53 protein-coding genes, 4 tRNA genes and 1 pseudogene (2 of these 58 running past the window's edge) are annotated in these 55,558 nt (G+C 71.4%); 21 read left to right on the plus strand and 37 right to left on the minus strand.

What is annotated here, in order from left to right; all coding sequences use genetic code 11:
- The 8 genes from rpoB to ACFW22_RS07815 all read right to left on the minus strand — a co-directional run.
- Positions 1 to 2,984 carry the 5' portion of a DNA-directed RNA polymerase subunit beta gene (rpoB, locus tag ACFW22_RS07780; protein ID WP_386400365.1) on the minus strand. The gene continues 499 nt to the left of window position 1, outside the view, so the window shows 2,984 of its 3,483 coding nt (coding positions 1-2,984); the start codon lies at positions 2,982 to 2,984; its stop codon lies beyond the left edge, outside the window.
- 548 nt (positions 2,985 to 3,532) lie between these two features.
- Positions 3,533 to 3,916: a 50S ribosomal protein L7/L12 gene (rplL, locus tag ACFW22_RS07785; RefSeq protein WP_266968276.1), complete on the minus strand. Its 384-nt coding sequence runs from the start codon at positions 3,914 to 3,916 to the stop codon at positions 3,533 to 3,535.
- Positions 3,917 to 4,027: 111 nt separating this feature from the next.
- Complete coding sequence (rplJ, locus tag ACFW22_RS07790; protein ID WP_384884515.1) at positions 4,028 to 4,558, minus strand: 50S ribosomal protein L10; 531 nt, start codon at positions 4,556 to 4,558, stop codon at positions 4,028 to 4,030.
- 668 nt (positions 4,559 to 5,226) lie between these two features.
- Positions 5,227 to 5,955 (minus strand): 50S ribosomal protein L1, encoded by a 729-nt coding sequence (gene rplA, locus ACFW22_RS07795; RefSeq protein ID WP_386400368.1) that lies wholly within the window; start codon positions 5,953 to 5,955, stop codon positions 5,227 to 5,229.
- A 77-nt stretch (positions 5,956 to 6,032) separates the two neighbouring features.
- A complete protein-coding gene (gene rplK, locus ACFW22_RS07800; RefSeq protein ID WP_030687894.1) occupies positions 6,033 to 6,467 on the minus strand; it encodes a 50S ribosomal protein L11 in 435 nt (144 codons plus the stop codon).
- 183 nt (positions 6,468 to 6,650) lie between these two features.
- Positions 6,651 to 7,469 carry a transcription termination/antitermination protein NusG gene (nusG, locus tag ACFW22_RS07805; protein ID WP_386400370.1) on the minus strand — a complete coding sequence of 273 codons (819 nt, stop codon included), beginning with the start codon at positions 7,467 to 7,469 and terminating at the stop codon, positions 6,651 to 6,653.
- A gap of 43 nt (positions 7,470 to 7,512) precedes the next feature.
- Complete coding sequence (secE, locus tag ACFW22_RS07810) at positions 7,513 to 7,800, minus strand: preprotein translocase subunit SecE (RefSeq protein WP_384884524.1); 288 nt, start codon at positions 7,798 to 7,800, stop codon at positions 7,513 to 7,515.
- A gap of 103 nt (positions 7,801 to 7,903) precedes the next feature.
- A tRNA-Trp gene (locus tag ACFW22_RS07815) sits at positions 7,904 to 7,976 on the minus strand.
- A gap of 205 nt (positions 7,977 to 8,181) precedes the next feature.
- Between ACFW22_RS07815 and ACFW22_RS07820 the strand changes: the two genes are divergently transcribed.
- Together ACFW22_RS07820 and ACFW22_RS07825 are read left to right on the plus strand one after the other, a co-directional pair.
- Entirely contained in the window at positions 8,182 to 9,408 is a 1,227-nt protein-coding gene (locus ACFW22_RS07820; protein ID WP_386400373.1) for a pyridoxal phosphate-dependent aminotransferase, read from the plus strand.
- A 118-nt stretch (positions 9,409 to 9,526) separates the two neighbouring features.
- Positions 9,527 to 10,591, plus strand: a complete 1,065-nt coding sequence (locus ACFW22_RS07825) for an adenosine deaminase (RefSeq protein WP_386400375.1) — start codon at positions 9,527 to 9,529, stop codon at positions 10,589 to 10,591.
- A gap of 49 nt (positions 10,592 to 10,640) precedes the next feature.
- Here ACFW22_RS07825 and ACFW22_RS07830 read toward each other — a convergent pair.
- The 6 genes and pseudogenes from ACFW22_RS07830 to ACFW22_RS07855 form a co-directional block, all read right to left on the minus strand.
- A pseudogene (locus ACFW22_RS07830) lies at positions 10,641 to 11,714 on the minus strand (UDP-N-acetylmuramate dehydrogenase); the annotation flags it as partial.
- Positions 11,715 to 11,754: 40 nt separating this feature from the next.
- Entirely contained in the window at positions 11,755 to 12,183 is a 429-nt protein-coding gene (locus tag ACFW22_RS07835) for a MaoC family dehydratase (RefSeq protein ID WP_386400377.1), read from the minus strand.
- A 2-nt stretch (positions 12,184 to 12,185) separates the two neighbouring features.
- A complete protein-coding gene (locus ACFW22_RS07840) occupies positions 12,186 to 12,638 on the minus strand; it encodes a MaoC family dehydratase N-terminal domain-containing protein (protein WP_386400379.1) in 453 nt (150 codons plus the stop codon).
- 112 nt (positions 12,639 to 12,750) lie between these two features.
- Positions 12,751 to 12,915 carry a 50S ribosomal protein L33 gene (gene rpmG, locus ACFW22_RS07845; protein ID WP_003956487.1) on the minus strand — a complete coding sequence of 55 codons (165 nt, stop codon included), beginning with the start codon at positions 12,913 to 12,915 and terminating at the stop codon, positions 12,751 to 12,753.
- An 88-nt stretch (positions 12,916 to 13,003) separates the two neighbouring features.
- Positions 13,004 to 13,076, minus strand: a tRNA-Met gene (locus ACFW22_RS07850).
- Between the two features lie 44 nt (positions 13,077 to 13,120).
- Positions 13,121 to 13,193, minus strand: a tRNA-Thr gene (locus tag ACFW22_RS07855).
- A gap of 206 nt (positions 13,194 to 13,399) precedes the next feature.
- Between ACFW22_RS07855 and ACFW22_RS07860 the strand changes: the two genes are divergently transcribed.
- Both ACFW22_RS07860 and ACFW22_RS07865 read left to right on the plus strand, forming a co-directional pair.
- Positions 13,400 to 14,680 carry an amidohydrolase family protein gene (locus ACFW22_RS07860; protein WP_386400381.1) on the plus strand — a complete coding sequence of 427 codons (1,281 nt, stop codon included), beginning with the start codon at positions 13,400 to 13,402 and terminating at the stop codon, positions 14,678 to 14,680.
- Between the two features lie 2 nt (positions 14,681 to 14,682).
- Complete coding sequence (locus ACFW22_RS07865) at positions 14,683 to 15,339, plus strand: SDR family oxidoreductase (RefSeq protein ID WP_386400383.1); 657 nt, start codon at positions 14,683 to 14,685, stop codon at positions 15,337 to 15,339.
- 174 nt (positions 15,340 to 15,513) lie between these two features.
- Here ACFW22_RS07865 and ACFW22_RS07870 read toward each other — a convergent pair.
- Positions 15,514 to 15,595: transfer RNA gene (locus ACFW22_RS07870), tRNA-Tyr, on the minus strand.
- Between the two features lie 173 nt (positions 15,596 to 15,768).
- On the opposite strand from ACFW22_RS07870, the gene ACFW22_RS07875 reads away from it, so the two are divergent.
- From ACFW22_RS07875 to ACFW22_RS07890, 4 genes are all read left to right on the plus strand, one after another.
- Positions 15,769 to 16,257 carry a YajQ family cyclic di-GMP-binding protein gene (locus tag ACFW22_RS07875; protein ID WP_147980723.1) on the plus strand — a complete coding sequence of 163 codons (489 nt, stop codon included), beginning with the start codon at positions 15,769 to 15,771 and terminating at the stop codon, positions 16,255 to 16,257.
- A 94-nt stretch (positions 16,258 to 16,351) separates the two neighbouring features.
- Positions 16,352 to 16,849 carry a methylated-DNA--[protein]-cysteine S-methyltransferase gene (locus tag ACFW22_RS07880; RefSeq protein ID WP_386400385.1) on the plus strand — a complete coding sequence of 166 codons (498 nt, stop codon included), beginning with the start codon at positions 16,352 to 16,354 and terminating at the stop codon, positions 16,847 to 16,849.
- The gene (locus ACFW22_RS07885) at positions 16,846 to 17,487 is read left to right on the plus strand and encodes an alpha-ketoglutarate-dependent dioxygenase AlkB family protein (protein ID WP_386400387.1); all 642 of its coding nucleotides are present in this window, start codon (positions 16,846 to 16,848) and stop codon (positions 17,485 to 17,487) included. Before ACFW22_RS07880 ends, ACFW22_RS07885 begins: the two co-directional genes overlap by 4 nt.
- A gap of 10 nt (positions 17,488 to 17,497) precedes the next feature.
- Complete coding sequence (locus ACFW22_RS07890; protein ID WP_386400389.1) at positions 17,498 to 18,736, plus strand: APC family permease; 1,239 nt, start codon at positions 17,498 to 17,500, stop codon at positions 18,734 to 18,736.
- A 108-nt stretch (positions 18,737 to 18,844) separates the two neighbouring features.
- Here ACFW22_RS07890 and ACFW22_RS07895 read toward each other — a convergent pair whose 3' ends face one another.
- The 13 genes from ACFW22_RS07895 to ACFW22_RS07955 all read right to left on the minus strand — a co-directional run bounded on the left by ACFW22_RS07895 (position 18,845) and on the right by ACFW22_RS07955 (position 30,455).
- The gene (locus ACFW22_RS07895; protein WP_386400391.1) at positions 18,845 to 19,246 is read right to left on the minus strand and encodes a YccF domain-containing protein; all 402 of its coding nucleotides are present in this window, start codon (positions 19,244 to 19,246) and stop codon (positions 18,845 to 18,847) included.
- The gene (htpX, locus tag ACFW22_RS07900) at positions 19,243 to 20,106 is read right to left on the minus strand and encodes a zinc metalloprotease HtpX (RefSeq protein WP_386400393.1); all 864 of its coding nucleotides are present in this window, start codon (positions 20,104 to 20,106) and stop codon (positions 19,243 to 19,245) included. The genes ACFW22_RS07895 and htpX overlap by 4 nt, the downstream gene beginning before the upstream one ends.
- A 160-nt stretch (positions 20,107 to 20,266) precedes the next feature.
- Positions 20,267 to 20,722: a large conductance mechanosensitive channel protein MscL gene (gene mscL, locus ACFW22_RS07905; protein ID WP_386400396.1), complete on the minus strand. Its 456-nt coding sequence runs from the start codon at positions 20,720 to 20,722 to the stop codon at positions 20,267 to 20,269.
- A gap of 42 nt (positions 20,723 to 20,764) precedes the next feature.
- On the minus strand, positions 20,765 to 22,276 hold the full coding sequence (locus ACFW22_RS07910) for an NADH-quinone oxidoreductase subunit N (protein WP_386400398.1): 1,512 nt from the start codon (positions 22,274 to 22,276) through the stop codon (positions 20,765 to 20,767).
- Entirely contained in the window at positions 22,273 to 23,826 is a 1,554-nt protein-coding gene (locus ACFW22_RS07915) for a NuoM family protein (RefSeq protein WP_386400561.1), read from the minus strand. Before ACFW22_RS07915 ends, ACFW22_RS07910 begins: the two co-directional genes overlap by 4 nt.
- 27 nt (positions 23,827 to 23,853) lie before the next feature.
- Positions 23,854 to 25,854 (minus strand): NADH-quinone oxidoreductase subunit L, encoded by a 2,001-nt coding sequence (locus tag ACFW22_RS07920; RefSeq protein ID WP_386400400.1) that lies wholly within the window; start codon positions 25,852 to 25,854, stop codon positions 23,854 to 23,856.
- Positions 25,851 to 26,192: an NADH-quinone oxidoreductase subunit NuoK gene (gene nuoK, locus ACFW22_RS07925; RefSeq protein WP_386400402.1), complete on the minus strand. Its 342-nt coding sequence runs from the start codon at positions 26,190 to 26,192 to the stop codon at positions 25,851 to 25,853. Before nuoK ends, ACFW22_RS07920 begins: the two co-directional genes overlap by 4 nt.
- Entirely contained in the window at positions 26,192 to 26,743 is a 552-nt protein-coding gene (locus tag ACFW22_RS07930) for an NADH-quinone oxidoreductase subunit J (protein ID WP_386400404.1), read from the minus strand. Before ACFW22_RS07930 ends, nuoK begins: the two co-directional genes overlap by 1 nt.
- Positions 26,740 to 27,315, minus strand: a complete 576-nt coding sequence (locus ACFW22_RS07935; RefSeq protein WP_386400406.1) for a NuoI/complex I 23 kDa subunit family protein — start codon at positions 27,313 to 27,315, stop codon at positions 26,740 to 26,742. The genes ACFW22_RS07930 and ACFW22_RS07935 overlap by 4 nt, the downstream gene beginning before the upstream one ends.
- 2 nt (positions 27,316 to 27,317) lie before the next feature.
- The gene (locus ACFW22_RS07940) at positions 27,318 to 28,286 is read right to left on the minus strand and encodes an NADH-quinone oxidoreductase subunit H (protein WP_386400408.1); all 969 of its coding nucleotides are present in this window, start codon (positions 28,284 to 28,286) and stop codon (positions 27,318 to 27,320) included.
- Complete coding sequence (locus ACFW22_RS07945) at positions 28,283 to 29,476, minus strand: NADH-quinone oxidoreductase subunit C (RefSeq protein WP_386400410.1); 1,194 nt, start codon at positions 29,474 to 29,476, stop codon at positions 28,283 to 28,285. The genes ACFW22_RS07940 and ACFW22_RS07945 overlap by 4 nt, the downstream gene beginning before the upstream one ends.
- Complete coding sequence (locus ACFW22_RS07950; protein ID WP_386400412.1) at positions 29,473 to 30,036, minus strand: NADH-quinone oxidoreductase subunit B; 564 nt, start codon at positions 30,034 to 30,036, stop codon at positions 29,473 to 29,475. The genes ACFW22_RS07945 and ACFW22_RS07950 overlap by 4 nt, the downstream gene beginning before the upstream one ends.
- Positions 30,027 to 30,455, minus strand: coding sequence for an NADH-quinone oxidoreductase subunit A (locus tag ACFW22_RS07955; protein WP_386400414.1), 429 nt, complete (start codon positions 30,453 to 30,455; stop codon positions 30,027 to 30,029). The genes ACFW22_RS07950 and ACFW22_RS07955 overlap by 10 nt, the downstream gene beginning before the upstream one ends.
- A gap of 158 nt (positions 30,456 to 30,613) precedes the next feature.
- On the opposite strand from ACFW22_RS07955, the gene ACFW22_RS07960 reads away from it, so the two are divergent.
- The 6 genes from ACFW22_RS07960 (at position 30,614) to ACFW22_RS07985 (ending at position 38,241) form a co-directional block, all read left to right on the plus strand.
- The gene (locus ACFW22_RS07960) at positions 30,614 to 31,813 is read left to right on the plus strand and encodes a sensor histidine kinase (RefSeq protein WP_386400416.1); all 1,200 of its coding nucleotides are present in this window, start codon (positions 30,614 to 30,616) and stop codon (positions 31,811 to 31,813) included.
- Positions 31,814 to 31,976: 163 nt separating this feature from the next.
- A complete protein-coding gene (locus ACFW22_RS07965) occupies positions 31,977 to 32,507 on the plus strand; it encodes a hypothetical protein (RefSeq protein WP_386400418.1) in 531 nt (176 codons plus the stop codon).
- Positions 32,508 to 32,759: 252 nt separating this feature from the next.
- Positions 32,760 to 34,052, plus strand: a complete 1,293-nt coding sequence (locus ACFW22_RS07970) for a sensor histidine kinase (RefSeq protein ID WP_386400420.1) — start codon at positions 32,760 to 32,762, stop codon at positions 34,050 to 34,052.
- 156 nt (positions 34,053 to 34,208) lie between these two features.
- Positions 34,209 to 34,892, plus strand: a complete 684-nt coding sequence (locus ACFW22_RS07975) for a LuxR C-terminal-related transcriptional regulator (RefSeq protein ID WP_384873432.1) — start codon at positions 34,209 to 34,211, stop codon at positions 34,890 to 34,892.
- Between the two features lie 357 nt (positions 34,893 to 35,249).
- Positions 35,250 to 37,187, plus strand: coding sequence for a 2-oxoacid:acceptor oxidoreductase subunit alpha (locus tag ACFW22_RS07980; RefSeq protein ID WP_386400422.1), 1,938 nt, complete (start codon positions 35,250 to 35,252; stop codon positions 37,185 to 37,187).
- Positions 37,180 to 38,241, plus strand: a complete 1,062-nt coding sequence (locus ACFW22_RS07985) for a 2-oxoacid:ferredoxin oxidoreductase subunit beta (RefSeq protein ID WP_386400424.1) — start codon at positions 37,180 to 37,182, stop codon at positions 38,239 to 38,241. Before ACFW22_RS07980 ends, ACFW22_RS07985 begins: the two co-directional genes overlap by 8 nt.
- A gap of 76 nt (positions 38,242 to 38,317) precedes the next feature.
- Here the strand turns inward: ACFW22_RS07985 and ACFW22_RS07990 are convergent, their stop codons facing one another.
- The gene (locus ACFW22_RS07990; protein ID WP_386400426.1) at positions 38,318 to 38,725 is read right to left on the minus strand and encodes a winged helix-turn-helix transcriptional regulator; all 408 of its coding nucleotides are present in this window, start codon (positions 38,723 to 38,725) and stop codon (positions 38,318 to 38,320) included.
- 96 nt (positions 38,726 to 38,821) lie between these two features.
- Between ACFW22_RS07990 and ACFW22_RS07995 the strand changes: the two genes are divergently transcribed.
- Both ACFW22_RS07995 and rarD read left to right on the plus strand, forming a co-directional pair.
- Entirely contained in the window at positions 38,822 to 39,688 is an 867-nt protein-coding gene (locus tag ACFW22_RS07995) for an SDR family oxidoreductase (protein ID WP_386400428.1), read from the plus strand.
- Positions 39,689 to 39,781: 93 nt separating this feature from the next.
- Positions 39,782 to 40,792: an EamA family transporter RarD gene (rarD, locus tag ACFW22_RS08000; RefSeq protein ID WP_386400430.1), complete on the plus strand. Its 1,011-nt coding sequence runs from the start codon at positions 39,782 to 39,784 to the stop codon at positions 40,790 to 40,792.
- Positions 40,793 to 40,873: 81 nt separating this feature from the next.
- Here the strand turns inward: rarD and ACFW22_RS08005 are convergent, their stop codons facing one another.
- Positions 40,874 to 41,191, minus strand: a complete 318-nt coding sequence (locus ACFW22_RS08005; RefSeq protein ID WP_386400432.1) for a DUF6401 family natural product biosynthesis protein — start codon at positions 41,189 to 41,191, stop codon at positions 40,874 to 40,876.
- Positions 41,192 to 41,269: 78 nt separating this feature from the next.
- On the opposite strand from ACFW22_RS08005, the gene ACFW22_RS08010 reads away from it, so the two are divergent.
- A complete protein-coding gene (locus tag ACFW22_RS08010; protein WP_386400434.1) occupies positions 41,270 to 41,683 on the plus strand; it encodes a hypothetical protein in 414 nt (137 codons plus the stop codon).
- Between the two features lie 166 nt (positions 41,684 to 41,849).
- Here the strand turns inward: ACFW22_RS08010 and ACFW22_RS08015 are convergent, their stop codons facing one another.
- Positions 41,850 to 42,497 (minus strand): NADPH-dependent F420 reductase, encoded by a 648-nt coding sequence (locus tag ACFW22_RS08015; protein ID WP_386400436.1) that lies wholly within the window; start codon positions 42,495 to 42,497, stop codon positions 41,850 to 41,852.
- Positions 42,498 to 42,647: 150 nt separating this feature from the next.
- Between ACFW22_RS08015 and ACFW22_RS08020 the strand changes: the two genes are divergently transcribed.
- Positions 42,648 to 43,022 (plus strand): hypothetical protein, encoded by a 375-nt coding sequence (locus ACFW22_RS08020; protein WP_386400438.1) that lies wholly within the window; start codon positions 42,648 to 42,650, stop codon positions 43,020 to 43,022.
- A 188-nt stretch (positions 43,023 to 43,210) separates the two neighbouring features.
- Positions 43,211 to 44,518, plus strand: coding sequence for a M28 family metallopeptidase (locus ACFW22_RS08025; RefSeq protein ID WP_386400440.1), 1,308 nt, complete (start codon positions 43,211 to 43,213; stop codon positions 44,516 to 44,518).
- Between the two features lie 65 nt (positions 44,519 to 44,583).
- Here the strand turns inward: ACFW22_RS08025 and ACFW22_RS08030 are convergent, their stop codons facing one another.
- Entirely contained in the window at positions 44,584 to 45,753 is a 1,170-nt protein-coding gene (locus ACFW22_RS08030; protein ID WP_386400442.1) for an outer membrane lipoprotein carrier protein LolA, read from the minus strand.
- A 133-nt stretch (positions 45,754 to 45,886) separates the two neighbouring features.
- On the minus strand, positions 45,887 to 46,897 hold the full coding sequence (locus ACFW22_RS08035) for a polyprenyl synthetase family protein (protein ID WP_384873328.1): 1,011 nt from the start codon (positions 46,895 to 46,897) through the stop codon (positions 45,887 to 45,889).
- Between the two features lie 310 nt (positions 46,898 to 47,207).
- Here ACFW22_RS08035 and ACFW22_RS08040 point away from each other — a divergent pair, with 310 nt between their 5' ends.
- On the plus strand, positions 47,208 to 49,208 hold the full coding sequence (locus tag ACFW22_RS08040; RefSeq protein ID WP_386400445.1) for a CocE/NonD family hydrolase: 2,001 nt from the start codon (positions 47,208 to 47,210) through the stop codon (positions 49,206 to 49,208).
- Positions 49,209 to 49,236: 28 nt separating this feature from the next.
- Here ACFW22_RS08040 and ACFW22_RS08045 read toward each other — a convergent pair whose 3' ends face one another.
- Positions 49,237 to 50,556, minus strand: coding sequence for a peptidase (locus tag ACFW22_RS08045; RefSeq protein ID WP_386400447.1), 1,320 nt, complete (start codon positions 50,554 to 50,556; stop codon positions 49,237 to 49,239).
- 291 nt (positions 50,557 to 50,847) lie between these two features.
- On the opposite strand from ACFW22_RS08045, the gene fahA reads away from it, so the two are divergent.
- Entirely contained in the window at positions 50,848 to 52,077 is a 1,230-nt protein-coding gene (gene fahA, locus ACFW22_RS08050) for a fumarylacetoacetase (RefSeq protein ID WP_386400449.1), read from the plus strand.
- Positions 52,078 to 52,079: 2 nt separating this feature from the next.
- On the opposite strand, the gene ACFW22_RS08055 is transcribed toward fahA, so the two are convergent.
- From ACFW22_RS08055 to nuoN, 3 genes are all read right to left on the minus strand, one after another.
- Positions 52,080 to 52,913: a carbohydrate-binding protein gene (locus ACFW22_RS08055; RefSeq protein WP_386400451.1), complete on the minus strand. Its 834-nt coding sequence runs from the start codon at positions 52,911 to 52,913 to the stop codon at positions 52,080 to 52,082.
- Between the two features lie 40 nt (positions 52,914 to 52,953).
- Positions 52,954 to 53,877, minus strand: coding sequence for an AraC family transcriptional regulator (locus tag ACFW22_RS08060; protein ID WP_386400453.1), 924 nt, complete (start codon positions 53,875 to 53,877; stop codon positions 52,954 to 52,956).
- Positions 53,878 to 54,003: 126 nt separating this feature from the next.
- Positions 54,004 to 55,558 carry the 3' portion of an NADH-quinone oxidoreductase subunit NuoN gene (gene nuoN / locus ACFW22_RS08065; RefSeq protein ID WP_386400454.1) on the minus strand. 107 nt of this gene lie beyond the right edge of the window, so the window shows 1,555 of its 1,662 coding nt (coding positions 108-1,662); the start codon falls outside the window, past its right edge — the gene reads right to left on this strand; it ends in the stop codon at positions 54,004 to 54,006.

A 55,558-nucleotide genomic window follows, 5' to 3' on the forward strand; every position in this document is an offset into this window, starting at 1 on the left:
AACAGCCTCGCCTTACCGGTCGGGAGCACCATGCGCTCGCCGTCGCGGTTCGGGATGGTGTGCTGGAGCAGGCCCGCCAGCTCGTCCTCGCGCGCGCCGTCGAAGACCGGGGTGGCGACGTTGGTGCCGGGGGCGACCTGGTCGGCGCCGATCGCCTGGAGGCGCTGCGCCCACTCGTCCGCGAGGCCGGAGACGTCCCAGCCGCGGCTGGCGAGCCAGCCGAGGTGGATCTCCAGGACCTGTCCCGGGTTCATTCGGGACGGGACGCCCAGCGGGTTGAGGATGATGTCGACCGGGGTGCCGTCCTCCAGGAACGGCATGTCCTCGATCGGGAGGATCTTCGAGATGACGCCCTTGTTGCCGTGACGGCCGGCGAGCTTGTCACCGTCGGTGATCTTGCGCTTCTGGGCGACGTAGACGCGGACCAGCTGGTTCACGCCCGGGGGAAGCTCGTCGCCCTCCTCGCGGTCGAAGACGCGGACGCCGATGATCTTGCCGATCTCGCCGTGCGGCACCTTGAGCGAGGTGTCACGGACCTCACGGGCCTTCTCGCCGAAGATCGCGCGGAGCAGGCGCTCCTCCGGGGTCAGCTCGGTCTCGCCCTTCGGGGTGACCTTGCCGACCAGGATGTCGCCGGCGACGACCTCGGCACCGATGCGGATGATGCCGCGCTCGTCGAGGTCGGCGAGGACCTCCTCGGAGACGTTCGGGATGTCCCGGGTGATCTCCTCGGGGCCGAGCTTGGTGTCACGGGCGTCGACCTCGTGCTCCTCGATGTGGATCGAGGAGAGGACGTCGTCCTGCACGAGGCGCTGCGACAGGATGATCGCGTCCTCGTAGTTGTGGCCCTCCCACGGCATGAACGCGACGAGCAGGTTCTTGCCGAGCGCCATCTCGCCGTCTTCGGTGGCGGGACCGTCGGCGAGGACCTGGCCCTCGATGACGCGGTCGCCCTCGTCCACGACGACCTTCTGGTTCACAGAGGTGCCCTGGTTGGAGCGGGAGAACTTGTGCAGGCGGTACGTGATGTACGTGCCGTCGTCGTTGGCGACCGTGATGTAGTCGGCCGACAGCTCCTGGACGACACCGTCCTTCTCGGCCTTGAGCACGTCGCCGGCGTCGGTGGCGCAGCGGTACTCCATGCCGGTGCCGACGAGCGGGGCCTCCGACTTGATGAGCGGAACGGCCTGGCGCATCATGTTCGCGCCCATGAGGGCGCGGTTGGCGTCGTCGTGCTCGAGGAACGGGATCATGGCGGTCGCGACCGACACCATCTGGCGCGGCGAGACGTCCATGTAGTCCACGTCCGACGGCTCGACGTAGTCGACCTCGCCGCCGCGCTTGCGGACCAGGACGCGGTTCTCGGAGAAGCGGAGCTCGTCGTCGAGCGCGGCGTTGGCCTGCGCGATGACGAAGCGGTCCTCCTCGTCGGCGGTGACGTAGTCGACCTCGTCGGTGACCTGGCCGTCGACGACCTTGCGGTACGGCGTCTCGATGAAGCCGAACGCGTTGACGCGGCCGTACGAGGCGAGCGAACCGATCAGACCGATGTTCGGGCCTTCGGGGGTCTCGATCGGGCACATGCGTCCGTAGTGGGACGGGTGCACGTCTCGGACCTCGAAGCCGGCCCGCTCACGGGACAGACCACCGGGACCCAGCGCCGAGAGACGACGCTTGTGCGTCAGACCCGACAGCGGGTTGTTCTGGTCCATGAACTGGGACAGCTGGCTGGTGCCGAAGAACTCCTTGATGGAGGCGACGACCGGCCGGATGTTGATCAGGGTCTGCGGCGTGATCGCCTCGACGTCCTGGGTGGTCATCCGCTCGCGGACGACGCGCTCCATGCGGGCCAGACCCGTGCGGACCTGGTTCTGGATGAGCTCGCCGACGTTGCGCAGACGACGGTTGCCGAAGTGGTCGATGTCGTCGGTCTCGACGACGATCTCGTTGCCGTTCTCGCCGAGCGTCTCGGTCTCGCCCGCGTGGAGCTTCACGAGGTACTTGATCGTGGCGATGATGTCGTCGGTGGTGAGGACACCGGCGTCCAGCGGCTCGTCGGCGCCGAGCTTCTTGTTCACCTTGTAGCGGCCGACCTTCGCGAGGTCGTAGCGCTTCGGGTTGAAGTAGAGGTTCTCGAGCAGCGTCTGAGCGGCCTCGCGGGTCGGCGGCTCGCCCGGACGGAGCTTGCGGTAGATGTCGAGCAGCGCGTCGTCCTGGCCCTGGGTGTGGTCCTTCTCCAGGGTGGCACGCATGGACTCGTACTCGCCGAACTCCTGCAGGATCTGCTCGGTGGTCCAGCCGAGGGCCTTCAGGAGGACGGTGACCGACTGCTTGCGCTTGCGGTCGATGCGGACGCCGACGAGGTCGCGCTTGTCGATCTCCATCTCCAGCCAGGCACCCCGGGACGGGATGATCTTGGCGGAGAAGATGTCCTTGTCGGAGGTCTTGTCGATCGACGAGTCGAAGTAGACGCCCGGCGAACGGACCAGCTGCGACACCACGACGCGCTCGGTGCCGTTGATGACGAAGGTGCCCTTGTTGGTCATGAGCGGGAAGTCGCCCATGAAGACCGTCTGGGACTTGATCTCGCCGGTCTCGTTGTTGGTGAACTCGGCGGTGACGAAGAGCGGGGCGCCGTACGTGAAGTCACGGTCCTTGCACTCGTCGATCGAGTTCTTCGGCGGCTCGAAGCGGTGGTCGCGGAAGGTCAGCGACATCGACCCGGAGAAGTCCTCGATCGGGGAGATCTCCTCGAAGATCTCCTCCAGACCGGACTTCGTGGGGACGTCCTGTCCCGACTCAAGGGCAGCCTCGACGCGAGCCTTCCAGGCGGCGTTGCCGAGCAGCCAGTCAAAGCTCTCGGTCTGCAGCGCGAGGAGGTTCGGAACCTCGAGGGGCTCCTTGATCTTTGCAAAGGAGATGCGCAGCGGGGCGGTGCTTGCGCCGTTGTTCGTATTGGTCGAGGCGTTGCGCGAGGCGGCCAAGAGGGGGTCCTTCCGAGGGCTCGGACTCACTACGCGCGTACCGGTCCCCAGCAAGGCTTCATGGCAGACTTTTCCTGAACCGGCTAAAAGGCCAGGTCAGAAGGGGTCGACGTACGAAGCTGATGCGAAGGTATGCCCCTGGTGACGGGCAGGGGGCAGCTAACAGGCAGCGCAAAGGGTCAGTGTAGCCACTTGGCTCACTGATGTCCAGGGCGAGTTCTTCGCGACCCTCGTTGCTCTCAACTCCGCGGTACCCCGCGCCGTACGGCGCACCTCGATACTGCCCGTTCGGTCGTCGATCCATGCCTCGGAAAACGGATCGATGTGACGACGCGTCCTGAGAATTGCGCGCTGCGTGCGGTTCGTCAAGGGCCCCGACCCGCGGGGCGCACGGCGAAGATCACCATACTCCGCCTCCGGAGGCCCCCGGGACGCCCGCCACGCCCCTTCCGGAGAACGCCGAGAGGCGACCACCCAGATGGATGATCGCCTCTCGGGGCCTCCGTGTTACACGGGGGCGTGAGTCAGCTCAGCGACTCGAAACGGTCTTACTTGACCGTGACGCTGGCGCCGGCGGCCTTGAGGGACTCGGCAGCCTTCTCGGCGGCCTCCTTCGCGACCTTCTCGAGGACCGGCTTCGGGGTGCCGTCGACGAGGTCCTTGGCCTCCTTGAGGCCCAGGGAGGTGAGCTCGCGCACGACCTTGATGACCTGGATCTTCTTGTCGCCGGCACCCTCGAGGATGACGTCGAACTCGTCCTGCTCCTCGACGGCCTCGGCACCGGCGGCCGGGGCACCCGGGCCGGCAACGGCGACGGCCGCGGCGGCGGTGACGTCGAACTTCTCCTCGAAGGCCTTCACGAACTCAGAGAGCTCGATGAGGGTCATCTCCTCGAACTGGGCGAGGAGGTCGTCCTGAGAGAGCTTCGCCATGATGGGCGATCCTTCCACTAATTCGGCAGGTGCCGGATGTATGTAGAGGCGGGCGTAACGGCCCGCTGCGACCCGCGCGCGAGAGCGGCGCGGATCAATGCGCGAGCCGAATTACTCGGCACCGCCCTGCTCGGCGAGCTTGACGCGAAGCGCTTCCGCGGTGCGGACGAACTTCGACGGCAGCGCCTGGAAGAGCGAGGCAGCCTGGGACTGCTTGCCCTTGAACGCGCCGGCCAGCTTGCTGAGCAGAACCTCGCGGGACTCGAGGTCCGCAAGCTTCTTGATCTCGTCGGCGGTCAGCGCCTTACCGTCAAGGACACCGCCCTTGATGACGAGATTCGGGTTCTCCTTGGCGAAGTCACGAAGACCCTTCGCCGACTCCACCGGGTCACCGGTGATGAAGGCAGCGCCCGTCGGACCGGTGAACTGGTCGTCGAGCGAGGTGATCCCGGCCTCGTTGGCCGCAATCTTGGTCAGCGTGTTCTTCACCACGGCGTACTGGGCGTTCTCACCGAGCGAACGACGCAGCGTCTTGAGCTGCGCCACGGTGAGACCCCGGTACTCGGTCAGCACGACGGCGTTCGAGCTCTGGAACTTGTCCTTGAGCTCGGCTACCGCGGCAGCCTTGTCGGGCCTTGCCATGAGCGTCGGCCTCCTTCCGGGTGATGGGACCGCGCAGAAGGGGCTGAACAAAACAAAACGCCCCGGGCGCAGGCGCACGGGGCACAGCTCGACCGAATCGAAGGATTCGGGAACTCTTCCACAGTCACCTGCGCGGGTCGCTCGCATCTCAGCGAATCCTTCGGCCACCGCACCCTGAAGGCGCAGCGACGACCAGCGGTCTTTGGCTTCTCCGAAAGAGTACGCGACCGGTTCGGCTTCGGGCAAATCCGCCCTGGCCGAGGCCCTTCAGCAGCTCGAAGAGATCCATGGTGTCCGCGGCCGGCGGGGCCTGGACGGCTGCCTTGACGCCGTAGTCGCCGCAGTCGGCCCGGACCTGCACGGCGCCCTCGGCCCTCTTCCTACCGCTGTCCCTGCGCGCCGGGTAGCCGTCCTCGGTGACCCGGGGCTCGGTGTCGTAGCCCTTGAGGTCCGCCTTCGCATCCCCGTCGCCCTGGCAGCCCGCGACGCCCGTTCCTGTGACGGCCGCGGTCGTCAGGACGCCCCCACGCGCCTCCGTGCGGACTTGCTCATCGGTGTCCCACCCCGTTGGTTCGTGTCCTGACGGTCTTGTGAACCGCAGCAAAGAGCCGGCCCCGCACCTCCGGAGAGGTGCGGGGCCGGCTGACCACTCAGCGAGTCCGTGGGACTCAGACCGCGGCCGGGTCCTCCTCGACGAGGAGGTTGCGGGTGCGGTTGGAGTCCAGCGGGATGCCGGGGCCCATCGTCGTCGTGAGGGTCGCCTTCTTGATGTAGCGACCCTTCGCGGCGGACGGCTTCAGACGGAGGATCTCCTCCAGCGCCGCGGCGTAGTTCTCGACCAGCTTCGTCTCGTCGAAGGAGACCTTGCCGATGATGAAGTGCAGGTTCGAGTGCTTGTCGACGCGGAACTCGATCTTGCCGCCCTTGATCTCGTTGACGGCCTTCGCGACATCGGGGGTGACGGTGCCGACCTTGGGGTTCGGCATGAGACCACGCGGGCCGAGGACGCGGCCGAGGCGGCCGACCTTGCCCATGAGGTCCGGGGTGGCCACAACGGCGTCGAACTCGTTCAGGCGGTTGCCCTTGGAGATCTCGTCGATGAGCTCGTCGGAACCGACGATGTCGGCGCCCGCGGCGATCGCGGCCTCGGCACGCTCACCGGTCGCGAAGACCAGGACCCGGGCGGTCTTGCCGGTGCCGTGCGGAAGGTTCACGGTGCCACGGACCATCTGGTCGGCCTTGCGCGGGTCGACACCCAGGCGGAAGGCGACCTCGACGGTGCCGTCGAACTTCGTGGTGGCGGTGTCCTTGGCGAGACGGACGGCCTCGAGGGGGGCGTAGTTCCGCTCGCGGTCGACCTTGGCGTCCGCGCTGCGGAGAGCCTTGCTGCGCTTCACTGCTTCTCCTGTTGTTTCAGGTGTGGAGTCGTGGTGCGGGCCGCGCCGGCCCTACCACTGGGGTCAAACGGGGGTGATCAGCCCTCGACCGTGATGCCCATGGAGCGGGCGGTGCCAGCGATGATCTTGGACGCGGCGTCCAGGTCGTTGGCGTTGAGGTCGGGGAGCTTGACCGTGGCGATCTCGCGGACCTGGGCGGCCGTGAGCTTGGCGACCTTGGTCTTGTGCGGCTCGCCGGAGCCCTTCTCCACACCCGCGGCCTTGAGGATCAGCTTGGCGGCCGGCGGGGTCTTGGTGATGAAGGTGAAGGTGCGGTCTTCGTAGACCGTGATCTCCACCGGCACGACCATGCCGCGCTGCGACTCGGTCGCAGCGTTGTAGGCCTTGCAGAACTCCATGATGTTGACGCCGTGCTGACCCAGCGCGGGGCCGACCGGCGGGGCCGGGTTGGCCGCACCGGCGTTGATCTGGAGCTTGATAAGCCCCGTGACCTTCTTCTTCTTGGGAGGCATTGCTTTCTCTCCGGGTCCTAGTGAGAGTGTTCAGCCCGTCATCCGGTCATCCGGATGCAGGCATACCGCACAACGATAACGGGTATGGTCGTGCGGCTAAAAACCGAGCAGGTCAGAGCGTCTCCCGCGTGCGGGAAGCACTCCTCGGGAGTGCCGCTCTGACCTGGTCGGAAGGCGGTGAGATCAGTTCTTCTGGATCTGGTCGAAGCTGAGCTCGACCGGGGTCTCGCGACCGAAGATCTCGACGAGGCCCTTGACCTTCTTCGAGTCCGGGTTGATCTCGTTGATCGTGGCCTGGAGGGTCGCGAACGGACCGTCGGTGACGGTGACCGAGTCGCCGACCTCGAAGTCCAGGACCTGAACCTCCAGCTTGCGGGCCGGAGCCGGCTTGCCCTCGGCCTCGGCGGCCTCGCGGGCGGCCTTCTCCTCGGCCTCCGGGGCGAGCATCTTGACGATCTCGTCCAGGGTCAGCGGGTACGGGTCGTAGGCGTTGCCCACGAAGCCGGTGACGCCGGGGGTGTTGCGGACGACGCCCCAGGACTCGTTCGTCAGGTCCATGCGGACGAGGACGTAGCCCGGGAGCTTGTTCTGCTTGACGTTCTTCCGCTCGCCGCCCTTGATCTGGACGATCTCTTCCTCGGGGACCTCGGCCTGGTAGATGAAGTCCTCGACGTTGAGCGAGACGGCACGCTGTTCGAGGTTGGCCTTCACGCGCTTCTCGTAGCCCGCGTAGGTGTGGATGACGTACCACTCGCCGGGCAGGGTGCGCAGTTCCTCGCGGAGCGCGGCGACCGGGTCGACCGGGGCGGCCGGCTCGGCCTCCTCCGCGGTCTCTTCCTCGGCGGCCTCGACCTCGTCGACCTCGTCAACCTCGACGGCGGCCTCTTCGGCAGCGTCCTCAGCAGCAGCGTCGGCCTGGTCCTCGGCGGCGGCCTCGACGGTGTCCAGCTCGTCCTTGACGGACTCGGACTCGAAGGCGTCGTTCAGGTTCGCGTCAGACACGGTGGCTGCTTCTTCCTGCGATACAGATGGGTGGAACAAAAAGTCAGCCGAAGACGTACTTGACTGCTTCCTGGAAGCCATAGTCAATCACGGTGACAAGGCCGATCATGATGACGACGAAGACAATCACCACGGTGGTGTACGTCGTCAGCTGGCTGCGCGTGGGCCAGACGACCTTGCGGAGCTCGGCGATGATCTGGCGGTAGAAGAGCGCGAGGCGGCCGAAGGGGCCCTTCTTTCCGCGCTTCCCGCCCTTGCGGGACTTCTTCTTCGACTCTGTGGTCTCGTCGTCGGCATCAGGCATGTCGATGGAGCCTACGGCGTCCGTCACGATCTCTCACCTGATTCCGGGTCGGCCGTGCCGCGCCCGGGTGGAGCCGCACGGCGGTGCAATGAAGTACGTACATGCGCACAACACCTGGCGGTGTGTGTAGCAGGGCCGGAGGGACTTGAACCCCCAACCGCCGGTTTTGGAGACCGGTGCTCTACCAATTGAGCTACGACCCTTTGTCGGTTCCCCTAACCTACCGCATCCTGAGATGTGGTCGGTGCGGGCCAACGAGCAGTGAGCATACGTGGTCATGGGCCCCTACGTCGAACAGAAAGCGCGCCGACCTGCCGACGGACGCGCGTACGACCGGGAATGACCGTTCCTGTCCGGTCCGTGAAACCTGTGTGCCGGGCCTCGACGGGGTCTGGGACGATGGCCCGTATGAGCGCTGCTACCCCTCCCACCGAGCGCCGGGTCTCCGCCCGGATCGGTGCGATCTCCGAGTCCGCCACCCTCGCCGTCGACGCCAAGGCCAAGGCCCTCAAGGCCGCCGGTCGTCCGGTGATCGGCTTCGGCGCGGGTGAGCCCGACTTCCCGACGCCGGACTACATCGTCGAAGCGGCCGTCGAGGCCTGCAAGAACCCGAAGTACCACCGCTACACGCCGGCCGGTGGCCTGCCCGAGCTGAAGGCCGCGATCGCCGCCAAGACGCTGCGCGACTCCGGCTACGAGGTCGACGCCTCCCAGATCCTGGTGACCAACGGCGGCAAGCAGGCGATCTACGAGGCCTTCGCCGCGATCCTCGACCCGGGCGACGAGGTCATCGTCCCGGCCCCGTACTGGACGACCTACCCCGAGTCGATCCGCCTCGCGGGCGGCGTGCCGGTCGAGGTGGTCGCCGACGAGACCACCGGCTACCGGGTGTCGGTGGAGCAGTTGGAGGCGGCCCGCACGGAGAAGACCAAGGTCGTCCTCTTCGTCTCCCCCTCGAACCCGACCGGCGCGGTCTACAGCGAGGCGGACGCCGAGGCGATCGGCCGCTGGGCCGTCGAGCACGGCCTGTGGGTCATGACCGACGAGATCTACGAGCACCTGGTCTACGGCGAGGCGAAGTTCACCTCGCTGCCGGCGATCGTGCCCGAGCTGCGCGACAAGTGCATCGTGGTCAACGGCGTGGCGAAGACGTACGCGATGACGGGCTGGCGCGTCGGGTGGATCGTGGGCCCGAAGGACGTCGTGAAGGCCGCGACGAACCTGCAGTCGCACGCCACGTCCAACGTGAGCAACGTCGCGCAGGTGGCCGCGCTCGCCGCGGTCTCCGGCAAGCTGGACGCGGTGGCGGAGATGCGCACCGCCTTCGACCGCCGCCGCCAGACGATCGTGCGGATGCTGAACGAGATCGAGGGCGTGTACTGCCCGACGCCCGAGGGCGCGTTCTACGTGTACCCCTCGGTGAAGGGTCTGCTCGGCAAGGAGATCCGCGGCAAGCGTCCGCAGGACTCGGTCGAGCTGGCCGCCCTGATCCTGGACGAGGCCGAGGTCGCGGTCGTCCCGGGCGAGGCCTTCGGCACCCCGGGCTACCTGCGCCTCTCGTACGCGCTCGGTGACGAGGACCTGGTGGAGGGCGTGTCCCGGATCCAGAAGCTCCTCGCCGAGGCGACCGACTGACGCCGCTCGCGACGGGCCCCCGGTTCTGCGGAACCGGGGGCCCGTTTTTGCGTTCTAGCAAGGTCCCGATCGGGGAAAAGGGGTGTCTTGGTCCATTCGGGTGCGGCAGGATCGGCCAATGCTGGCCTTTTCAGGGGAACGCACCCCGACCACCCAGGACGCCCCGCGCGACATCGCCCTGCTGCCCAAGGCCCATCTGCACCTGCACTTCACCGGTTCGATGCGGCCCACCACGCTCATCGAGCTGGCCGACAAGTACGGCGTGCACCTGCCGGAGGCCTTGAGCAGCGGTACGCCCCCGAGGCTACGGGCGACCGACGAACGCGGCTGGTTCCGCTTCCAGCGGCTGTACGACATCGCCCGCTCCTGTCTGCGCGCGCCGGAGGACATCCAGCGGCTCGTCCGGGAGGCGGCCCAGGAGGACGTCACGGACGGCTCGGGCTGGCTGGAGATACAGGTCGACCCCACCTCGTACGCCCCGCACCTCGGCGGGCTCATCCCGGCGCTGGAGGTCATCCTCGACGCGGTCGACGCGGCCTCGCGCGAGACCGGCCTCGGGATGCGGGTGCTGGTCGCCGCGAACCGGATGAAGCACCCGCTGGAGGCGCGTACGCTCGCCCGGCTCGCCGTGCGGTACGCCGACCGGGGCGTGGTCGGCTTCGGGCTCTCGAACGACGAGCGGCGGGGCATGGCCAGGGACTTCGACCGTGCCTTCGCGATCGCGCGCGAGGGCGGCCTGCTCGCCGCCCCGCACGGCGGCGAGTTGACGGGGCCGGCGTCGGTCCGGGACTGCCTGGACGACCTGCGGGCGGCCCGGGTCGGTCACGGGGTGCGGTCGGCGGAGGATCCGCGGCTGCTGCGCAAGCTCGCCGAGAGGGGCGTGACCTGTGAGGTCTGCCCGTCGTCGAACGTGGCCCTGGGCGTGTACGAGAAGCACGAGGACGTCCCGCTCCGGACGCTCTTCGAGGCGGGGGTGCCGATGGCGCTGGGCGCGGACGACCCGCTGCTCTTCGGTTCCCGGCTGGCCGCCCAGTACGAGATCGCCCGCCGGCACCACGCGTTCACGGACGCGGAGCTCGCGGAGCTGGCGCGCCAGTCGGTGCGGGGCTCGGCGGCCCCCGAGGACGTGCGGACGAAGCTGCTCTCGGGGATCGACGACTGGCTGGCGCTGCCGGTGGGCTGACCCCCTTCGGCGGTGCCGCGCGGAGGGCGGCGGGACCGCGTGCGGGGCGTCAGAGGGTGACGCCGACCATCACGGGTTCGTTGACCAGGGTGATCCCGAAGGCGTCCCGGACGCCCGCCACGACCTCGCGGGCGAGGGCGAGCAGGTCCTCGGTGCTGGCCTCGCCGCGGTTGGTGAGGGCGAGCGTGTGCTTGGTCGAGATCCGGGCGGGCCCGGAGCCGTACCCCTTGGTGAAGCCGGCCCGGTCGATGAGCCAGGCCGCCGAGGTCTTCACGGCGCCGTCCTCGCCCGCCGGGAAGGCCGGCGGGGCGACGTCGGGGCCGAGTCGCCCGGCCACGCGCGCGAGGAAGGCCGTGTGCTCCTCAGCCGTGAGGATCGGGTTGGTGAAGAAGGAACCGGCGGACCAGGTGTCGTGATCCGCGGGGTCCAGCACCATGCCCTTGCCGGCGCGCAGCCGCAGCACGGTCTCGCGGGCGGTGGCCAGCGGCACCCGGTCACCGGCCTCGACGCCCAGGGCGCGGGCGGTCTCGGCGTACTTGATCGGCGCGGAGAGCCCGCCGGCGTCCTCCAGCCGGAAACGGACCCGGAGCACGACGTACCGGTCGGGCTGGTCCTTGAAGAGGCTGTGGCGGTACGAGAAGGCGCACTCGGCGTTGGCGAGGGTGACCGTCTCCTCGGCGCGGCGGTCGTAGGCGACGACCTCGGTGATGGTGGCGGAGACGTCCTGCCCGTAGGCGCCGACGTTCTGGATCGGGGTCGCGCCCGCGGAGCCGGGGATGCCCGCCAGGCACTCGATCCCGGCGAGCCCGGCCTCGACGGTCCGGGCCACGGCGTCCGTCCAGACCTCGCCGGCGGCGAGCTCCAGGCGGGTCCCGTCGAGCGAGAAGCCGGTGGTGGCGATGTGCAGCGCCGTGCCGTCGAAGCCCTTGTCGCCGACGATCAGGTTGGAGCCGCCGCCGATGAGCAGCAGCGGGGTCCCGGCGGCGTCGGCCGCGCGGACCGCCGCGATGACCTCGTCGTCGGTGGTGGCGGTGACGAGCCGGGTGGCGGGGCCGCCGAGCCGGAAGGTGGTCAGGGGCGCGAGGGGGGCGTCTGCGATCTGCTGCACGGGCTCAAGGGTACGGGCCCGCCGCTTCCGCGACGGGCCCGTGGCGCTCCTGCGGTCAGGCGAGGCGGACCACGGCCCGGGACATGCCCAGCACCTTCTGGCCGGCGCTCACCGCGGTGATGTCGACGCGCACCCGCTGGTCGTCGAGCTTGGCGGCCACCTTGGCGCTGACCTCGATCTCGGCGCCCTCGTCGTCGTTGGGGACCACGACCGGCTTGGTGAAGCGGACCCCGTACTCGACCACGGCGGCGGGGTCGCCGGTCCAGTCGGTGACGACACGGATCGCCTCGGCCATGGTGAACATGCCGTGGGCGATGACGTCCGGGAGGCCGACCCCGACCGCGAACTTCTCGTTCCAGTGGATGGGGTTGAAGTCCCCGGAGGCGCCGGCGTACCGGACGAGCGTGGCGCGGGTCACGGGGAAGGTCTGCGCGGGCAGCTCGGTGCCGACCTCGACCTCGTCGTAAGCGATCCTGGCGGTCATGGTCAGGCCCCCTCGGGTGCACGGGAGACGAGCTTGGTCCAGGCGGTGACGACGTGCTCGCCGGAGGCGTCGTGGACCTCGCCGCGGATGTCGAGGATGTCGTTGCCGGCGAGGGACTTGATCGCCTCGATGGTGGAGGTGACCGAGAGCCGGTCCCCGGCCCGCACGGGCCTGGTGTAGGCGAACTTCTGGTCCCCGTGGACGACCCGGCTGTAGTCGAGGCCGAGCTGCGGGTCCTCGATGACGGCGCCGGCGGCCTTGAAGGTGATGGCGAACACGAAAGTCGGCGGGGCGATCACATCGGGGTGTCCGAGCGCCTTGGCGGTTTCGGCGTCGGTGTACGCGGGATTGGCGTCACCGATCGCTTCGGCGAATTCGCGGATCTTCTCGCGGCCGACTTCGTAGGGCGCGGTGGGCGGATAGGTCCGGCCCACGAAGGACTGGTCGAGCGCCATGGACTCGATACCTCCTGCTGGATTTTTTGCCGATGTCGTCGGTGTTGCCGATAGTGGCGACAAACGACACGAGGCCGCCCCCGAGTGGGGACGGCCTCGTGTACGAGCCTGGTTAGCGCGTCTCGCGGTGCGCCGTGTGCGAGTTGCAGCGAGGGCAGTGCTTCTTCATCTCAAGACGGTCCGGGTTGTTGCGCCGGTTCTTCTTGGTGATGTAGTTCCGCTCCTTGCACTCCACGCAGGCCAGCGTGATCTTCGGGCGGACGTCGGTGGCAGCCACGTGAGTGCTCCTTGACGGACGGATAGACGGATGAACGCATAGAAGAGTAGCCGATCGCAGGACCGACCCCACAATCGGCTACTATCTGTAGCGGTGACCGGACTTGAACCGGTGACACAGCGATTATGAGCCGCTTGCTCTACCGACTGAGCTACACCGCTTTGATGATCCGGATCCCACCCGAAGGCGGGATCCCTCTCACCAGAGCCCCAATACGGAATCGAACCGTAGACCTTCTCCTTACCATGGAGACGCTCTACCGACTGAGCTATTGGGGCGAGCGAGGAAGACATTACACGGTCTGCGGCCCATCACCCAAATCCGTTTCCGCCCGACCGGGCGACGGCGCTCACCAGGCGTCCCGTACGCCACTCGTGGCCTCATCGGTACGACTATTGCGCTCCTCCTCGAAGGTCGCTCCGGGCGCCCCTAGGCTCGGCCCCACGCTTCGCGATCTTGATCTTGAGGAGCCTTGAGGAGCCCGATGTCAGCCGACAGCAAGCAGCCCCAGCCGCCCGAGGACGGGGCCGCCGCCACCGCCGACTCGACCTCGCTCCTGCTCTCCCGCGCACGGCTCGCCGACGGTCGGACCGTGGACGTCCGCGTGGCCGGCGGACGGATCGAGGCCGTCGGCACCGCGGGCAGCCTCGCCGTCACCGGCGCACGGGTCGACCTCTCCGGGCACCTCCTGCTGCCCGCCGCGGCCGAGCCCCACGCCCACGCCGACACCGCGCTCTCCGCCGACGTGCCCGGCCCCGTCCCGTACTCCACCGAGGAAGTGCAGCGGCGCGCCACCGAGGCCGCGCTGCTCCAGCTGGGCCACGGTGCGACGGCGCTCCGCGCGCACGTGCGGATCGGCGACGTCCAGGGGCTCGGCCCGCTCGAAGCCGTGCTCCAGGCCCGGCGCTCGCTGCGCGGCCTCGTCGACCTGGCGACCGTCGCCGTGCCCCGCCTGCTCACCGGCGTCGCGGGCGCGGACGGACTCGCGATGTTGCGGGACGCGGTGAAGATGGGGGCCTCCGTGGTCGGCGGCTGCCCGGACCTCGACCCGGACCCGGCCGGTTACGTGGAGGCGGTGCTCGACGTGGCGGCCGAGCACGGGGTCCCCGTCGACCTGCACACCGCGGGTGACGACCCGGCCCGGCTCGCCCGTCTGGCCGCGATGGTCGGCGGACTGCGGCCCGGGGTGGCGATCGGGCCCTGCAACGGGCTCGACCGGCTCCCCGCCGATGTGGCGCACCGGGCGGCGGACCGGTTGGCGGCGGCCGGGGTGACGGTGGTGTGCCTGCCGCAGGGCGGGTGCGGGGCGACGGAGCGGCGCGGGGCGGCGCCGGTGCGACTGCTGCGGGCGGCCGGGGTGCGGGTCGCGGCGGGCAGCGGGGCGCTACGGGACGCGTCCAACCCGGTGGGGCGCGGCGACCCGCTGGAAGCGGCCTACCTGCTCGCTTCGCTCGGCGGGCTGCCGCCCGCGGAGGCGTACGGGGCGGTGAGCGCGGAGGCGCGGGCGGTGATGGGCCTGCCCGAGGTGCGGGTGGAAGCGGGCTTCCCGGCGGAGCTCCTCGCGGTGCGCGGCGAGCGGCTGGCCGGCGCGCTGTCCCTCGCGTACAGCCGGATCGTGGTGCACCGGGGGCGCGTGGTGGCGCGGACCAGCGCGGTGCGGGAGTACTGCGACTCGGCAGCGGCCCTGGACCTGCCGCGACAGGTGCGTCCGGCACGGCCGCCCCGGCCGGGGAGCCCCCCGGCCGGTCCCGACGTACGGTCGTGAGTATGCGCATCGTCATCGCTGGAGGACACGGACGGATCGCCCTGCGCCTGGAGCGCCTGCTCTCGGCGGCCGGGCACGAGGTCGCGGGGATCATCCGCAGACCGGAACAGGGCGCCGACCTGCGGGAGGCGGGCGCCGAGCCCGTCGTCCTGGACCTGGAGTCGGCGTCGGTGGAGATGGTCGCCGCCGTGCTGCAGGGCGTCGACGCGGTCGTCTTCGCGGCGGGTGCCGGGCCCGGCAGCGGCCCGGCCCGCAAGGACACGGTGGACCGGGCCGCCGCGGTGCTCCTCGCGGACGCGGCGGAGCGCGCGGGCGTGCGGCGGTACGTCATGGTCTCGTCGATGGGGGCGGACGCCTCGCACCCGGGCGACGAGGTCTTCGACGCCTATCTGCGCGCGAAGGGCGCGGCCGACGACGCGGTCCGCTCCCGCACGCAACTGGACTGGACGGTCCTGCGCCCGGGCGGACTGACCGACGACGCGGGCACGGGAATGGTGCGGCTGGAGGCCCGTACGGGGCGCGGCCCGGTGCCCCGGGACGACGTGGCCGCGGTCCTCGCCGAGCTCCTCGACACCCCCGGCACCGCCGGGCTCACCCTGGAGCTGATCGCCGGATCGGTTCCGCTGTCGGTCGCGGTGAAGGACGTCGCGGGGAACTGACCCCGGGACCACGCACGGGCCTTCCCGTCCGCGCCCCGTCCGCGCCCCGTCCGCGCCCCGTCCGCGCCCGGCAGGCGGGGCGCACGGTGGAGCGGGACCGGTCGCCCGGCGGCACGTGCACACGCAGACGGCCCCTGATCGCGTTTCCGCAGATCAGGGGCCGTTCTTCAAGCGTGGCGACGCCAGGATTCGAACCTGGGTAGGCTAAGCCGACGGATTTACAGTCCGCTCCCATTGGCCACTCGGGCACATCGCCATGGGTTCGCTGCCCTGGTTCCCCGCTGTTCTGCGGTGTTCCCCGGCAACGACGTAAACAATACCTGATCCTCCGGGGTGCTTCGCCACCGGATTGATCAGCGGTTCGGCGGGTGGCTCACCCCCTAGGCTTTGGGGCGTACCCCACAGCATCCGAGCAAGGAGCCACGAGTCATGGCCGACTCCAGTTTCGACATCGTCTCCAAGGTCGAGCGGCAGGAGGTCGACAACGCCCTCAACCAGGCGGCGAAGGAGATCTCGCAGCGCTACGACTTCAAGGGGACCGACGCCTCGATCTCCTGGTCCGGCGAGAAGATCCTGATGCAGGCGAACGGCGAGGAGCGCGTGAAGGCGATCCTCGACATCTTCGAGACCAAGCTGATCAAGCGCGGAATCTCCCTCAAGTCGCTGGACGCGGGCGAGCCGCAGCTGTCCGGCAAGGAGTACAAGATCTTCGCCACCATTGAGGAGGGCATCTCCCAGGAGAACGCCAAGAAGGTCGCGAAGGCCATCCGGGACGAGGGCCCCAAGGGCGTCAAGGCGCAGGTGCAGGGCGACGAGCTGCGGGTCAGCTCGAAGAGCCGGGACGACCTGCAGGCCGTGCAGGCGCTGCTCAAGGGCAAGGACTTCGACTTCGCGATCCAGTTCGTGAACTACCGCTGACCCCGGAAGGTCATGTCCGAATACCGCCAGCCCGGGGCTCGGCGGACCCCGCACACTGGGTCGTGGAAGACCCGTCCGGGGAGAGGAACCAGCCATGACCGTGTACGCATACATCGACGGCCCCCTGGGCGAGATGCTGCTGGTCGGACAGCTCGCCGAAGGGGGCCGGACCGTGTTGCGCTCGCTGTCCCTGCCGGGGCAGAAGGGCGCCGTCGAGCCGGCGGACGGGTGGACGCGCGCCCCGGAGGCCTTCGTCGAGGCGGCCGGTCAGCTGGACGAGTACTTCGCCGGGCGTCGGGACCGGTTCGACCTGCCGGTCGCCGCGGACACCGGCACCGCGTTCCAGCGGCGCGTCTGGCGGGCCCTGGAGGAGATCCCCTACGGGACGACCGTCTCCTACGGGGAGATCGCCCGGCAGGTCGGGTCGGAGGGGCCCGGGGTGCGGGCCGTGGGCACCGCGATCGGACGCAATCCGCTGCTGGTGGTACGGCCCTGCCACCGGGTGATCGGCGCCGACGGCAGCCTGCGCGGCTATGCCGCCGGGGTGGAACGGAAGGAACGGCTCCTGGGGCTCGAAGGGGCCCTCGTGTGACCGAGGGGCTCTTCCCCCGCGAAAGGGCCACGGTGGCCCCGGGGGCGGTGCACGTACCCGCGTGGCTGTCGTTCGCACGCCAGCGGGAGCTGGTGGAGGCCTGCCGGGAATGGGGGCGCGGACCGGTGCCGTACCGGCAGACCGTGCTCCCGGGCGGCGGCGTGATGTCGGTGCGCTCGCTGTGCCTGGGGCGGCGGTGGGTGCCGTACCGCTACCTCGACGCGGTCGGGGTCGAACTGCCGGACTGGCTGGTCGACCTGGGACGGGAGGCGCTCGTCGAGGCGTACGGGGAGCACGGTGGCTTCGCCCCCGACACCGCGCTGGTGAACTTCTACGCGCCGGGCGCGCGGATGGGCATGCACCAGGACCGGGAGGAACGGTCGCCGGCCCCGGTGGTCTCGCTGAGCCTCGGGGACCGGTGCACCTTCCGCTTCGGGAACGAGGAGAACCGCGGCCGGCCGTACCGGGACGTCGCTCTCGCCTCCGGCGACCTCTTCGTCTTCGGCGGTGCTTCGCGGTGGGTCCACCACGGCGTTCCCCAGGTGTTCCCGGGGACCGCCGAGCCGGCGCTCGGCCTGGTGGGGCGCTTGAACATCACGCTCAGGGAGACGGGTCTGGGCCCCCTGCGCGCGGGCTAATGTGCGGAGCATGACATCGGAACTGCGCCGCACCCTCGGCGTCTTCGACGCGGTCGTGATCGGGCTCGGTTCGATGATCGGGGCGGGCGTCTTCGTCGCGCTCGGCCCCGCCGCGGGCGCGGCCGGCTCCGGAGCGGGGCTGCTCTGGGCGCTCGGACTGGCCGCCGCCGTCGCGTACTGCAATGCCATGGCCTCGGCCCGGCTCGCCGCCCGCTATCCCGCTTCGGGCGGCACCTATGTGTACGGTCGCGAACGCCTCGGTTCGTTCTGGGGATACCTGGCGGGGTGGGCGTTCGTGGTCGGCAAGACCGCCTCGTGCGCGGCGATGGCCCTGACGGTCGGCGCCTACCTGTGGCCGGGCCGGGAGCAGCTGGTGGCGGTCGCCGCCGTGGTGGCCCTCACGGCCGTCAACTACGCGGGAGTCCAGAAGTCCGCGCTCCTCACCCGCATCCTCGTGGCGCTGGTCCTCGCGGTGCTCGCCGGCGTCGTCGCGGTCTCGTTCGGAGCCGGTGGAACCGGGCTCCCGGCCTTCGGCGGAGAGGTCGCTGCGGGCGGGGTGCTGCAGGCCGCGGGTTTGCTCTTCTTCGCTTTCGCGGGGTACGCGCGGATCGCCACGCTCGGGGAGGAGGTTCGCGATCCGGCCCGGACCATCCCCCGGGCGGTGCCGCTGGCGCTCGGCATAGCCCTGGCCGTCTACGGGCTCGTCGCGGTCGGCACCCTGGTCTCCCTCGGCCCCGCCGCCCTGGCCCACTCCCCCGCGCCGCTCGCCGATGCGGCCCGGGCGTCGGGCGCCGACTGGTTGGTGCCCTTGGTGACCGTGGGCGCGGCGGTCGCCGCACTCGGCTCACTGCTCTCGCTGATCCTCGGCGTGTCCCGCACGACGCTGGCGATGGCCCGTGACGGATACCTGCCGGCCGGGCTCACCCCGGTGCATCCCCGCTTCCAAGTGCCGCACCGGGCAGAGCTCGCGGTGGGGGCGGTGGTGGCCGTGGTGGCGGCGACGGTGGACGTGCGGGGCGCCATCGGCTTCTCGTCGTTCGGGGTACTGGTCTACTACGGCATCGCGAACGCCTCCGCCTGGACCCTGGGGGGCCGGAACCGCCTCCTGGCCGTGCTCGGGCTCGCCGGGTGCGGCAGCCTGGCCTTCGCCCTGCCCCCCGGTGCGGTGCTGGCGGGCTCGGGCGTCCTGGCGGCCGGGGTGGTGGCCTGGGCGGTCACCCGGGACCGCGCCGCGCCCCCGACTCCATGATCGCGCCCGGGCGCGGCACGGAGCCCCCGGGCCCGGCGTTCGGGCCCGTGCGGGGGCGTCGGGCCCGTGCGGGACGGCCCTCGGCCGGGGGCCGCCGCCCGTCCCGGCCTAGGAGCGGGGCACGTAGCCGTAGGCCTGGTCCGTGGGGACGATCTCCTTGCCCAGGGGCAGCAGGGACACCGGGATCATCTTGAAGTTGGCGATGCCGAGCGGGATGCCGATGATCGTGAGGCAGAGGGCGATGCCGGTGGTGATGTGGCCGAGCGCGAGCCACCAGCCGGCGAGGATCAGCCACAGCACGTTGCCCACGCAGGAGGGGGCGCCCGCGTCGTGGCGGTCCACGACCGTGTGGCCGAAGGGCCAGAGGGCGTAGATGCCGATGCGGAAGGCCGCGAGTCCGAAGGGGATGCCGATGATCGTGATGCAGAGCAGGATGCCGGCGAGCATGTAGCCGAGGAACATCCAGAAGCCGCACAGGATCAGCCATATGACGTTCAGGATTGTCTTCACGGGCGACGACCTGCCATCTGTTCGAGCCGGGCGATCCGCTCGGCCATCGGCGGGTGGGTGGAGAACATCTTGGAGAGGCCCTGGCCCGGCCGGAAGGGGTTCGCGATCATCATGTGGCTCGCGGTCTCGATCTTGGGCTCGGGGGGCAGCGGCAACTGCTTGGTGCCGGCCTCCAGCTTCCGCAGGGCGCCGGCGAGGGCGAGCGGGTCTCCGGTGAGCTGCGCGCCGGAGGCATCGGCCTCGTACTCGCGGGAGCGCGAGATGGCGAGTTGGATGATCGAGGCGGCGATCGGGCCCAGGATCAGGATCAGCAGATAGCCGAGGAGGCCCGGGCCGTCGTCGTCGCTGGAACGGCCGATCGGGATCAGCCAGGCGAAGTTGACCAGGAACATGATCACGGAAGCCAGTGCTCCGGCGACCGAGGAGATCAGGATGTCCCGGTTGTAGACGTGGCTGAGCTCGTGCCCGATGACCCCGCGCAGCTCGCGCTCGTCGAGGATGGCGAGGATGCCCTCGGTGCAGCAGACGGCGGCGTTGCGCGGGTTGCGGCCGGTCGCGAAGGCGTTCGGTGCCTGGGTCGGCGAGATGTAGAGCCGGGGCATGGGTTGGCGCGCCTGGGTGGAGAGCTCGCGCACCATCCGGTAGAGCGCGGGGGCCTCGAACTCGCTGACCGGGCGGGCCCGCATGGCCCTCAAGGCCAACTTGTCGCTGTTCCAGTAGGCGTACGCATTGGTGCCGAGTGCCACGACGAGCGCGACGATCAGGCCAGTGCGCCCGAAGAAGCTGCCGATGACGATGATGAGGGCCGAGAGCCCTCCGAGGAGTACGGCGGTCCTCAGCCCGTTGTGCCGGCGGTGCACGGTACGCCCTCCAAGTGGTGCGGCAGGGGAACCCTCTTCTTCGCGGTGGTCCACTCGTCCAGTGGACCCTCCCGTACTGGTCAACGCCAGGCGGGAGGCTCGGGTTCCCCGGCTCGCGGGGGTGCCGTGTGGGCCGTACGGGTGAGGGGCGGGCGGCCGGTCAGCGGGCGGCCGGGACCTTGTCCAGGTCCAGGTGGCGGGAGGTGGGCTCGACCTCGCTGGTGCAGTGGGCGCAGCGGGAGGCCATGGCCGGGATGGCGGTGAGGCAACGGGGGCAGTCGCGCTTCTCGGCCTTGGGGTCGGCGGCCTCCTCCTTGGCGAACTTCTTCTGGATCCTGGCCATGGGCACCACGAAGAGGAAGTACAGGACGGCGGCCGTGATGAGGAACGCTATGAGGGCGGAGATGGCCAGGCCGTAGGGGAAGTCCGTGCCGCGGACCGTGAAGCGGGCTTGGCTGAAGTCACCGACGGAGCCGGTGGCGAGACCGATGAGCGGGGTGATGAAGGCCTTGCTGAAGCCGGTGACGACGGCGGTGAAGGCGGAGCCGACCGCCAGACCGATGGCCATCGAGATGACGTTCCCGCGAAGGATGAAGTCCTTGAATCCGTTCAGCACGGGGTGTTGCTCCTCGGTTCTCTCAGTGGGGGGCGCCCGGGGTCAGAACAGCGCGGTGGCCGCGAAGCCCAGGACGAACTGCGGGTAGGCCGACAGCACGACTCCGGCGGCGGCGGTCAGCGTGATCGCCAGGGTGACCGGTGCGGAAGCCCGCTGGGAGGTCCTCTCCGTCGCGCCCTCCGGCGTGCGGAAGAGCAGCGCCGTCCAGCGCAGGTAGTAGGAGAGTGCGATCACGACGTTGATGCCCATGACCACGGCCAGCCACCCGAGGCCCGCGTCGACGGCCGTCGAGAAGACGGTCACCTTGGCGAAGAGGCCGATGATACCCGGGGGCAAACCGGCCAGATTCAGGAGGAAGAAGGCGAGCGCGAGGGCCGCCGCGGGGCTCGCCGCGTACAGGCCCCGGTAGTCCGCGATCCGGTTCTCCGGGCGGGCCCGGGCGACGAGCGCGACGACCGCGAAGGCGCCGAGGTTCACGGCGGCGTACATCAGGGCGTACGCGACGGTGGCGCCGATCTGGTTCCCGTCGGAGTACGCGGCTGCCGCGATCGGCACCAGGAGGTAGCCGGCCTGTGCGACGGAGGACCAGGCGAGCAGCCGCACCGCGCTCCGGGCGCGGGTGGGCGACTGGCGGAGCGCGGCGACGTTGCCGGCGGTCATGGTGAGCGCGGCGAGCACGGCGAGCGCCGGGCCCCACACCTCCGCGTACGAGGGGAAGGCGACGACCGTCACCAGGATCAGGCCGGTGAAGCCGACGGCCTTGCCGACCACGGAGAGGTAGGCGGCGACGGGCAGCGGGGCTCCGACGTAGGTGTCGGGCACCCAGAAGTGGAAGGGGACCGCCGCCGTCTTGAAGGCGAAGCCGACGAGGGTCAGGGCGACGCCGGCCTGGGCGAGGGTCTGGAGCTGTCCGGGAACCCCGTCGAGGCGCTGGGCGATCTCCGTGAGGTGGAGGGTGCCGGTCGCCGCGTACACGAAGCTGACGCCGAGCAGGGTGACGGCGGTCGCGGTGACGGAGGACAGGAAGAACTTGAGCGCGGCCTCGCCGGACATGCGGTCGCCGCGCTTGAGGCCGACCAGGGCGAACGCGGGCAGCGAGGCCACTTCGAGGGCGACGACGAGGGTGGCGAGGTCCCGGGCGGCGGGCAGGAGGGCGGCGCCGGCGGCCGAGGAGAGCAGCAGGAACCAGAACTCGCCGGCCGGCAGCCGCTCGCGGGTCGCGTCCAGGGAGAGGAGCGCGGTGAGCAGCGCGCCGGCGAGGACGAGCAGCTGGATGACGAGGGTGAAGCGGTCGGCGGTGTAGCTGCACGCGTCGAGGTGGCCCGCGGCCTGGGCCCGGGCGGTCAGGCAGAAGGTGGAGCGGTCGCCGGCCCGCAGGGGCAGGAGGAGCACCAGGGCGGCGGTGAGGCCGCCGATCGCGGTCCAGCCGAGGAGCTGCTTGCGCTCCGGCGGCAGGAAGAGGTCGGCGACGAGGACGGCGAGGGCGACCACCGCGGTGAGGGTGGGGGGCGCGATGGTGAGCCAGTCGACGGACTGGACGAGGGACGACGTCATCGGGGGCCTCCCGCGAGGAGCTGCTGGACGGCCGGGTCGGTGAGGCCGAGGAGGACGGCGGGCCAGAGTCCGGCGAGGACGGTGAGGGCGACGAGGGGGGTCCAGGCGGCGAACTCGTAGGCCTGGACGTCGGGGATCGCCGTCTCCGCCGCGGGTCGCGGGCCGCCCATGCAGACGCGGCGGACGACGAGGAGGAGGTAGGCGGCGGTGAGGAGGGTGCCGAAGGCGCCGATCGCCGTGAAGGTGAGGAAGGCGGGACGGCTGAGGCCTTCGGCGGGGTCGAAGGCGCCGAAGAGGGCCAGCATCTCGCCCCAGAAGCCGGCGAGGCCGGGGAGCCCGAGGGAGGCGACGGCGGCGAAGGCGAGCAGGGCGCCGAGGCGGGGGGCGCGGCCGTAGAGGGCGGCTCCGGTGGCCCCGGCGAGGGTGTCGAGGTCGGCGGTGCCGTAACGGTCCTTGACCGCCCCGACCAGGAAGAACAGCAGGCCGGTGATGAGGCCGTGGGCGATGTTGGCGAAGAGCGCCCCGTTGACGCCGGTCGGGGTCATCGTGGCGATGCCGAGGAGCACGAAGCCCATGTGTCCGACGGAGGAGTAGGCGATGAGGCGCTTGAGGTCGCCCTTGTTGCCGGGGCGGACGAGGGCGAGGCAGGCGAGCGATCCGTAGATGATCCCGGCGACGGCGAAGGCCGCCAGGTACGGGGCGAAGGTCCGCATGCCGTCGGGGGCGATCGGGAGGACGATCCGGACGAATCCGTACGTGCCCATCTTGAGCAGGACGCCGGCGAGGAGCACGGACCCGACGGTCGGGGCGGCGGTGTGGGCGTCCGGGAGCCAACTGTGCAGCGGCCACATCGGAGTCTTCACGGCGAGCCCGAGGCCGATCGCGAGAACGGCGACGAGCTGGACCGATGCGGTCAACCCGCGGCCGTTGTCGGTGGCGAGTGCCACCATGTCGAAGGTGCCCGCCTCGATGCCGATGAGGAGGAGGCCGAGCAGCATGACGACGGAGCCGAGCAGCGTGTAGAGGATGAACTTCCCGGCGGCGGGCCCCCTGCCCGCGCCGCCCCAGCGGGCGATGAGGAAGTACATGGGGATGAGGACCGTCTCGAAGGCCAGGAAGAACAGGACGAGGTCGAGGACGGCGAAGGTGGCGAGGGTGCCGGACTCCAGCACGAGCAGCAGGGCGACGAACGCCTTCGGGGACGGTCCCGTCGGCATCTTGAAGTAGCTGTACAGCGCGCAGAGGAAGGTCAGCAGCGCGGTCAGGACCAGGAGGGGGAGGGAGATGCCGTCGACGCCGAGGTGGATGCGCACGTCGAGCGCGCCGATCCAACTGATGTCCGTGGTGGCCTGCATCGTCGACGGGTGGTCGTGGTCGAAGCCGAGCGCGAGGACGATCGCGGCGAGGAGGATCACCCCGGTGACGGTGACGCCGTGCCGGAGCACGGCCTGGTCGGGTGACTTCCCCTTCAGCCCGGGCGGGGCCGGGAGGAGGGCGGCGGCGGCGCCGGCCAGCGGGCCGACGACGATCAGTGCCAGCAGGAACTGCATCACGGATTCGCTGATATCGATCACGGCTCACGCTCCGGCGACGGCGTTGGCGAGGGCGACGGCGACGATCGCCAGGACGACGGAGCCGGCGAGCAGGGCGCCCAGGTAGGTCTGGACGTTGCCGGTCTGGGCACGGCGGACGAGCCAGCCGAGTCCCTTGGCGGACCCGCCCGCGGCACCCACGTAGGTGTCGACGACCTCGCGGTCCAGGAAGCGGACCAGGGAGGCAGCGGCGAGTACGGGGCGGACGAAGGCGGTCCGGTAGACCGCGTCCAGGTGGAAGCCGTCGGAGGCCGGACCGTACAGCGGCCCGAGGAGCGCCCGCCCGGGGTCGGCCGGGTCCTCGGCGGGGTGCGGCAGGTGGAGGGCCTCCGCCTCGACCCGGCCCGCGTCGGCCTCCGGGTGGGCGACGTGGGGGGCGGGGGCCGCGACGGGGGTGCGAGTGGCGAGGGTGCGCCAGACGGCGTAGGTGATCGCTGCTCCGGCGACGGCGAGCCCGGTGCCGAGCACGGCCGTGGTGAGCGTCGGGGTGAGGGGGTTCCCGTCGAACCAGTCGTCGAGGTACGCGGCGGTCAGGCCGAAGCCCAGGGAGGGGATCGCGAGGACCCACAGGACGCTGGTCATGGCGATCGGCTGACGGCTCGTGGCCTCCCCCGTCGGGGAAGCGCCGGGGGCCTCGGCGCCCCGGCCGCGGAAGGTCCGCAGCCAGAGGCGCAGCGCGTACGCCGCGGTGAGCAGGGCGGTCAGCAGTCCGGCGACGAGGACGGTCCAACCGGCTCCGGCGGGAGCGACGGTCCGCTCGCCGAGGGCGGTGTGCTCGGCGGCCACGAGGACGGCTTCCTTGGAGAAGAAGCCGGCGAACGGCGGAATGGCGGCGAGCGCGAGCAGGGCGACGGTCATCGTCCAGTACGCGTCGGGGATGCGCTTCGCGAGGCCGCTCATCCGGGACATCGCGGTGAGCGAGTTGGTGCCGGCGGCGTGGATGACCACGCCCGCGGCGAGGAACAGGAGCGCCTTGAAGGCGGCGTGCGAGAGGAGGTGGAAGACGGCGGCCCCGCGGTCGCCGACGGCGAGCGCCCCGGCCATGTAGCCGAGCTGGCCGATCGTCGAGTAGGCGAGGACCCGCTTGATGTCGTCCTGGGCGAGGGCGGCGAGCGCCGATCCGACCATGGTGATCGCGGCCATCACGGCGAGCACGGTCATCGCTGCGGCGGACGCGGCGAAGACGGGCAGCAGCCGGGCGGTGAAGTAGATGCCGGCGGCGACCATCGTCGCCGCGTGGATGAGCGCGGAGACGGGGGTGGGGCCGGCCATCGCGTCCGGGAGCCAGGTGTGCAGCGGGAACTGGGCGGACTTGCCCGCGACGCCGGCGAGCAGCAGCAGGGCGATCACGGTGGGGTGGTCGAGGCCGCCGTTCGCCACGGCACCGAGGACGCCCGTGATCCGGAAGGTTCCGGCGTCGACGGCGAGCGCGAAGAGACCGATGAGGAAGGGGACGTCACCGAGCTTGGTGACGAGGAAGGCCTTGAGGGAGGCGGCCCTGGCCTCGGGGGTCTCCCAGTAGTGGCCGACGAGGAAGTAGGAGCAGATGCCCATGACCTCCCAGCCGACCAGGAGCACCATCAGGTCCCCGGAGTAGACGACGAGCAGCATCGCCGAAGTGAAGAGGGAGACGAGCGCGGCGTACGAGGGGTAGCGCGGGTCCTCGCGGAGGTAGCCGGTCGAGTAGATCTGCACACAGGTCGCGACGACGCCGACCAGGACGGCGACGAGGGCGGCGAAGCCGTCGATGTGCAGGCTCAGGTCGACGGGGACGGAACCGGTCGGTGTGAGCCGGGTCGCCGCGTCGATCGCCTGGCCCCCGCCCTGCCGGGCGGCGACCAGGGCGGCGAGGACCGCCGAGGCGAACGTCGGGAGCACGGCGAGCGGCCGGACGAAGCCGGGCGCGGTGCGGCCGAGCAGGAGTCCGGCGACGGAACCGAGGAAGGGCAGGAGGGGGACGAGGACGGCGAGGGTGGTCGTGGTCACGCGGCGGCCTCGGTCTTCTCGTCGGCGGACGGTTGCTCTCTGGTGTCGCGCAGGCGGTCGACGTCCGAGGTGCCGCGGGCCCGGTGGACCATCAGGACGATGGCGAGGCCGATGCCGATCTCGGCGGCGGCCACCGCGATGGTGAAGAGGGTGAGGGCCTGACCTGCGTGGAGGGTGTCCCGGAGCCAGACGTCGAAGGCGACCAGGTTGAGGTTGACGGCGTTGAGCATCAGCTCGACGGACATCAGGACCAGGATCGCGTTGCGGCGGGCGAGGACGCCGTACAGGCCGGTGGAGAAGAGGAGGGCGGCGAGGACGGCCGGGTAGGCGAGGTGCATCAGCGCTCGTCCTCCTTCTTCTTGCGGGAGAGGACGATCGCGCCGACCAGGGCGGCCAGCAGCAGCACCGACAGGGCCTCGAAGGGCAGCACCCAGTGCTGGAAGAGCATTTCGCCGGTCACCCCGGTGGAGCCCTGGGCGGGGCCGTCCAGGTCGATCCGGGTCGTGCGGAAGGCGTCGACCACGACCCAGACGAGCGCTGCCGCCGCGGCCAGGGCGACGGCGAGGGCGACCGGTCGGTTGCCGGAGTCGGCGTCCGGTGAGCGACCGATGGGTGCCTTGGTGAGCATGAGGCCGAAGAGGAGGAGCACGACGACGGAGCCGACGTAGATCAGGACCTGGACCCAGGCGATGAACTCGGCGGTCAGCAGGAGGTACTCGACGGCGAGCCCGCCGAGCGCCACGACCAGCCAGAGGGCGGCGTGCACCAGTTGGCGGGTGGTGACGGTGACGAGGGCCGCGCCGAGGGTGACGAGGCCGACGAGGAGGAAGGCGACCTCGACGCCGGTGGGCGAGAGGAAACCGGGGGCTTGGGCTGCTGCGAGGATCACTGCTGGCCCTCCTGTGCCTGGCCCCGGGCAGCGGTCTCGGCCTCGGCCTGGGCGGCGGCGGCCTTCTCCGCGGCCTTGCGGGCGGCGGCGAGCTCCTTCGGCTCCTCCGCGTGCGGGTCGAGCGCGGGCGGCTCGGGCACCGTCCACATCCATGCGCGGAGCTTGTCGCGCTCGTGGGTGAGCTCGTGGATGTCGGTCTCCGCGTACTCGAACTCGGGCGACCAGAACAGCGCGTCGAAGGGGCAGACCTCGATGCAGATCCCGCAGTACATGCAGAGCGAGAAGTCGATGGCGAAGCGGTCGAGGACGTTCCGACTCCGCTCGCGCCCGCCGGGGGCGGCCGGCGGCACCGTCTCCTTGTGGGAGTCGATGTAGATGCACCAGTCGGGGCACTCACGGGCGCAGAGCATGCAGACCGTGCAGTTCTCCTCGAACAGTCCGATCACCCCGCGGGTGCGGGGCGGCAGCTCGGGCTGGACTTCCGGGTACTGCGCGGTGACGGTCTTCCGCGTCATCGTGCGGAGGGTGACGGCGAGGCCCTTGGCGAGGCCGGAACCGGGGATGGGGGACATGGTTACTGGATCGCCACCTTCACGATGCCGGTGAGCGCGATCTGCGCCAGGGCGAGCGGAACGAGGATCGTCCAGGCGAGCTTCTGCAGCTGGTCCTCGCGCAGCCGCGGGTAGCTCACCCGCAGCCAGATGACGACGAAGGCCAGGACGGCCGTCTTGAGGAGGGTCCAGACCCAGCCCAGGCCGTCGGCGCCCAGCGGTCCGTGCCAGCCGCCGAGGAAGAGGACGGTGGTGAGGCCGCAGAGGACGACGATGCCCGCGTACTCGGCGAGCAGGAACAGGGCGAACCGGAGACCGGTGTACTCGGTGTACGCCCCGAAGATGATCTCCGAATCGGCGACCGGCATGTCGAACGGGGGCCGCTGGAGCTCGGCGAGGCCGGCGGTGAAGAACACCAGCGCGCCGATGATCTGCCAGGGCAGCCACCACCACGCGAAGGCGTCCAGGATGCCGGGGAGGGAAACGGTGCCGGCCGCCATCGCGACGGACGCGGCGGCGAGGAGCATCGGGAGCTCGTACGCGAGGAGCTGGGCGGCGGTGCGGAGGCCGCCGAGCAGCGAGAACTTGTTCGCGGACGCCCAGCCGGCCATCAGGCTGCCCAGGACGCCGACGCCCATGACGGCCAGCACGAAGAAGACGCCCGCGTCGACGACCCGTCCGACGGCCCCCTCACCGGGGCCGATCGGGATCGCGACGAGCACGAGCAGGTACGGGAGGAGGGCGACGGCCGGCGCGAGCTGGAAGACGCGCCGGTCCGCGTCCTTCGGGACGACGTCCTCCTTCTGTGCGAACTTCACGCCGTCCGCGACGAGCTGCGCCCAGCCGTGGAAGCCGCCCGCGTACATCGGACCGAGCCGGCCCTGCATGTGGGCCATGACCTTGTGCTCGGTCTGCCCGATGACGAGCGGCAGGACGAGGAAGACGCCGAAGACGATGAGCAGCCGGACGGCGACGTCGAGTGCGTCGTTCACGCGGGATCGCCTCCGGCGGGGTGGGTGGGGTGGTCGTTCCGGTCGTCGCCCTCAGCGGGCGGCTCGCGGTCGGTGGTGCCGCTCGGCGGGGTGGACGGCCCTTCCTCGGCCGTGTCCTTCGGCCCGGCGGGGTCGGCCCCGGCGGGCGGCCCGGCGGGGTCGGCCCCGGTCGGGGGCCCGGTCGGGGCGGATGCGCCCTCCCCGGCCGACGGCTCCTCGTCGAAGGCCGGACGGGCGTGGTGCCAGGGGGCGTCCGAGCTGCGGGGGCGGGCGGCGGCGGGACCCGTGCGGGGCTCGGGACGGTCCGCGGCCGGGGCCGGGGCCGCCTGGCTGGCCGAACCCTCCGAGGCCGAACGGGAACGCCGCGGCGGACGCGCCACCGAAGCCCCCGCCCCACCGGACGCCCCACCGGACGCCGGAGCCGCCTGACTCGCCGAACCCTCCGAGGCCGAACGGGAACGCCGCGGCGGACGCGCCACCGAAGCCTCCGCCCCACCGGACGCCCCACCGGACGCCGGAGCCGCCTGACTCGCCGAACCCTCCGTGGCCGTGCGCGTGCGGCGCGCCGGGCGGTCGCCCGCTGCCGCACGGGCGGGCCGGGCGGGGGCCGGTGGGAGCTGTCCCTTGAGCGGGCCCCATTCATTGGGGTCCGGGACGCCGGGGGGAAGCATCTGGCGACGCTTCGGGCCGCCGTCGTGGGACTCGCCCGGCTCCTTCGCGCCCGGCCAGGCCTTGGCGACGCGCGCCGCCAGGACGAAGTCCTTGCGCAAGGGGTGGCCCTCGAAGTTCTCGGGGAGCAGCAGCGGCACCAGGTGCGGGTGGCCCTCGAAGGCCACGCCGAACATCTCGTGGGTCTCGCGCTCGTGCCAGGCCGCGCCGGCGTACACCCCGATCGCCGTGGGGAGGGCGGGGGCGTCGTGCGGAACCGTGGTGCGGACCAGGAGGCGGCGCGGCCGGCCGGCGCCGAGCGCCACCACGTGTGCGCAGACGCGGAAGCCGGTGCCCGGCTCGTCCACCGCGCTGAGCCAGTCGAAGAAGGTGCAGCCCAGGCCGTCGCGGGCGGTGGTCAGCGCCGCGAGCCAGGACGTCGGCGGGACGTCCACGGTCAGCAGGTCGTAGGCCTGCTCCGCCGTCGCCCCCTCGCCGAAGAGTTCCGTCACGGAGCCGGGGAGGGAGTCGTACGCGCTCACGCCTCGCCTCCCGGCCGCTCGACCAGGGGGCTCGTCAGCTGGGCCACGGACGGCGTCGTCGCGTAGCGCTCGGCCAGGCTCTCCCTGGCGATCTTCTCCTGGAGCTTGAGGATGCCCTGGAGGAGGGCCTCGGGACGGGGCGGGCAGCCGGGGACGTACACGTCGACCGGGATGATCTGGTCGACGCCCTTGGTGACCGCGTACGAGTCCCAGTAGGGGCCGCCGCAGTTGGAGCAGGCGCCGAAGGAGATGACGTACTTGGGCTCCGGCATCTGCTCGTAGAGCCGCTTCACGGCCGGCGCCATCTTGTCCGTCACCGTGCCGGAGACGATCATCAGGTCGGCCTGGCGCGGGCCGGGCGCGAAGGGGATCACGCCGAGCCGGATGAAGTCGTGCCGGGCCATCGAGGCGGCGATGAACTCGATCGCGCAGCAGGCGAGGCCGAAGTTGAAGACCCACAGGCTGTAGCGGCGGCCCCAGTTCAGGACCACCTTCATCGGCTCGGGCGCCAGACGGGCGAGCGGCCCCAGCTTGGGTGCGGGCAGGGGTGTTACGTCCATGCCAGGACGCCCTTCTTGTACGCGTAGAGCAGCCCCACGGCCAGGAAGCCGAGGAAGACGAACATCTCGACCAGGGTCGTGGCGCCGTAGCCGGGTGCGGCGAAGATCGTCGCCCAGGGGAAGAGGAAGATCGAGTCGACGGCGAAGATGACGTAGAGGAAGGCGTACACGTAGTAGCGGACCTGGGTGTGGGCCCAGCCCTCCCCCACGGGGTCGACGCCGCACTCGTAGGTGAGGAGCTTCTCGGGCGTCGGCACGACGGGCCGCAGCAGTCGGCCCGCGCCGAACGCCACGGCGACGAAGAGCACCCCGACGACGGCGAGCACGCCGACGACGGAGTACGTCTGGAAGTAGTCCGCCGCGTCGGCCGCGACAACGGTCGGTTCCCGCACGTCCGCCCCTCGGTCTCGGTGTCTCATGGGTCACTTCTGTACGGACGCGAGTCTAGGCCCTGCTAAAGGGACCGTAAGCAGTCGCGGGTGCCTTGATGTGCGCCGGGGCGGGTGGGGATATCCCCACCCGCACTGACCCACCCACCCCATGGCGCGGCGCCGCCCGCGACCGGCAGGCTGGGGACATGAGTGCCGATCTTGATCCCGTCGGGTCCTCCGACGTCGCCGACGCACCGCGTCCGCCGCTGCGGCCCGCCTACGGAAAGGAGACCTGGAAGGAGATCGCCTTCCTCCTCTCCAACCTCCTCACCTCGGTGCTCGGCTTCGTCTACGCGGTCGTCAGCGTCGCGCTCGGCGTGGGGCTCTCCGTCACCGTGATCGGGCTGCCGCTGCTCGCCCTCGGGCTCGGCGGTGCCCGGCTGCTGGGGCGGGCCGAGCGGGCCCGCGCCCGCGCGCTGCTCGGCACGGTGGTCGCGGAACCGTCTCCGCTGCCGCCGGCCCGCGGCTCCTTCGGCTGGCTGTGGTCCAGGCTGAAGGACCCGGTGGCCTGGCGGACACAGCTGTACGGGCTGGTCCGGCTGCCCTGGGGGATCGTGACGTTCACCGTCGCGCTGGTCTCGCTCCTCGTCCTCTGGCCCGTCCTGCCGTTCCTGGCCCGCGGCCTGACCAACGGCGACCGGGGCATGGTCAGGGGCCTGCTCTCGCCCTCCGACGAGTTGGAGCGCCGGGTCGCCGAACTGGAGTCGGACCGGGGCGTGGTGGTCGACACCGCCGCGGCCGACCTGCGGCGCATCGAGCGGGACCTGCACGACGGGGCCCAGGCCCGGCTCGTCGCCCTCGCCATGGGGCTCGGGCTGGCGAAGGAGAAGCTCCTGGAGGACCCGGAGGCTGCTGCCGCGATGGTCGACGAGGCGCACGGCGAGGTGAAGCTCGCCCTCCAGGAACTGCGGGACCTGGCCCGGGGCATCCACCCGGCGGTCCTCACCGACCGGGGCCTGGACGCCGCGCTCTCCGCGGTCGCCTCGCGCTGCACGGTGCCGGTGAAGGTGACCGTGGACCTCGCGGAGCGACCGGCGGAGGCGATCGAGGGCATCGCATACTTCACCGTGTCGGAGCTGCTCCAGAACGTGTCCAAGCACGCGCGTGCCCGGTCCGCCTCGGTGGAGGCGTGGCGGTCGAAGGACCGACTGCTGCTCCAGGTGCGGGACGACGGGGCCGGCGGGGCGCGCTTCGACGGCGGGACGGGGCTGGCGGGGCTCGCGGAGCGGCTCGGTGCCGTCGACGGGCTGCTCGTCCTGGACTCCCCCGAGGGGGGACCGACGACAGTCACCGCGGAGTTGCCGTGGCGCTCCCGACCGGGCCGACGGGCCGTTCCGTCCGTCTGACCCGTCCCCCGGCCCGTCCCCCGGGGCGTCCCCCGGGGCGCGGGGAGGGCCCGGGCCGATGCTTCGGCCACCACCACCACGGCGGGTGGTCGCCGACTTCGCCCACGGCTGCCGGACGGCCCCGGGATACACTGCTCCGCCCCCACCCCCGGAGGTCATCCCGGTGTTTCCTGCACGGGTACGCGTCGGTGCTCTTTCGGCCCTGGGGGTTCTCGCCCTGTCCGGCTGCTCTTCCCCCTGGGGCTGCACCGACACGCGTGCGGAGCGCGGTGAGGCCGGTGTCAGGGTGCAGGTCGAAGACGTGTCCGGCCGGCCCCTCGGCATCACCGCCGAGGTCGTCGACTGGCGCCTCGAACCCCACCCGCAGGTGCCCGCCGAGGGCGACGAGGTCCACTTCCGCTACCGCTTCGACGGCGCCGACGAGGTGCACGGCCCCGCAGTGGACGCCTGCGCCGTCGACGGGGCGCGCGTGGCGTTGGGGTGCCGGACGCTTCATTCCTCCGCGGCCCGGCCCGAGCGGGACGGTGTCCTCACGGGCGACGACTGGCTCGCCGTCGAGCACCCCGAGCAGGTCGTCGAAGTGCTCTTGATCCCCAATGACCAGTCCTACCGCCGACGGACCTGCGAGCAGGACGTCAAGGACGGTGGCGGGACGCATCCTCCGCAACCGGCCGGCAGGGGGGACCGGCTCTGAGGGGTCGAGGCGTTCGGGCTCGCAGCACGGGTCCGCCGGCCCCACCCCGCCCCGAGCAGGTCGACGGGCCGGCCGGCTCACGAGCGACCGCACCGGCCCGCTCACGAGCGACGGCATGGGGTGGGGAAGGCCCCCGGTGGGGAAAACCCCCGCCCCGAGACGCCCCTCCGCCTCATGGTCCAGCGAGCGGCGGAACGGAAGCCTGGAAGGCGTACCGATCGCCCCTCCCCCGACGAGACAGGGACCTCCCCGATGGCCGCCTCCCACCGACTCCCCACCGCGATCCGCGCACCGTTCGAGGCCCGCACCTGGCGCGCCGTCGGATACGTCCTGATCGGGCTGCCGCTGAGCGTCTGCTGGTTCGCGCTCTCGGTCGCCCTCGTGTCCGCCGGCACCGGCCTGCTCATCACCTTCCTCGGCGTGCCGATCCTGGCCGGGGCGCTCGCGATGTGCCGTGGCTTCGGCGCGGTGGAGCGGGCGCGGGCGCGGGCCCTGCTCGACCACGACGTGCCCGCGCCGGAACCGGTGCGCGGGCGGACCGGCGGGGCGCTGTCCTGGATGGGGGCCGTGCTGAAGAGCGGGGCGTCCTGGCGGCACGTGCTGTACGCCTTCCTGCACATGCCGTGGGCCGTCTTCTCCTTCTCGGTCACGGTGGCCCTGTGGGTCTGGGGCTGGTCCCTCTTCACGTACCCGCTGTGGCAGTGGGTCTTCCCCCTGTGGGTGGGGCAGGACGGGATCCAGCTGTACGGCGACGCGCACCGTGCCCTGTACCTCGACACGCCCTTCGAGGTCGCCGTGACCAGCGCGGTCGGGCTCCTGGTCGTGCTGGTGGGGCCGTGGGTGCTCCGGGGCCTGGTCGCCGTCGACCGGGTCCTCGTCTCCGGGCTGCTCGGCCCGTCCCGGCTGGCCTCCCGCGTCACCGAGTTGGAGTCGGACCGGGGCACCGTGGTCGACACGGCCGCGGCCGACCTGCGGCGCATCGAGCGCGCGCTGCACGACGGGGCCCAGGCCCGGCTCGCCGCGCTCGCGATGGACCTCGGGCTGGCGAAGGAGAAGCTGGCGCGGGACCCGGAGGCGGCGGCGGTCCTCGTCGACGAGGCGCACGGCGAGGTGAAGCTCGCCCTCCGGGAACTGCGGGACCTGGCCCGGGGCATCCACCCGGCGGTCCTCACCGACCGGGGCCTGGACGCCGCGCTCTCCGCGGTCGCCTCGCGCTGCGCGGTGCCGGTGTCGGTGGACGTGGACCTGCCGTCCCGGCCGGCGCCGGCGATCGAGGGCATCGCGTACTTCGCGGTCTCGGAGCTGCTCCGGAACGTCTCCCCCCACTCCGGCGCGCGGCGCGCGTGGGTGGAGGCGTGGCGGACGGGGGACCGGCTGATGCTCCAGGTGCGGGACGACGGGGCGGGGGGCGCGGGTCCGGAGGACGGCGCGTCCGCCGTGGCCGGGCTCTCCGGACGGGTGGGGGCGGTGGACGGGGTGCTCGCGGTGGATTCCCCGGCCGGTGGCCCCACGACGGTGACCGTGGAGCTTCCCTGGCGCGCATAGGCGTCGCGGCCCGGCTCCGGACCGCCTGACGCGGCGGGAACCGGACGCGGCGGTCGGACGGGGGCGGGGCCGCGTGATGACGGGTGGCCGGTTCGCTGGAGGGGCGCGCGGCGGGGTGCCATGCTGAAGGTCTCAGTGGAGACCGACGTGGGGGGCATGGGCGTGACGGGGCAAGGCGCGGTACGGGTGGTCATCGCCGAGGATTCCGTACTGCTGCGGGAGGGGCTGACCCGGCTGTTGACGGACCGGGGGCACGAGGTCGTCGCCGGTGTCGGGGACGGCGAGGCGCTGGTGGAGACGGTGGCGGGGCTCGCGGCCGAGGACGCCCTGCCGGACGTAGTGGTGGCGGACGTGCGGATGCCGCCGACGCACACCGACGAGGGCGTGCGGGCCGCCGTACGGCTGCGCAAGGAGCACCCGGGACTCGGGGTGCTGGTGCTGTCGCAGTACGTGGAGGAGCAGTACGCCACCGAGCTCCTGGCCGGTTCCAGCCGGGGCGTGGGGTACCTCCTGAAGGACCGGGTCGCGGAGGTGCGCGAGTTCGTGGACGCGGTCATCCGGGTGGCCGGGGGCGGCACGGCGCTGGATCCGGAGGTCGTGCAGCAGTTGCTCGGCCGCAGCCGTCAGCAGGACGTGCTGGCGAACCTGACCCCGCGGGAACGCGAGGTGCTCGGTCTGATGGCGGAGGGCCGGACGAACTCGGCGATCGCGAAGGCCTTGGTCGTGAGTGCCGGCGCGGTGGAGAAGCACATCAGCAACATCTTCCTGAAGCTGGGGCTCTCCCCGAGCGACGGCGATCACCGCCGGGTGCTCGCGGTGTTGACGTATCTGAAATCCTAGGACGTTCCGAAGCCCCAGGGCGTCCTGAAGCCCCAGGGCGTCCTGAAGTCCCAGGACGTGGGGGAAGGCAGCACCGTCCGCCACGCTGCCGGACGGTCCGGGCCGCGCTCCGGGGCGGGGCGGATCCGGGACCGCCCCTCCGGAGTCCCCGGGACGACGACCGGACGCAGTGGTTCAGGGCCAAGCGGCGTCTTAAAGAGAGATCCAAAATGCGAGAAGTCCCGGGAGGGTCCGCCCCGCCGTCGTAGGGTGGGCTTCGGGACGGCCGGTGATCGCCGACGGTGATCGCCGCCCCGCCCCGAAGCCTTCTCCCGCCTCCGGCGGAGAGTCCCCTTGCCGCGAGGGAGGTCCAGATCAGTGACCAGCCAGGTCAGTAGCGAGGCCGGTGAGGCCTTGGTCGGGGAACAGCGCAGCGTTTCGGGGATGCCCCGGAACGGGGTCGGGAAGGAAGTGCGCCGGCTCGATCGGGTGATCATCCGGTTTGCGGGCGACTCCGGTGACGGCATGCAGTTGACGGGTGACCGGTTCACCTCGGAGACGGCGTCGTTCGGGAACGACCTGTCCACGCTGCCGAACTTCCCGGCGGAGATCCGGGCGCCCGCCGGCACGTTGCCGGGCGTGTCGTCGTTCCAGCTGCACTTCGCCGACCACGACATCCTGACCCCGGGTGACGCACCGAACGTGCTGGTCGCGATGAACCCGGCCGCATTGAAGGCGAACATCGCCGACGTGCCGCGCGGTGGCGAGATCATCGTGAACACGGACGAGTTCGCCAAGCGGGCGATGGCGAAGGTCGGATACGCGGTCTCGCCGCTGGAGGACGGTTCGCTCGACGGCTACCGGGTGCACCCGGTGCCGTTGACGACCTTGACGCTGGAGGCGCTGAAGGACTTCGGCCTGTCCCGCAAGGAGGCCGAGCGGAGCAAGAACATGTTCGCGCTCGGGCTGCTGTCGTGGATGTACCACCGGCCGACCGAGGGCACCGAGACCTTCCTGCGGCAGAAGTTCGCCAAGAAGCCGCAGATCGCCGAGGCGAACATCGTCGCGTTCCGGGCCGGCTGGAACTTCGGCGAGACCACGGAGGACTTCGCCGTCTCCTACGAGATCGCCCCGGCCACGAAGGCGTTCCCCACCGGCACCTACCGCAACATCTCCGGAAACCTGGCCCTGTCCTACGGCCTGATCGCCGCCTCCCGCCAGGCCGACCTGCCGCTGTACCTCGGCTCCTATCCGATCACCCCGGCCTCGGACATCCTGCACGAGCTGTCACGGCACAAGAACTTCGGCGTGCGCACCTTCCAGGCCGAGGACGAGATCGCCGGGATCGGCGCCGCGCTCGGGGCGGCGTTCGGCGGTTCCCTCGCCGTGACGACGACCTCCGGCCCCGGCGTGGCGCTGAAGTCGGAGACGATCGGCCTGGCGGTGTCGCTGGAACTGCCACTGCTGATCGTCGACATCCAGCGGGGCGGACCGTCGACCGGCTTGCCGACCAAGACCGAGCAGGCCGACCTGCTCCAGGCGATGTACGGCCGCAACGGCGAGGCCCCGGTGCCGGTGGTGGCCCCCAGCACCCCGGCCGACTGCTTCGACGCGGCCCTGGAGGCCGCCCGGATCGCACTGACGTACCGCACCCCGGTGATGCTGCTGTCCGACGGCTACCTGGCCAACGGCTCCGAGCCCTGGCGCATCCCCGAGGTCGCCGACCTCCCCGACCTGCGGACCGCGTTCGCCACCGGCCCCAACCACACCCTGGCCGACGGCACCGAAGCCTTCTGGCCCTACAAGCGCGATCCCGAGACCCTGGCCCGGCCCTGGGCCGTGCCCGGCACCCCCGGTCTGGAACACCGCATCGGCGGCATCGAGAAGCAGGACGGCACGGGCAACATCTCCTACGACCCGGCCAACCACGACTTCATGGTCCGCACCCGCCAGGCCAAGATCGACGGCATCGCCGTGCCCGACCTGGAGGTCGACGACCCGGACGGCGCCGACACCCTGGTGCTGGGCTGGGGCTCCACCTACGGCCCGATCACCGCCGCCGTCCGCCGCATCCGCCGCACCGGCGGCTCCATCGCCCAGACCCACCTGCGCCACCTCAACCCCTTCCCCGAAAACCTGGGCGAGGTCCTGGGACGCTACGACAAGGTCGTCGTCCCCGAAATGAACCTCGGCCAGCTCACCACCCTCATCCGCGCCAAGTACCTCGTCGACGCCCGACCCCACACCCAGGTCAACGGGATGCCCTTCAAGGCCGAACAGCTCGCCGCCGCCCTCAAGGAGGTCATCGATGCCTGAGCCCACCGAGACCCTGCTGAGCCTGGTGCCGAAGGCCGAGGCCGTGCAGTCCATGAAGGACTTCAAGTCCGACCAGGAAGTCCGCTGGTGCCCCGGCTGCGGCGACTACGCCGTCCTCGCCGCCGTCCAGGGCTTCATGCCCGAACTCGGACTGGCCAAGGAAAACATCGTCTTCGTCTCCGGCATCGGCTGCTCCTCCCGCTTCCCGTACTACATGAACACCTACGGGATGCACTCCATCCACGGCCGCGCCCCCGCCATCGCCACCGGACTGGCGACCTCACGCCGCGACCTGTCCGTCTGGGTCGTCACCGGCGACGGCGACGCCCTCTCCATCGGCGGCAACCACCTCATCCACGCCCTGCGCCGCAACGTCAACCTCAAGATCCTGCTGTTCAACAACCGGATCTACGGCCTGACCAAGGGCCAGTACTCGCCCACCTCCGAGATCGGCAAGATCACCAAGTCGACGCCGATGGGCTCGCTGGACGCCCCGTTCAACCCCGTCTCCCTCGCCCTCGGCGCAGAAGCCTCCTTCGTCGCACGGACCGTGGACTCCGACCGCAAACACCTCACCGAGGTGCTGCGCCAGGCCGCCGCGCACGACGGCACCGCCCTGGTGGAGATCTACCAGAACTGCAACATCTTCAACGACGGCGCCTTCGAAGTCCTCAAGGACAAGGATCAAGCCAAAGAAGCCGTGATCCGCCTGGAACACGGACAGCCGATCCGCTTCGGCGCGGACAGCGACAAGGGCGTCATCCGCGACCCGGCCACCGGCGACCTCCACATCGTCCCGATCACCCCGGACAACGAGTCCGCGGTCCTCGTCCACGACGCCCACGCGACCACTCCCACCACCGCCTTCGCCCTCTCCCGGCTCGCCGACCCCGACACCCTCCACCACACCCCCATCGGCGTCTTCCGCTCGGTGGAACGCCCGGTCTACGACACCCTCATGGCCGAACAACTGGAAACGGCCGTGGAACAACAGGGCCAGGGCGACCTGGAGAAGCTCCTCACCGGCAACGACACCTGGACCGTGGTCGGCTGAGCGCACGCGCACGTCCCGGGGGCCCGTTCCGCACTGCGGAACGGGCCCCCGGGGTCGTTTCCCGGGCCCCTCGGCGTCACGGGGACGGGGTGGCGACCCCGCGGCGCGCACGGTCGTAGCGCAGGCGCGCCTCCTCGACCTCCGGGACCCGCCGATCGGTCCAGCGGGCGAGCTCCCAGACCTGGCGCGCGGCCTCCTCGCCCAGGGCGGTCAGGCTGTAGTCGACGCGGGGCGGGATGACGGGCTTGGCGTCGCGGTGGACGAAACCGTCGCGCTCCAGGGTCTGGAGCGTCTGGGTGAGCATCTTCTCGCTGACGCCGCCGACGTGCCGGCGGAGCTCGCTGAAGCGGTACGAGCGCTCCCTGAGGGCGATCAGGATCAGGACGCCCCAACGGCTGGTGACGTGCTCCAGGACCAGCCGGGCCGGGCACGCGCCCCCGTCGACCCCGGCGAGCGGGTTCTTCCGGTCCTCACTTACTCCCATGCCAGTACCTTACTTCAAAGTGGGTACTTACGAAAAGTTAGCGCCCGTCTTACGGTGAGTGCACTCCCCCGCACCCCACCGGAAGAAGGAAGCACCATGAGCATCGTCGTCACCGGAGCCACCGGACAGCTCGGCCGCCTCGTCGTCGACGCCCTCCTCGCCACCGTCCCCGCCGCGTCCGTCGCCGCCGTCGTCCGCAGCAAGGAGAAGGCCGCCGACCTCGCGGAGCGGGGGATCGAGCTGCGGATCGCCGACTACGACCGCCCGGAGAGCCTGGCGGACGCCTTCGCGGCCGGCGACCGGGTGCTGCTGGTCTCGGGCAGCGAGGTCGGCCGGCGGATCGCCCAGCACCGCGCCGTGATCGACGCGGCCAGGGCGGCGGGCGTGGCCCAGCTCGCGTACACCGGCATCCTCGGGGGCGACGGGGCCGATTTCGACCTGGCGGCCGAACACAAGGAGACCGAGCGCCTGATCCTCGCCTCGGGGCTGCCGCACACCTTCCTCCGCAACGGCTGGTACTCCGAGAACTACACCGCCCAACTCGCCCAGGTCCTGGCCCACGGCGCCGTCGTGGCCAGCGCCGGCGAGGGCCGGATCGCCTCCGCGACCCGCGCCGACTACGCCGCGGCCGCGGCCGCCGTCCTGACCGGCCCGATCGAGGAGCACCTGGGCGCGACGTACGAACTGAGCGGCGACACCGCCTGGTCCTTCGCCGAGTACGCGGCCGAGGTCGCCGCCCGGAGCGGCCGGGAGGTCACCTATCGCAACGTGCCCGCCGCGACCCACCTGGAGATCCTGACCGGCGCCGGGGTCCCGCGGGGCTTCGCCGAGATCCTGGTGGACGTGGACCGGGCCGTCGAGCAGGGCGCGCTCGCCCTGCGGACCGGCGATCTGGCCCGCCTGATCGGCCGCCCGACCACTCCGATCGCCGCGTCGATCGGGGAGGCGCTCCCCACCTCCTGAAGCTGTCATGACCGTATAGCGGTACGGGCATGACAATCTGCCCCGTGCGGCGCTACCTTCGTCGGAACAGCGCGGCACAGGGCAGGAGGTCCGGTGAAGACGGAGAAGAGCGAGAGCCGAACGGGCTTGGCATACGGGATCGGCGCCTACGGGATGTGGGGCCTGGTCCCGCTCTTCTGGCCGCTCCTCAAGCCCGCCGGTGCGATCGAGATCCTCGCCCACCGCATGGTCTGGTCGCTGGCCTTCGTGGGCATCGCGCTCCTCGCGCTGCGTCGCTGGGGCTGGATACGGGAGCTCGCGCGCAGCCCGCGCAAGCTCGGCCTGATCGCCGTCGCCGCCACCGTCATCACCGTGAACTGGGGCCTCTACATCTGGTCCGTGAACACGGGCCGCGTCGTCGAGGCCTCCCTCGGCTACTTCATCAACCCGCTCGTCACCATCGCCCTCGGCGTCCTCGTCCTGAAGGAACGGCTCCGCCCCGCCCAGTGGGCGGCCGTCGGCATCGGCTTCTCCGCCGTGCTGGTCCTGGCCTTCGGGTACGGACGGCCGCCGTGGATCTCCCTCGCCCTCGCCTTCTCCTTCGCCGTCTACGGCCTGGTGAAGAAGAAGGTCAACATCGGCGGCCTGGAATCGCTCGCCGCCGAGACCGCCGTCCAGTTCCTGCCCGCCCTCGGCTACCTCGTCTGGCTCGGGACCCGGGGCACCCTCGCCTTCGGCTCCCACGGCGCCGGCCACACGGCGCTGCTCGCCGCCACCGGCATCGTCACGGCGGTGCCGCTGGTCTGCTTCGGAGCGGCGGCGATCCGCGTCCCGCTGTCCACGCTCGGGCTGTTGCAGTACCTGGCGCCCACCTTCCAGTTCCTGCTCGGAATCCTCTACTTCCACGAGGCCATGCCGCCGGAGCGCTGGGCGGGCTTCTCCCTGGTCTGGCTGGCCCTGACCATCCTCACCTGGGACGCGCTGCGGACGGCCCGTCGGAGCCGGGCCGCGGTCGAGGCGGCGGCCCCTGCCGCCGCGTCCGTGCGGACCGTTCCGGTCACCGGATCCGCCGCGCGGGCCGCGGAGGGCGCCCCCGCCGCCCCGGCGCCCCCGACGGGAGGCTGACGGCGCACCGACGGCACGGGAGCCACCCGGCACCGGGCGGTCAGTGCCTCGACCGGGTCCCCGCCCGCCCGGGTGCGGCGCTCACGCACCCAGCAGGTCGTGCTCCCGGATCAGCCAGCAGACGGCCGTCAGGTGCAGGGTCGCGAAGTCATGGCCGACGGGTTCGGTCCAGTCGGCCTCGGTCAGCCAGTCGGTGAACCCGAGGACGTAGTCGGCGAGCTCTTCCCGACGGACGGTCCGCCCCTTCGCCCCCGACCCGACCGGGGCGAGCGCATCGCACACGGCCGCCGCGTGCTGGTCGACGGCGGCCACCAGTCCCGGCGCGACGGAGAACTCCGCGAGCCGGGGCAGATAGGTGGCGGCGACGTCGATCAGCGGGCAGCCGGGCGCATCGTTCATCCCTCCACATTAGGGTCACAAGGTCACGCCCCGACCGTGACCTCGGTCGCAGCGCCGCTCCTGCTGGAAAATGGGGCGGTGGACGAAGACGAGAGCCTGGATCGGTACGGCCTGCATCCCGTCGGCGCGGACCTCGACGAGGTGCGCGGCCTGCTCTCCGCCCACCGGCGGCGGGAGGAGGCTGCGCAGGGCGACGGCGACACGGAGCTGATGAAGCTGTGCTGCGTCCAGTTGTTCAACGCCGGCGTCCTCGACGACGTGCTGCACATCTGGCGGGCCAAGACCGCCAGCATGGACGCCGACATCTCCATCGAGGTCGCCTTGCTGTGCGGAGGCGGACTGGCCGGGACGAAGGCGTACCTGAGGAGTCTGCACTCGCCCGAGGCCGGGGCCGCACTCCAGCGTCTGACCAGCAGTGAAGCCGCCGGCGACTTCGAGGGCTTCTCCGTGGCGGGGCTCTCCGCCCGGTACGCCGACTTCTACGCGTCCTGAGTCGGGGAGCCGCTCCGCGGGCTGGCCGGCGGCATCGCCGGGCCCGGCGCACGACGCGGCTTCCGGGCCGACCGGACCGGCCGGGAAGGGACCGTTGCGGGCGGCGGCGCGGGAGCGGTGGGACGGAGACGTCCCGCCCGGCACCGTCCCCTGGACGGCGAGGGGGTCAGGCTCCGGCGATGCCGAAGTTGAAGTCGGCGGTTCCGAGCACTCCGTAGAGGCGCAGCCAGAGCGGCATCAGCTGCTCGGTGGCGCGGGCGCCCGACAGGTCGCCGAGGTCGAGGATCCGGTCGGCGGCCCAGCCGAACGAGGCGAGCAGCTCCGCGACGACGGCCTTCGCGTCCGGGTCGTCGCCGCTGAGGAAGACGTGGTGCTGCCCGGGGACCCGGCTCGGGTCGACCATGACGGCGTTGGTCATGGTGTTGAGCGCCTTGACGACCCGCGTCTCCGGGAAGGCCTTCTGCAGTTGCTCGGCAACGCTGCCCTCCTCGGGCGTGACCACCCGGGGCGGGAAACCCCGGGAGAAGTCGAGCGCATTGGACACGTCGATCAGGACCTTGCCGCGCAGGTTCGCCGCGCCCGCGGCCTCCAGGGCGGTCAGGGAGACGAGTCCGCCGGTGGCGTTGACCACCAGTTCGGCGGGGCCGGCCGCGTCGGCGAAGGTCCCGTGCGTCCCGCCGCACTCCCCCGCCCACGTGGCGGCTTCGGCGTTGTCCGCGGTGCGCGACCCCATGGCCACCTCGTGCCCCAGCGAAACCAGCTTCGTGGCGAGTCGGCGTCCGACCTCTCCCGTTCCCAGTACGGCGATCTTCATGGGGTGCGCTCCTCCGGATCGGCGGGTCGAAGGAGCCGACCCTAGTGCCTGGACGGCACCGTCCCGTGTCGTCCCGCCGTGTCCGCGCGTCGCGCCGGCGGAGGAAAAACCGCGTGCCGCCGCACCGCACCTGCCGGCAGACTTCCCCGCATGCGCAACAACGAGGAGACCGCGGGCGGGGAGGGAGGCGCGCCCCCGGAGCCGCCGCTCGTCCGCGAGGTGTACCCCGAGCTCGTCGCCGAACTCGTCCGGCTCCTGGAGGAGGAGGGGGAGCGGGACCTGGCGATCGTCGTGTGGGACGTGCGGCTGTTCGGCGACTGCGGCTGCGGCGACGACTTCTGTCAGAGCATCCGCACCTCGGACCGTCCTGCGGGCACCCCGTACGGAGAGGGTCACCGCTGTCTGCCCCTGCTCGCCGAGACGGGGATGCTCAACCTCGACCTCGTGCACGGCCGGATCGAATACATCGAGATCCTCGACCGTCCGCCCCTGGTCCGGCGTGGTGGCGGGGACATCGTCCGGTGAGCGAACGGAGATGACCGGTTTCCGCTCTTGACGCGGAGTCAAAATCTCACTGAACATTCAGCACGCACGACTGAACCGCCGCACAACGAACAAGCGCGCATCCGCACAGCTCCAGCGCCTCGTGGCACCCACGCCCGAGGCGTCTCGCACGTTCCGTCCCATCCCCGTTCGGAATCCGGAGCCCCCACATGAACATCTCCGTGCCCAGACGCGTCACCGCGGTCGCCGCCCTCGCGGCGCTCGCGCTCGGCGGCCTCGCCGGGACCGCAGCCGCCGGTCCGCAGGCGGCCGCCGCCGCGCCCGACATCCCGCTCGCCAACGTCAAGCAGCACTTGGCGGACCTCCAGTCGATCGCCAACTCCAACGGCGGCAACCGCGCCCACGGCCGCACCGGCTACAAGGCGTCGATCGACTTCGTGAAGGCGAAGCTGGACGCCGTCGGCTACACCACCACCCTGCAGACCTTCACCTCCAGCGGTTACACCGGCTACAACCTCATAGCCGACTGGCCGGGCGGCGATCCCAACCAGGTCCTGATGGCCGGTTCGCACCTCGACTCGGTCACCTCCGGCCCCGGCATCAACGACAACGGCTCGGGGTCCGCCGCGGTCCTGGAGAACGCCCTCACCGTGGCCCGTACCGGCTACCAGCCCTCCAAGCACCTGCGCTTCGCCTGGTGGGGCGCGGAGGAGCTCGGGCTCGTCGGTTCGAAGTACTACGTCAACAACCTGTCCAGCACCGAGCGTGCGAAGGTCAAGGGCTACCTCAACTTCGACATGATCGGCTCGCCCAACCCGGGTTACTTCGTCTACGACGACGACCCGACCATCGAGCAGACCTTCAAGGACTACTTCGCCGGCCTCGGCATCCCCACGGAGATCGAGACGGAGGGCGACGGCCGCTCCGACCACGCCCCCTTCAAGAACGTCGGCATCCCGGTCGGCGGGCTCTTCGCGGGCGCCGACTACACCAAGACGTCGGCCCAGGCGCAGAAGTGGGGCGGCACCGCCGGGCAGGCCTTCGACCGCTGCTACCACTCGTCCTGCGACACCACGTCGAACATCAACGACACCGCCCTGGACCGCAACAGCGACGCGATCGCGCACGCGATCTGGACGCTGTCCGGGACGACCACCCCGCCGCCGAGCGGAACGGTCTTCGAGAACACGACCGACGTGTCCATCCCGGACAACGGCCCGGCGGTCACCTCCACGGTCAACGTCACCGGCATCGCCGGCAACGCCCCGAGCAACCTCGCCGTCGGCGTGGACATCATCCACACCTGGCGCGGTGACCTGGTCGTCGACCTGATCGCCCCCGACGGTTCGGTCTACAACCTGGCCAACCGGAGCGGCGGCAGCGCCGACAACATCCAGCAGACCTTCACCGTGAACGCCTCCTCCGAGGTCGCCAACGGTGCCTGGAAGCTCCGCGTCCAGGACAAGGCCAGCTGGGACACCGGCTACATCAACGGCTTCAAGCTGACCTTCCCGTAAGGCACAGAACTCCCGGGTGGGTCGGTGACCATTGCCCCGACCCGCCCGGGGTCCCAACTCCCCTACTACTTGGCGGCGTTCGCCGCTTCGATCAGCGCTTCCTTCGTCACCGCACCGACGTAGACCTTGCCGTCGTCGGTGAGGAGGGCGTTGACCAGCTTCGTCTTGAAGAGGGTGCCCGCTCCGAAGGGGCCGGTGACCTGGTCGCCGAGGGAGTCCAGGAAGCCCTGGATCTCCTTCGGCGCCCCGTCGGTCTTCGGGGCCGGTGCGCCGGTGTCGATCGTGGCGATCGTGGTCCAGCCCTCGCCGATCACGTTCAGGCCCTTGCCGAAGTCGGCGAAACCGTCCTCGAACCCTTCGGGGAGCTTCTCCTCGAACCCCTCGGGGAGCTTCCCGTCCCGCGGGGACTCCTCCGCACCGCCCTCGGTGACCTTGGCGCCCTTCGGCACCTCGAAGGCGAAGTCCGAGGCCGCCGGCTTCGCGAAGTCGACCTTCGTGAAGCCCGCGTCGACGACCGGCTTGCCGCCTTCGACCGAGGAGAGGGTGAACTTGAGCGGGGTTCCGTTGGCCGCGTCCACGGCGATCTTCACCGATTCGACCGTCGAGCCGGACTGCTTCGGCTTGATCACCAACTGGTACGCGTCCCGGCCCGCCACCCTGGCCGTCCCGCCGACCGTGATCGACGTCGTGTCCCCGGCGGCCTTCAGCACCTCGTCGGCGAGCTGCCGGGGCGTGCCGGGGAGCTCCTCGTGCGCCTCGGGCGCCTCCGGGGTGCCCGCGCCCTTCTCGTGGAACACCTCGTTCGACTTGCTGTCGTAGGCCCAGACGTCGTCGCCGTTGTGGATCAGGCTGTACTCGTCGGAACCGTCGAGCAGGGTGAGACGCTGGCGCTCGGGGCCGTCCGCCGCGAGGCGCAGCGTGTGGGTGCCGGAGGCGAGCTCGGTGAGCCTCTGCGCGGGGTCCGCCGACGAGGCGTCGCCGCCGCCCAGGCCCCCGAGGCCGGACGCCAGGCCGCCGAGGGCCGGCAGCCCCAGGTCGGTGGAGATCTTGAAGGTGCCGGACAGGGTCTGGGTGTCCGAGGCGGCGATCTTCTCGATGAGCTGCTGGGCCGTGATCTCGGGCAGGTCGGGGTCTCCGGACGCCGCCAGCGCCGGGACGAGCCCGATGGTCGCCGCAGCCGTCCCTGCCACCGCGACCGGGACGATGAACCGGCTCGCCTTACGGGTCTCTGCCATGGTCTCCGCTACCTCCGTGCCGTGCTGCCCCTGTGGTTGGTGTCTCCATCACACCAGGGGAACGGCTCGGAAGCGTCAGACCGCGGGATCAACCTCACGTACTGCTTCGGGATGACCCGACCCTGAGGAAGGGCTACCCCGCGCGGTGCACCACCGCGTCGCACATCTCCGCCAGCGCCGCCTTCGCGTAGCCGTCGGGCAGCGGCGCCAGCATGGCGCGCGCCTCCTCCGCGTACCGGACGGTGTCCCGTCGGGCCTGCTCCAGGGCGGGGTGGGCGCGCAGCCTGCGCAGGGCCTCGGCGTGCCGCTCGTCGTCGCCGAGGTCGCCGTCGATGAGCGCGACGAGCTCCAGGTCCTCCGGACGGCCGTGCGCGGCCGCAGCGGCCCTCAGGTGGAGCACGGGGAGGGTGGGGATGCCCTCCCGGAGGTCGGTGCCGGGGGTCTTTCCGGACTCGTGGGAGTCGGAGGCGATGTCGAGGACGTCGTCAGCGAGCTGGAAGGCGACGCCGAGGCGCTCGCCGTACTGGGTGAGGATGTCGACGACGCTCTCGTCGGCGCCGGACATCAGGGCGCCGAAGCGGCAGGACACGGCGACGAGGGACCCCGTCTTGCCGCCGAGGACGTCGAGGTAGTGCTCGACGGGGTCGCGGCCGTCGGCCGGCCCGGCGGTCTCCAGGATCTGGCCGGTGACGAGCCGTTCGAACGCCTCGGACTGGATGCGTACGGCCTCGGGACCGAGGTCCGCGAGCGTGTGCGAGGCGCGGGCGAAGAGGAAGTCACCCGTGAGGACGGCGATCGAGTTGCCCCAGCGCGCATTGGCGCTGGGGACGCCCCGCCGGACGTCGGCCTCGTCCATGACGTCGTCGTGGTAGAGCGTGGCCAGGTGGGTGAGCTCGACGACCACGGCGGAGGGCACGACGCCCGGCGCGTAGGGGTCGCCGAACTGTGCGGCGAGCATCACGAGCAGGGGGCGGAACCGCTTGCCGCCGGCCAGGACGAGGTGCTGCGCGGCCTCCGTGATGAAGGGGACATCGCTCTTGGTGGCGTCCAGGAGGCCCGCTTCCACAGCCGCCAAACCGGTCTGGACATCGGCCTCAAGAGCCTGGTCCCGCACGCTAAGACCGAACGGCCCGACGACGGTCACGAGGGGGTCTCCTGTCTGCTGACGCCTGCTGGGGATCACACGGCTTGTTCTCACGGACGGCTGGGCTGCTGACGATCGCGGGGATTGTCGATGTGTCGCCCGATTCACTCATGCCAGCGTATCCGGTCACCTTTCGATCACCGTGGGCGCCTTCCCGTCACCCCCGGTATGTTCGTGATCAGCTCATACGACCAGGAGTAGGCGTTATGTCCCGAACGGCGATCGATATCGATGCGAACGGTGCGCAGCCGCCCGCCGGAGGCGACGGCCCTTCCCCCGGCCGGCCGCACCCCGCCCCCGAGGTGACCTGATGACGAAGATCCGTACCGACTTCCCGTACGAGACCCGCCACGAGGACATCCGCATCCCGCTGCCGGACGGCACCCTGCTGTACGCACGCGTGTGGCGCCCGCTCGCCGACGACCCCGTACCGGCCCTCCTGGAGTACCTGCCGTACCGCCTGACCGACTGGACCGCCCCCCGGGACTGGCAGCGCCACCCCTGGTACGCGGGCCACGGCTACGCCTCGGTGCGGGTCGACGTCCGCGGCCACGGCAACAGCGGGGGCCTGCCCGGCGACGAGTACGACGCCGTCGAACTCGCCGACGGCGTCGCCGTGGTGGACTGGCTCGCCGCCCAACCCTGGTGCGACGGGAAGGTCGGGATGTTCGGCATCGCCTGGGGCGGCTGCAACGCGCTCCAGATCGCCGCCCTCGCCCCCGAGCCGCTCAAGGCGGTCGTCACCGTCTGCTCCACCGACGACCGCTACGACAACGACGTCCACTACATGGGCGGCTCGGTCCTCGGCGTCGACATGCACGCCTGGGCGGCCACCATGCTCGCCTTCGTCGCCCGGCCCCCGGACCCCCGGTACGCCGGCGAGGAGTGGCGCGGGCTGTGGCTGAAGCGCCTGGAGGCGGTGGAGCCCCTCGTGCACACCTGGCTGGCCCACCAGACCCGGGACGCGTACTGGCGGCACGGCAGCGTCTGTGAGGACTACGGGGCCGTCCGGGCCGCCGTCCTCGCCGTCGGCGGCTGGCACGACCCCTACCGGGACACCGTGCTGCGACTCGCCCGGCACCTCCCCCAGGACCGGGTCCGCGGCATCATCGGCCCCTGGTCCCACCACTACCCCGACCGCGGCCTGCCGCCCGGTCCGGCGATCGGCTTCCTCCAGGAGACCCTGCGCTGGTGGGACCACCACCTCAAGGGCGTCGACAACGACGTGATGGCCGAGCCGCTGCTCCGCTCCTGGATCAGCGCCTCCCACCCGCCGGCCACCGTGTACGAGGAGCTGCCCGGCCGCTGGGTCGCCGACCCCTCCTGGCCCTCCCCGCACGTCACCCCCGTCACCTACGGCTTCCAGGGCGATCCGGTCGTCGTCGACTCGCCCCAGCAGACCGGGCTCGACGCCGGCCGCTTCTTCCCCTTCGGCAACGCCGCCGACCTCCCCCCGGACCAGCGCGACGAGGACGCCCACTCGGCCTGCTTCGACTTCCCCGTGCCCGAGGACGGCGGCCCCGTCGAGGTCCTCGGGCGCCCCTCCGTGCGACTCGCCCTGCGGACGGCCGCCCCCACCGGACAGGTCGTCGCGCGGCTCTGCGACATCGCCCCGGACGGCTCCTCCACCCTCGTCACCCGGGGGGCGCTGAACTTCTCCGCCCGCTACGGCCGCGACCGGGCCGTGGAGGCCCAGATCGGCGAGACGGAACAGTTCGCCTTCGAACTGAACGGCATCGGGCACGCCTTCCCGCCCGGCCACCGGGTGCGGCTCGCGGTCTCCTCCACGTACTGGCCGTGGCTCTGGCCGCAGCCCGACGCCGCCGGATTCACCCTCGACCCGGCGGGCTCCTCCCTCACCCTGCCGGTCCGCACCCCCACCGAGGACGCCGTCCAGTGGGAGGAACCCGAGCAGTCCGAGCCGCTCGGCGTCGCCCACCCGGCGACCCTGGAGGAGCCCCGCCCGGAGCGGGTCGTCGTCCGGGACGTGGCGAAGGGCGAGTGGAAGCTGGAGGTCGACCCGAAGTACGGCGGCACCCGCGTGTACCCGGACGGCCTGGAGTACACCGAGGACGCCCTGGAGACGTACACGATCGACGAGAGCGGCCCGCTGTCCGCCCGCACCCGCTCGGAATGGACGATCCGACTGCACCGGCCCGAACTGGCCTGGGACGTCACGGTCCGCACCCGCTCGACGATCTCCTGCGATGCGGACTCCTTCCACACCTCCGACGAGCTGGTGTGCGAGGAGGGCGAGGAAGTCGTCTTCCACCGCACCTGGGAAAAGCGGATCCCCCGCACGGCGGGTTGAACAACCGCCGCACGGGGGATCCGGCCGCTTACGCGTCCGCGCCGGCCCTGCGGCGACGGCCGAGGACCAGGGCGCCGGCGCCGAGGACGACGGCACCCGCGGCGGCGAGGCCGAGCGGCAGGGCGTCGTTGGCGCCGGTGGCGGCGAGGGAGCCGTTCACGGGGGTGCCGGACGTGCCGCCCTGCTGGGTGGTGTTCGTGTTGCCGCCGGTGGTGGTCGTCGGTGCCGGCGTCGACGTCGACGGGGTCGGCTTCGGCTTGTCGCCCTTGGCCGCGAGGATGCCGAAGTCCAGGTCCGCGTACCCGCTGCCGATGCCGCAGGACTCGTCGTCGTTCTGGTAGTCGCCGTAGGAGAAGACCACGCCCCGACCGGCGGGCGCGTCGGCGTCGACCGTGAGGCGCAGCTTCACGTCGTACGAGGTGCCCTTGGCGAGCTTGCCGACCTCGATGCTGTCGAGGTCCTCGGTGAGCGGCGTCCACTCCAGGACGTCCGCGGAGGACCACTCGACCGCGATCCTCCGCTCCTCGTAGCCCGTCTCCTCGTCGACGTACTCGCCGGGCAGCGGGAGGCGCACGGCGTCCGCGTAGGCGTTGACGAGGTCCAGGGTGCGGTCGGAGGCGTTGGTGACGCGCAGCGAGAAGACGGCCGGCTCGCCGGCGGTGACCGTCTTCGGGCCGCTCAGCGCGACCTGCACGGAGTCGTCCTCCTCGCAGCCCTCCCCGATCTCCTCGTAGAGCTTCAGCTCTTCCTTGGCCTCGTCGAGCTTCTCGGCGGCGGCCTCCTTCGCCTTCTGCGCGAGGTCGAGGTCCTCGGCGGCGGCGGCCTCGGCCTGCTTGAGGGCGGTGTCGGCCCCGGCCAGCTCCTCGTCGGCCTCGCCCTTGAGGCGGGTGGCCTCCGCGAGGGCCTCCTCGGCGGTGGTGACCGCGGCGGCGGCCTCCGCCTTCTCCTGCTCGCCGGCGCCCTCGGGCAGGTCCTTCACGGCCTGTTCGGCGGCGGCGAGCACCTGCTCGGCGGCGGTCTCCGCGGCGGCGGCGTCCTCGGCGGCCTTCGCGGCCCCGTCGAACGCGGCCCTCAGCGGGTGCTCGGGCTTGCCCAGGGCCTTGGAGGCCGTCAGGGCCTTGTCGAGCGCGACGACGGCCTCGTCGTACTCCTTCTGCGCCAGGGCGACGGCGGCCTGGAGCTCCTTCAGCGACGAGTCCCCGTCGGAGTCGTCCTCGGCGGACGCGGGCTGCTGCGTCGACGCGGGCGACGGCTTGGTGTCGGCGAACGCCGGAGCGGCCGAGAGGAACACGGCCGGGGTGGTCACGGCGGCGGCCACGGCGGTCGCCAGGATGCGGCGAATCTTCACGTTGCGGACCTTTTCTTGGTCAGAGAAAGAAGGCGAAGTGCGGTGGTGGACGCGCGCCTGCGGAGACTTCACGCGGCGCGACGCCCTCGTGATCGTATGGCTCGGCAGGCATCGCCGGGAGCCCGTTTCCGCAGCCCACGGCCGGGTTCACCGCCCGCCTCGGACGCATAGGGGACGAAGAAAGACAGTTGCCCACGGAGGCCGCACTTTCCTTGTGATCCATGTCACCCGCGCCCGGCTGGGCGCCCCGTAACGTGTCCTTCACACACCTGGAAAGCGAGGCACGCACCGATGTCCGAGCTCAGCCCGCTCGATCTGGCCGAGGGCGATCCCTTCGGCCCGCACAACCTCCCGTACGGCGTCTTCTCCACCGCCGACGAGCCCGGGCGGCGCCGGCTCGGCGTCCGCATCGGCGGATACGTCCTGGACGCGGGTGCCGCGGCGCACGCGCTCGGCTCCCCGTACGCCTCCCTGCTCGCGCAGCCGAACCTCAACCCGCTGCTCGCGGCCGGGCGGACCGCCTGGCGCGACGTCCGCCGGGCGCTGACGGCCTGGGTGACGGTGCCCGCGCACCGGGCGGACGTCGAGCCGCTGCTGCACCCGCTGGACGAGGTGACGCTGCACCTGCCGTACGAGGTGGCGGACTACGTCGACTTCTACGCGAGCGAGCACCACGCGACGAACGTGGGGAAGATCTTCCGCCCCGACGGCGACGCACTGACCCCCAACTGGAAGCACCTGCCGATCGGTTACCACGGCCGTGCGGGCACGGTCGTGGTCTCCGGCACCGATGTCGTGCGCCCCTCGGGCCAGCGCAAGGCCCCGTCGGACCCGGCGCCGGTCTTCGGCCCCTCGGTCAAGCTGGACATCGAGGCGGAGGTCGGCTTCCTGGTGGGCACCCCCTCGGAGTTGGGCCGCCCCGTCCCGCTGGCGGACTTCCGGGAGCACGTCTTCGGCCTGACGCTGCTGAACGACTGGTCGGCGCGGGACGTGCAGGCCTGGGAGTACGTGCCGCTCGGCCCGTTCCTCGGGAAGTCGTTCCAGACCTCCGTCTCGGCGTGGGTGACGCCCCTGGAGGCCCTGGACGCGGCCCGGACCGCCCCGCCGGCACGGGACCTCCCCCTCTTCCCGTACCTGGAGGACGCGGACGAGGAGGAGCCGGGCGGCTTCGACCTGCGGATCTCGGTGGAGATCAACGGCGAGGTGGTGGCCGAGCCGCCGTTCTCCACCATGTACTGGACGGCGGCCCAGCAGCTCGCCCACATGACGGTGAACGGCGCCTCCCTGCGCACCGGTGACCTGTACGGCTCCGGCACGGTCTCCGGTCCCGAGGTGCACCAGCGCGGTTCGCTCCTGGAGCTCACCTGGAACGGCCGCGACGCCATCGAGGTGGCGGGCGACAAGCGCACGTTCCTGGAGGACGGCGACGAGGTCGTCCTCACCGCCTGGGCCCCGGGCCCCGAGGGAGACACCCGGGTGGCGCTCGGCGAGGTCCGGGGCCGGATCGTTCCTTCCGCCTAGCCTCAGGCGGCCCGCCAGAGCGCGGGGACGTTCGGCGGCTCCCAGCCGGCCTGTGCCGTGTGGGCCTGGAGGCACACATAGCCCAGGCCGGCGTGGGTGACGGCGTCCCCCACCCGGTAGGAGGTTCCGGCGGCCCAGGTCCCGCCGGGGCTTCCGGTGGGGCTCCCGGTGGGCGTCGGGGTCGGCGTCGGCCCCGGGTCCTGCGGCACGTTCAGGACGAAGTCGAAGGCGGCCTCCCGTGCACCGCCGGCGTCCCGGACGGTCATGAGGAGCCGCGGGTCGAAGATCGTGTCGGTGTTGTTGCGGGGCTCGCCGGGGAAGTACAGCTGCGTGGTCAGCACCGGGCGCCCCGGGGCCTGCACCTTGACGTGGATGTGGCGGGTGCGGCCCGGATAGAGGCCGGGCACGATCGTGGTCAGCTCGAAGGCACCCGTCGAGTCGGTGAACTGGTGGCCGCGGAAGCGGAAGCCGGTGTTGTCGTAGGCACCGTTGACGTCGGCCTGCCAGAAGTCGAGCAGGACACCGGATATCGGCCGGCAGGCGAGTCCGAAGACGTATCCGCTGACGGTCAGCCGGACGCCGGTGGTGCCGGCGTCCAGGAGGCTCTTCCGCAGCGGGGAGTTGGGCTTGAAGTACGGCCCCTCGGTCTGCGGCGGGGTGGGGTCGTCGCCGTCGTCGCACTCCGGGGTGAGCGCGGGCGCCGCCTCTCCGGCGGTCAGGGTGCGGGCGAGCGCCGGGACGCCCATGAGAACGGCGGGCGCGGCCATCCCGGCCGCGAGCGCGGCCCGCAGCACCGTCTTGCGGGTGACGTGGCCGGCGGAGGTCTCGTTGTCCATGCCTGCTCCTCGTGTGGGGGGCTGGGGGATCGCAACGAACCTAGGCGGGGCGGGCTCCGTCTTCGATGGACGGATCACGGCGGTCGTGGTGTTTCCGGAAGTCCCCGGGGCTCCGCCCGGTCTCCCTGCGGAAGAAGCGGCAGAAGTACGCGGGGTCCGCGAAGCCCACCCTGGCCGCTATCTGACGGATCGACAGTTCGGTGCTGATGATGAGCCGCTGCGCCTCCCGGGTGCGGGCCTCGCGCAGCAGCGCGGCGGGGGTGCGGCCGGTGGCGGCCCGGACGGCCTCGGCGAGGTGTCCGGGGGTGACGCCGAGCCGCTCCGCGCACTCCCGCACGGACAGCCCGTCGACCCCGGCCCGCCCGGCGAGCCGGACGAACTCCTCGGCGATCCCCCGGAGCGCGGGGGCCGACCGGGGGGCGCCGCCGGGCAGCCGGACGGCCCGCACCAGCAGCACGTGCAGCAGGGACCGCAGGACCCCGGCGAAGCCGTCGGCCCCGTGCCGGTACTCCTCGGCGAGCTCCTCCATGAGCCGACCGGTGCGCTCGTGCGCGGCGGCGTCGAGCGCCACCCAGGGCCGCTCCCCCAGCCGTCGCAGCAGTTCCTCCTCGCCGACCCCACCGACCAGGAACTCGGGGGTGAAGAGCACGAGCGAGCCCTCCAGGCCGCGCACGCCCTCCCAGTGGTGCACCTGCCCCGGGAGGATCACCCCGAGTTGGGGCGGGCGGACCTCGTGCCGCTCCAGGTCGAGCACGTGCGTCCCGCTCCCGGCGACGACGTGGACGATCTCGTAGAAGGTGTGGCGGTGCGGGAAGGCGGCCCGCGCCATGGGCCCCATCGCGTCGAAATCGCCTGCGGCGAAGGGGACTTCGGCGGGCGGGCGCACTTCGAGGCGGTGCACGGGGGGCTCTCCGTGCCGGGGGGCGGTGCAGGGGTCCCCTGGTAAGACCGTGGTGCCGCGCATCGCCCCGCCTCCCTGACTGGTACAGACCATTCGCCCGTTCACGATGCCATGCCGCACGGTCCCTGTCAGGACGGCGAAGAGGCCCGGCTCGCCCCCCGAGCCGGGCCCCTCTCGTGCGCCTCCGTCCTACCGGACGAACACGCTCGCCTGGTTGGCCAGGTTCAGGAAGTACTGCGGGGCGAGGCCGAGGACCAGGGTGACCGCCACGCCCGCGGCGATCGTCAGGGAGGTCAGCACCGAGGGAACGGCGACCGTGGGGCCGTCGGCCTTCGGCTCGCTGAAGAACATCAGCACGATGACCCGGACGTAGAAGAAGGCGGCGATCGCCGAGGAGATCACGCCGACCACGACGAGGGCGCCCGCACCGCCGTCCGCCGCCGCCTTGAAGACCGCGAACTTGCCGGAGAAACCGGAGGTCAGCGGGATGCCGGCGAAGGCGAGCAGGAAGACCGCGAAGACCGCGGCAACCAACGGGGAACGGCGCCCGAGCCCGGCCCACTTGGACAGGTGGGTGGCCTCGCCGCCCGCGTCCCGGACCAGGGTGACGACGGCGAAGGCACCGATCGTCACGAAGGAGTAGGCGCCCAGGTAGAAGAGGACGGAGGAGATGCCGCTCGGGGTGGCGGCGATGACGCCCGCCAGCAGGAAGCCCGCGTGCGCGATCGAGGAGTACGCCAGCAGCCGCTTGACGTCGGTCTGGGTGATGGCGATGACCGCACCGCCCAGCATGGTGACGATGGCGACGCCCCACATGACGGGCCGCCAGTCCCAGGTGAGGCCCGGGAGCACCACGTAGAGCAGGCGGAGCAGCGCGCCGAAGGCGGCGACCTTGGTCGCGGCGGCCATGAAGCCGGTGACCGGGGTCGGGGCGCCCTGGTAGACGTCCGGCGTCCACATGTGGAACGGCACGGCGCCGACCTTGAAGAGGAGCCCGACCAGCAGCAGGGCGAAGCCGATGAGCAGCAGCGCGTCGTTGCCCATGGTGCCGGCGAGCGCCGGGTCGACCGAGCCGATCGCCCCGTCGACGACGTTCGCGATGGTGGCGTACGAGACGGAGCCCGCGTAGCCGTAGAGCAGGGCGATCCCGAAGAGCAGGAAGGCCGAGGAGAACGCGCCGAGCAGGAAGTACTTGACGGCCGCCTCCTGCGACATCAGCCGCTTGCGGCGGGCGACGGCGCAGAGCAGGTACAGCGGGAGGGAGAAGACCTCCAGGGCGATGAAGAGCGTCAGGAGGTCGTTGGCGGCCGGGAACACCAGCATGCCGGTGATCGCGAAGAGCGCGAGCGGGAAGACCTCGGTGGTGGTGAAGCCGGCCCGCACCGCGGCCTTCTCCTGGTCGCTGCCGGGGACGGCGGCGGCCTCGGCGGCGAAGGAGTCGACCTTGTGGCCGTGGTCGGCCGGGTCGAGCCTGCGCTCGGCGAAGGTGAAGACGGCCACGATCGAGGCGAGCAGGATGGTGCCCTGGAGGAAGAGGGCGGGGCCGTCGACGGCGATGGCGCCCATGGCCGCGATGTGGGCCTTGGTGGAGCCGTAGCCGCCGGCCGCGAGGCCGACCACGGCGGCGAAGGCGGCGGCGAGCGCCAGGACGGACAGGAACACCTGGGTGAAGTAACGGCCCTTGCGGGGCACGAAGGCCTCGACGAGGACGCTGAGGACCGCGGCGCCCACCACGATGAGCACC

Source organism: Streptomyces sp. NPDC058872 (assembly GCF_042743065.1).
Taxonomy (GTDB): domain Bacteria; phylum Actinomycetota; class Actinomycetes; order Streptomycetales; family Streptomycetaceae; genus Streptomyces.

Excerpts from the sequence above, each read along its gene's own strand:
- ACFW22_RS07860 (WP_386400381.1), top strand. The coding sequence starts at position 13,400 with ATGTCAGCCGACAGCAAGCAGCCCCAGCCGCCCGAGGACGGGGCCGCC.
- ACFW22_RS07960 (WP_386400416.1), top strand. The coding sequence starts at position 30,614 with ATGAGTGCCGATCTTGATCCCGTCGGGTCCTCCGACGTCGCCGACGCA.
- ACFW22_RS07840 (WP_386400379.1), bottom strand. The coding sequence starts at position 12,638 with ATGGCGCTCGACCAGTCCTTCGTGGGCCGGACCTATCCGCCCACCGCG.
- nuoK (WP_386400402.1), bottom strand. The coding sequence starts at position 26,192 with ATGCACCTCGCCTACCCGGCCGTCCTCGCCGCCCTCCTCTTCTCCACC.
- rplL (WP_266968276.1), bottom strand. The coding sequence starts at position 3,916 with ATGGCGAAGCTCTCTCAGGACGACCTCCTCGCCCAGTTCGAGGAGATG.
- ACFW22_RS07865 (WP_386400383.1), top strand. The coding sequence starts at position 14,683 with ATGCGCATCGTCATCGCTGGAGGACACGGACGGATCGCCCTGCGCCTG.
- ACFW22_RS07915 (WP_386400561.1), bottom strand. The coding sequence starts at position 23,826 with ATGCAGTTCCTGCTGGCACTGATCGTCGTCGGCCCGCTGGCCGGCGCC.
- ACFW22_RS07825 (WP_386400375.1), top strand. The coding sequence starts at position 9,527 with ATGCTGGCCTTTTCAGGGGAACGCACCCCGACCACCCAGGACGCCCCG.
- ACFW22_RS07970 (WP_386400420.1), top strand. The coding sequence starts at position 32,760 with ATGGCCGCCTCCCACCGACTCCCCACCGCGATCCGCGCACCGTTCGAG.
- ACFW22_RS07835 (WP_386400377.1), bottom strand. The coding sequence starts at position 12,183 with ATGACCGCCAGGATCGCTTACGACGAGGTCGAGGTCGGCACCGAGCTG.
- ACFW22_RS08015 (WP_386400436.1), bottom strand. The coding sequence starts at position 42,497 with ATGAAGATCGCCGTACTGGGAACGGGAGAGGTCGGACGCCGACTCGCC.
- ACFW22_RS08005 (WP_386400432.1), bottom strand. The coding sequence starts at position 41,191 with ATGAACGATGCGCCCGGCTGCCCGCTGATCGACGTCGCCGCCACCTAT.
- ACFW22_RS07950 (WP_386400412.1), bottom strand. The coding sequence starts at position 30,036 with ATGGACGTAACACCCCTGCCCGCACCCAAGCTGGGGCCGCTCGCCCGT.
- ACFW22_RS07880 (WP_386400385.1), top strand. The coding sequence starts at position 16,352 with ATGACCGTGTACGCATACATCGACGGCCCCCTGGGCGAGATGCTGCTG.
- fahA (WP_386400449.1), top strand. The coding sequence starts at position 50,848 with ATGTCCGAGCTCAGCCCGCTCGATCTGGCCGAGGGCGATCCCTTCGGC.
- ACFW22_RS08060 (WP_386400453.1), bottom strand. The coding sequence starts at position 53,877 with ATGCGCGGCACCACGGTCTTACCAGGGGACCCCTGCACCGCCCCCCGG.
- rplJ (WP_384884515.1), bottom strand. The coding sequence starts at position 4,558 with ATGGCAAGGCCCGACAAGGCTGCCGCGGTAGCCGAGCTCAAGGACAAG.
- ACFW22_RS07995 (WP_386400428.1), top strand. The coding sequence starts at position 38,822 with ATGAGCATCGTCGTCACCGGAGCCACCGGACAGCTCGGCCGCCTCGTC.
- ACFW22_RS08055 (WP_386400451.1), bottom strand. The coding sequence starts at position 52,913 with ATGGACAACGAGACCTCCGCCGGCCACGTCACCCGCAAGACGGTGCTG.
- ACFW22_RS07955 (WP_386400414.1), bottom strand. The coding sequence starts at position 30,455 with ATGAGACACCGAGACCGAGGGGCGGACGTGCGGGAACCGACCGTTGTC.
- ACFW22_RS08030 (WP_386400442.1), bottom strand. The coding sequence starts at position 45,753 with ATGGCAGAGACCCGTAAGGCGAGCCGGTTCATCGTCCCGGTCGCGGTG.
- ACFW22_RS07985 (WP_386400424.1), top strand. The coding sequence starts at position 37,180 with ATGCCTGAGCCCACCGAGACCCTGCTGAGCCTGGTGCCGAAGGCCGAG.
- ACFW22_RS07875 (WP_147980723.1), top strand. The coding sequence starts at position 15,769 with ATGGCCGACTCCAGTTTCGACATCGTCTCCAAGGTCGAGCGGCAGGAG.
- ACFW22_RS07990 (WP_386400426.1), bottom strand. The coding sequence starts at position 38,725 with ATGGGAGTAAGTGAGGACCGGAAGAACCCGCTCGCCGGGGTCGACGGG.
- ACFW22_RS08040 (WP_386400445.1), top strand. The coding sequence starts at position 47,208 with ATGACGAAGATCCGTACCGACTTCCCGTACGAGACCCGCCACGAGGAC.
- ACFW22_RS07975 (WP_384873432.1), top strand. The coding sequence starts at position 34,209 with ATGGGCGTGACGGGGCAAGGCGCGGTACGGGTGGTCATCGCCGAGGAT.
- ACFW22_RS08020 (WP_386400438.1), top strand. The coding sequence starts at position 42,648 with ATGCGCAACAACGAGGAGACCGCGGGCGGGGAGGGAGGCGCGCCCCCG.
- ACFW22_RS07820 (WP_386400373.1), top strand. The coding sequence starts at position 8,182 with ATGAGCGCTGCTACCCCTCCCACCGAGCGCCGGGTCTCCGCCCGGATC.
- rplK (WP_030687894.1), bottom strand. The coding sequence starts at position 6,467 with ATGCCTCCCAAGAAGAAGAAGGTCACGGGGCTTATCAAGCTCCAGATC.
- ACFW22_RS07935 (WP_386400406.1), bottom strand. The coding sequence starts at position 27,315 with ATGTCCCCCATCCCCGGTTCCGGCCTCGCCAAGGGCCTCGCCGTCACC.
- ACFW22_RS08025 (WP_386400440.1), top strand. The coding sequence starts at position 43,211 with ATGAACATCTCCGTGCCCAGACGCGTCACCGCGGTCGCCGCCCTCGCG.
- ACFW22_RS07890 (WP_386400389.1), top strand. The coding sequence starts at position 17,498 with ATGACATCGGAACTGCGCCGCACCCTCGGCGTCTTCGACGCGGTCGTG.
- ACFW22_RS07910 (WP_386400398.1), bottom strand. The coding sequence starts at position 22,276 with ATGACGTCGTCCCTCGTCCAGTCCGTCGACTGGCTCACCATCGCGCCC.